The sequence below is a fragment of the Caballeronia sp. dw_19 genome, from assembly GCF_018449515.1.
GTDB lineage: Bacteria > Pseudomonadota > Gammaproteobacteria > Burkholderiales > Burkholderiaceae > Caballeronia.
Genome location: NZ_JAAVUQ010000037.1, coordinates 1 through 57671, shown reverse-complemented (window position 1 = coordinate 57671; position 57671 = coordinate 1). Strand labels below are relative to the sequence as shown.

Sequence of the window (57671 nt, the reverse complement as noted above, 5' to 3'; positions counted from 1 at the left end):
GCCCGGTTTTGCCACCGCAAGGTTTGCTGTAGTCTCAAGGTTTACCCAGACGTTCGGGAATCGTGCAAGTTGAAATGCCGTCTCCTCGATGAACGCGAAGCCACCGTGGACGACCTCAAACTGCAAATCTGGAAATGCGTCAGCGGCCGCATCTATGTCGTCCATCCGATAGTGATCCATCGGCACGGGCCCGAGAGGCAAGGCCTTATGGATGGCGACGGCCTTAAGCCCAAGGTCGAGGGCGCGCTGGAAAACCGGGAACGCGATTTCCGGGTCATCCATGTGCCATCCGATAACACCATCCGCCTTATAGCTGTTCGGATAAAGCTTGAGCCCAACCGGTTTCAGCTCTTCAACTTGTTGCTCCAGCGAGTCGAGCGCCTGCTCTGGAAATACGGGGTCTACGCCAGCGTAGACCTGAAAGCGGCCCGGCCACCTCTCACGGGCTTCACGAGCTTTAGCAATGCTGCAACCACCATCCTTGAATGCGTTGATCGGGGTCACGTGATGGCATGCGAAGTCGTAATCGCTTTCGACAAACAGCATGTTTGCCGTTTCCTCGAGTGTCCAGTCTCGCGTGTAATGCTCATACGGGATCCGATATCCAGATGGAGACAGTCCATGATGGGCGCCATAAAAGGCGTCCACGACGGCCTTCGAATATCGACCGGCGGCATGGTTCTCCGCAGAGAGGTTGTAGCTGTGGGCCGATGCATCGACAACGAATACGTCCCTGATCATGATCTCTTACCTCGTTATCAGCCATCGCTGGAAAAGCCTCGCGTGGATCGCCTCGCTTTAATCTCACGATCGCAAGTAACCGGCTTCGGGTGCTCATTGTGTCGAGGTCGAAGCCGCCTTAAACCGTCGGTTCAACGCCCGGTTCTCACCCCGGGCGCTAAGGGTGAATCCTGACCAAGGTGATGTCCATTTTCCTGGTTGAAGGCTGCGGCCACGTCGCGACTGGGCACCGGCCCGTTGGTCGGGAATTTATCCATTGGCTATACCTTCGAGAAGACTCAAAACCGGATATCCGTCATTCCAAACTGGGATGAATGAACTGCCTGATGCGATACAGGGGCCCAAGTCGCCACTTCGAGGGCAGCGACTTCAATGTACAAGCCGGGAAAGGCGTTGTCCTTTGGCAGATCTGATGCGACCTGATACGTTCTGATGAGGCCTGCCAGTCTTTGCTGCGTAGCATTGCCTGTGTCGAGACGCCAAAAAGGACGCGTTGGGGCTGATTTCAATCCTTAAGATCAGTCAATCTCCATGCAACGGACGCCATGCTTCGAAGGTATGGCTTTAGGCCTATAAAGCATTAGCCAGGAAAGTTGTGCGCTGCTAGTGTCGGTCCCGCGCGGTTCGGGCCTGCTCCGTTCTGCCCCGGCGCGCACCTAACCTTTCAGGAGCGCCGTGATGGAAATGTTCAATCTTTCGGGACGTGTCGCGGTAGTCACGGGCGCGAGCAAGGGCATGGGTTTCGCGATTGCGCGGGCCCTCGGTGCCGCCGGTGCCTCGGTGATAATTTCGGCCCGTACCTCGGCTGCAGCAGCAGAAGCTGCAGCGTTATTGCAGTCGGAGGGGATCGAAGTACGAGGATTAATTCTTGACGTCTGCCACACTCAAAGCGTGGCCGAGTTTTCGGTGCAAGCGCTGGCAGCATTCGGACGCGTTGATGTACTGGTGCTCAATGCAGCCGCCAACACGCCAAACGGTGCGCTGTTGTCCCAGGACCCCGAAGACTTGGGCAAGGTCATGCGGGACAACGTACAGGCGAATCTGGCCATCGTGAATGCCCTCGTGCCGCCAATGGTCAAGCGTAAGCAGGGTTCGTTGATCTTCATGTCGAGCCGCGCAGCAAAGCGGGGTTCGCTGAACCTGGGCCTTTACGCAATGGCGAAAGCCGCCATCGATCAATACGTCCGTAACCTCGCGCTCGAACTCGGCCCGTCCAATATCAACGTCAACTCGATCAACCCCGGCCCGGTCCGAACGGACTTCTCGAGAGTTCTCTGGGAAGATCCGAATCGTGAGGCGGCTATCGTCGCAATGACGCCGATGCGACGCATCGCCGAACCCTCCGATGTAGCGGGACTCGCATTGCTGCTGGCATCGCCCGCCGGACACTTCATTCACGGGCAAAATATCAGCGTGGACGGAGGCATGACCGCTTGACCTGTGCACTGGAGCACCGTCCCTGTACGGCCTCCAACCAACCGTCAAGCCAACCTTCACAGCAGTCAACCAGCACTTAATGCATGCCCGGCGGTACCTCTTCCTGCTCCCATCCCCACAGGTCGAAGCACCCGGCTTCGATCATGCGCCGGAATCAGCCCGCGGCTTCGCTCTCGTCAAAAGGAAAATTTGACGAGAGCATTATCTCTGGTGACGCCAATCCTTGAGCCAGCGGCGAAAATAGGAAGGAACTTTCGGGCCGATGCTTTGGATATTGCGGCCGCCTGTTCGCCAGGTGTGAACAGCTTGGCGGATGGGGAAATCCACGGCACCACAAAGATGCGACGCCATGGTATGCCCCCATAGCCCAGGCCCGTGCCGGCGGCCCACTCGGGAGTCCTGAATTGCTACGTTGAAGAGGCTCTGGCAGGCGTACGTGGAGCAATTTGTGTCGCCGGACCATTTGTCTGTAGCGCAAACCTACAAAAGCCACCGCAGGTCGCCTCAGTTTCTATCAGGTCTGGAACAGGACCGCAACGCCGCGAAGAGGTAGTCTGACATTGGCCGCTCGATCTGACTTCCGGCGAGGCAAGCCTGAGCAACCGGCGCCGTCCTGGCACCCAGCGCGGCGGGATTCCAATGCAATAGCCGAGGAGAGGGAAAATGGACCGACTCCATGCCATGAAGGTTTTCACAAGAGTCGTGGAGACGAACAGCTTCACGCGTGCCGCCGATGCCCTGGAGCTACCGCGCGCGTCCGTCTCCGTGACCATCCAGCGACTCGAAAATCATTTGAACGTTCGGTTACTGCAACGCACCACTCGTCGAGTCGCCCTCACGCCGCATGGTGCCGGATACTATCAGCGTTGCCTCCGAATATTGGCCGACGTCGAAGAAACCGAAGGATCGTTTAAAGACATTAGCCTCGCGGCAAGCGGCCGGCTTCGCGTCGATATACCCGGCGCCCTGGGGCACGTCATGGTCTTGCCTAAAATCCGCGAGTTTTACGCGTGCTATCCCGACATCGAGTTGATGCTCGGTTTCGGCGAGAGGAACGTCGATCTGATCCAGGAGGGGGTCGACTGCGCCATCCGTGTCGGCACCTTAAAAGATTCGGATCTCGTTGCGAAACGCGTCGGTCTATATCAGGTGATAACAGTCGCAAGTCCCGCATATCTTGAGCTCTACGGCACGCCGACGACAATCGAGAAGCTCGACCACCACATTGCGACAAATCGCTTTTCGAGCCGTACCGGCAAGATCGCGAGCCTGACGTTCTCCGTCGGAGGCGAGCCGGTTGAAGTACGGATGAAAGGACATCTGGCAGTCAACGACGCAGAGGCCCATTTGAAGAGTGCTCTCGACGGCGTCGGCATCATTCAGCTTGGGCGCTTTACGGCAACCCCCTATTTGCAATCTGGCCGACTGATCGAGATTCTGCCCAGGTCGAAGCCCTTTCCGGTGCCAATTTCCGCCGTCTATCCACAGAACCGCCACATATCGTTTGCCGTTCGGGCGTTCATTGACTGGATTACGAAAATTTTCAGCGAAAACGCTCTGCGATCCGATACGGAAAAGAGCGAGACGCAACGGCCATCAGTTCAAGCCGACCGTGCAGCTTCCAAGCCGCTCCACCTCAAGACGGCAAATGCGGCAGAGGCAACTGTCTGATATTTTAACGTCACGCAAAACCCAGTACCCCAACCTTTTCTGCGACGCTCCCAAGCGCTCCTCATCGATCGGGCAACATGAGTCATCTAACAATGAAAGACGGCACCCAACTCTTTTACAAGGACTGGGGCAACGGGCCGCCGATCGTGCTCTCTCACTGCTGGCCGCTTGACGCCGACGCCTGGGATGCGCAAATGCTGTTTCTGCTGCATAAAGGCTATCGTGTCATCGCGCATGATCGTCGCGGACACGGCCGCTCAAGCCAGCCGTGGAACGGCCACGAGATGGACACGTATGCAGACGATCTCGCGACGCTCATTGGCGCGCTGGACCTCAGCGAGGCCACACTGATCGGCCACTCGGCGGGTGGCGGCGAAGTCACGCGCTATGTGGGCCGGCACGGCACCGAGCGGGTGTCCAAGGTGATCCTCATCAGCGCAGTGCCGCCTCTCATGCTGAAGACGCCAACCAACCCCGGTGGTCTCCCAATTGAGGTATTCAACGATCTCCGGCAGAAGACCGCGACGCAGAGGACGCAGCTCTTCAGGGATCTCGCCGTGCCGTTCTATGGCTATAACCGCCCGGGTGCGCAGCCGGTTCAGGGCGTTATCGATTCCTTCTGGGCGGCTGGCATGATGGGCTCGATCCAGGCCGAGTATGAGTGCATCAAGGCCTTCTCCGAAACCGACTTCACCGATGACCTGAACAAGTTCAACGTGCCGACCCTTTTCATCCACGGCAGCGACGATCAAGTCGTGCCTATCGGCAACTCCACCCTGCTCGCTGCACAGCTCACACGCAACTCAACCGTCAAGATCTATCCCGGCGCGCCTCACGGGCTGTGCTCGACCCTCCCGCATGAGGTCAACGCCGACATCTTTGCATTCCTCGCGGACTGAATGCCTCCAGAACGCCAGCGACTTGTTTTGAGGGCTTCGAGCTGCAACAGGACACGGCTACCGACAATGACGCCGGGTCGCAGCGGTTCCCCACTTTCGACCGTAGTACGGCACACGCCGGAGTTGCCGGAAAGGCACGACCGCACGCAGATCAGAAACCGCATCCTGCCTGCGTCAAACCTTCTGCGCGCGTCGAATTGACCGTGCAGGGAACGCCCGCATGGCGCGGCTGGATAAGCCGAATGCACGGCTCGTTATGCCATAACAATCTGCGAGATTACGGGCGCGGATTCCGGCATTCACGAGAAAACGCATGTTGCTGCACGCCGTGCCGACCTGAGATACGGCAGGTTTCCCTCACAACGCGGCTGCACCGTTCATATTCATCGTTTATCGTTTCATCGGCTGTGCGATACTTGAACGCCACTCTCCGACAGTTTCCCTTCACTCCCACAAAGGGTCTGAGATGGATTCGCGAACGCTGCAATTCGACGATTTTTCGTTCGGCACCACGGTCGTTGTGCCTCGCCGGCGCGAATTGCTGCACAACGGTGTCAAGGTCGAAATTGGTGACCGCACATTCGACCTTCTACTTGTTCTGCTCGAGGCCCGCGGCTCAGTCTTGAGCAAAGATCAGATTATTACGCTGGTTTGGCGAGACCGCATCGTCGAAGAGAACACGCTTGAAGGGCAGATTTCGGTGCTCCGGCGAGTGCTGGGCGATGACCGTGCCGCGATACACACAGTCACAGGAAGGGGTTACCAGTTCATTGGTGAACTCGCCGCGAAAGGGCCAACTGCAACCGGTGCGCCCGTCGCAGTAACGCCGCCCCCGGCGCTCTCCGGTGTTCGGCTTCCAGCGAATATTTCGCCGATCATCGGTCGAGAAAAGGCTTTGCGCGAAGTTGGCGAAGTGGCGCTGCGACATCGACTGATCACGCTCGTCGGTTCGGGGGGCGTTGGAAAAACCCGCCTTGCGGTTGAGACCGCACGTCAACTTATGCCGCACTTCGCCGACGGTGTGTACCTGGCGGAACTCGCTGCAACGTCATCGGCAGACTATCTGCCAACAACCCTCGCCGTGGCCCTGGGTTTTCCCCCGGGCGACGGCACGCCGTCTCTCGACAGGCTTGCAACGAGTCTCCATACGCGACATCTACTGCTCTTGCTCGACAATTGTGAGCATCTGATCCAGAGCGCCGCGCAAATGGCCGAAACGCTACTCCACATCGCTCCCCGCGCAACGATTCTCGCGACGAGCCGCGAGCCGCTACGCATTCCCGGCGAGTACGTCTATCGAGTGCCGTCGCTCGAAGTCCCCCTTGACGACACCGCTGCGGATGCACGTGAATTCGGCGCCGTCCGGCTGTTTGAGGAGCGCGCCGGCGCGGATATCCACTTATACAGCGACAGAGAATCGGCTTTGCCGCTGGAAGTGCGCATCTGCCGCCAGCTTGACGGAATTCCGCTAGCGATTGAACTCGCCGCGGCCTGTGTGCCAACGGTGGGCCTGCGGGGCGTTGCGGACCGTCTTGACGATCGCTTTCAACTCCTCACGCTTGGTGCCCGCACCGCGCTACCAAGACAGCAGACGTTGAGGGCTACCCTGGACTGGAGTTATAGCCTGCTGCCCGAGATTCAACGCACCGTGCTAGACCGGCTCAGCCTGTTCGCGGGCCCATTCTCGATGGAAGCTGCTCAGGCGGTGGCGAGCAGCGACGAGATATCGGCTAGCTCAATCGTTAGCGTGCTCATCGAACTGGTCAACAAATCACTTGTCTCCACCGTGCCCGACGCTGGAAGTGTTCGTTACAGGCTGCTCGAAACGACACGCGCCTACGCGCATGACAAGTTGCGCGCCGACGGCACCTTGAACGAATGGTCGAGCCGCCACGCACGCCACCTTCTTGGAATTTTCCAGCGCGCCGAAGAGCAGGCAGCAGAACAGATCGATATCGACTGGAGCGCCGCCTACGCACCGCATCTTGCAGACCTTCGAGCCGCAATCAAATGGGGCTTTTCGGCTGGAGGAGATCCGAAAATCGCGGCTGACCTGACAATCGCAAGCATCCCCCTTTCGATGCACCTCGCTCTGCTGGAGGAATGTCTTGCGCGTGTCGACAGGGCTCTCGAATGGCTTGCTCAAAACGGTGCCCCGATCGGTGAGCGGGAGATGAAGCTATATTCGGCGCGCGGTATGTGTCTACTGTGCCACGCCGTAGGCCCGGAAACGAGCACAGCATTCAGCACCGCACTGGATATTGCCACGCGCACCGGCAACGTGCCGTATCAGTTGCTCGGCATGTGGGGATGCTGGATGTGCTTATACCTTAACGGACAATACGCGAAAGCGCACCCGCTCTCAGAACGCTTTAGCGCCGTGGCAATGTCATCCTTCCGGACCTGCGACAGGTTGGCCGCGTACCGGTTGACAGGCATGTCGCATCTGTTCCTGGGCGAGCTCGGCGAGGCGCTCGCCAACCTCGTGCGCGCAGCCAGCTCGCGCACTCAACTTCCGCGAGCACAGCGCATACGCTTCCTCTATGACGAAAGAATGCTGTCGCACGCCTCGCTCGCGCATACGCACTGGTTTATGGGGCGCATCGACCAGGCCAGGCTTGCGGCGCAACAATCGCTCGACGATGCACGTGAGCTTGACCATCCCGTCTCGCTCTGCTACGCGCTGAGCGAAGCGGTCTGCACCCTCGCGGTCCTGACCGGAGACGAGGCGACTCTCGCCCAAGCGGTCGTGGCGATGACGATCGAAACACGGCGTCACGGCATATCTACCTGGAAAGCTCGTGCGCAGATGTGGCAGGGGTTCCTCGAACTGCTTGCAGGATCTACTTCCGCTTATAGTCAGACGATCTACCCGGCGATGGTTGGCATCGGCTCGAAGCGCTTCTATGTTTCCCTGACGCCGTTTCTGTCAGCAACGGCCCAATTGCTCGCCAAGCATGGCAAGCTCGCACAAGCTGTGGATCTGATCAACCCAGCTGTTGAACGCGCAATGGAGACCGGCGACGAATGTTCGCTGCCAGAACTTCTGCGGGTGAACGCCGAACTGCTGCTGGCAACGCGAGGGCCGTCTGCTGAATCGGCCGCTGAAGCGATGCTCAGCGATGCACTTGCACAAGCACGGAGTCACCAGTTTCTCTCGTGGGAACTACGTTGCGCGACAAGCCTCGCTGCGCTCAAGCGGCGCCAAGGCCAAGCGCGGGAGGCGCGCGAGCTCATCGTACCTGTGTACCAGCGCTTCCTGGAGGGCCGGGATAGCAGCGATCTTAAGGCTGCGCGGGCATTGATAGACACTATCAACTGAGCCTCTCTCAATCGGGATCTTCCGTTACCCCAACAGCGGAAGTGAACTAATCGCATTTTCCTCGATTCGAGTTTTCTTCCGCGGTGCCTGGCCTTCGAAAAAGCCGCTAAACTAGTCAGCGGATTGGTATGGACTTAATCCGCGTCCAGCAAATCTCCTGCGATAGTCGCGTTGCACGTGCCGGTCGGCATGCGCACCTTGCCGGAAAGCCCAGCTTAGCGAGAACGATTCTTGAAACAAAAACTGACTGATCTCATGATGTCGGAAAAGACGATCACTACCGGGGACGAGGAGCAGAAGCTCCTGGAGATTCTGGCTTCTGTTCTTGATGGCTTGAGTTCAGTCATCAGCGCCAATACCGAGTTGATCCTTCATGACATGCGAAATCCGGCGCACTCAACGTTCGCGATCGTCAACGGCCACGTGACGGGGCGGCAAGTCGGGGATCCGATTATCGCTGCACCGGTGGACGACAAAGGCTTCGACCTCCTGCTGAACACCCGGCCGCCGTCGAAAGGCATCACCACCTCGGTGGGGCGCTACCGGTCTCGTACCAAAGATGGCAGAGAATTGTTATCGATGACCGTACTGCTACGCAATAAGAAAGGCGCGCCCTTCGCGTCCGTTTGCGCGAATACCGACCTGACCGACTACCAGCTCCTTCACGCCAGCCTGGGAAGACTACTTGCCCGGCAAACCGAACCGGAACCGAAAGAGCCGGGGCATCGTCCAACTATCGACGAACTGATCGAAGACATCGTGAGCGGGGCCATTCAGCGCGCTGGCGTGCCGGTTGCATTGATGGACAAAAGCGAAAAATTGAAGGTAGTGTCAGAACTCACGAAGCGCGGTGTCTTCATGATCAAGGGTGCTGTCGAGCGAGTCGCACAATCGCTGTCGGTCACCCGTTTTACGGTCTATAACTACCTCGAAGAGCTAGGCCAACCACGTGGCGACAGCCTCGATTCGACGACAGCGCCGGTCCGGTCCAAGCGGCCGGCACTGAAACGACCGACGAAAAAACGCGGGGTCACGCTCCCCTAGAAATGTGTTCTCATCCCAAGTCCCACACCCGTCCTCGTACTGCGACCCGCGAACGTCAGGACAGGATTGTTGGGGTCAGTGACGGATGCTCCGCTCAGGATGTTCCGGTCAACCTCCACATAGACATCCGTGCGCTTGCTGAGCAGATAATCGACGTCCAGAAAGCCCGTCCTGATCTTGCCGCCGTTGTCAGCGGTGACGTGGCTGACGTTGTCGAGAAACAGCCCCAACGAAGCAATGATATCGGGCCGCACCTTATAGCCGAAACCCGCCGAGAAGTAAGAATCCGTCCGGCGTGCGGTCTGCGTGTTGGCACCGGCGACCGTGTTCGCATTGCCTAACAGGCTCGTGTTCGCTAATGGCGAACCGGTCGTCGACGACGGCGCAAAGCCTGCGTCGCGCTTTGCATTGACGTACAACAGATACAGCGTTGCCGGTCCAATCGCGTAATTGCCACCTGCGCCAAAAATTACCAGCTTGTGGTCGGCTGCGTCTCGGGACTCTTGCGCAACACCGCCCACTTCCACCCCGTTGCGGTTGTAGCTCAGCGCTGCGGCATTCGTACTGCCGACAGTCGTACTTCCTGGCTGGCCGCCCATACCGCGCTGCAGTTCCAGTGTGAAGGGGCCGCGAGAGATCGAATAATCGATTGTGTTGTCGTAGCGAACACCGACGATCCGCGGAAGGTATGCGTTCTCAAGATAGTTACCAATTCCCAACGGATCGAAATCGCTGAGCAAGCCGAACGGAATGCCGTAGATGCGTCCGGCGAGCAGCCGTCCATATGTCGGATTGCTCAGGCCCACCCAGGCTTGCCGCCCGAACAATTGTCCCTGCTGGTCGAAGGTTCCGTTGTTGAGCAGAAATCCGCTTTCAAGGTCGAACACCGCTTTCGTGCCTCCCCCCAGATCTTCGGCACCTCTGAATCCCCAGCGGCTGCCCTGTATGCCGCCTTCCGTCAGTGCGTACTGGCCGGCCGGCCCATTCGCCCCTTTGTTGTTGGTGGTATACCGCAGGCTGGTGTCGATCACCCCGTACAGGGTGACGCTCGATTGCGCACGCACTGTGGTGGACACCGCGAGTGTCGCCATTGCCATCGTACAGGTGAGACGCTTCAATATTTTCATCTGCATTCCTATATTTATAGCGTGGATCTTCAGAGTTAAACGAACGTGTTTTTAGTTCCAGCCCGAGCTGATCAATCGACGGCGTTAATCAGCGGCGCCTGGTTTCAGTGCTGCGATCAACTCGATCTCGACCGGTATATTGAACGGAAGAACATGCACGCCCAATGCGCATCGGGTATGCAGGCCGTCCTGACCGAACAGATCGATCAGGAGGTCGGAGGCGCCATCGACTACCCGATGCTGGTAGTAGAAATCGGGCGCACTGCTCACCCACCCGGTCAGCTTTACGATGCGCATTACACGCTCAAGACCGATCTCGGCATCGAGCGCCGCCAGCGCATTCAGCGCGGAAAGCCTCGCGGCCTGGTACCCCTGCTCCTCAGTAAGCGCCTCACCGATGCGTCCCGTATAGACAGGCTTCGCACCAATGAGCGGCCCTTGTCCCGAGACAAAAATAAGGTTCGAAGCCTCGACCACAGTCACGTACGATGCGGCGGGTTTGGGTGCCTCGGGTAAATCCAGTTGCAATTCTTTCAGGCGTTGAAAAATAGTCATATTCTTGGTGTTCATCCAGGCTAAGCCGAAAGGACAGACAAAGCGTCTAGCAAGCGGTCGACATCTTCATCCGTGTTGTAGAAATGCGGCGAACACCGGAGCAGGCCGGAACGCTCTTCCACATCGATGCCTCGTTTCGCCAGAGCATCACGCAATGAGCGGGCGTCGTCGGCGACGAGACTGACAATGCCGGCACGCGCGTCCTGAGGCGCTGCGACGGTGTAGCCGAGGCGCACGGCTCCTGCCGCGAGCCGTGCCGCGTTGCGCGCCACGGCCGAATGGATGTCGCGCCAGCCATAGGCCTGAAGATGTTCCAGCGTGGCGTCCAGTGCGTAGATACCGGGATAGTTGACATGCCCATAGTTGAGACTTCGTTCGGGTGGGAGATTCGGATAGCCGACATAGGCGGGTCGCATCTGATCGAATGCCCGCTGACTGACCGCGAGAATCGATAGACCGAATCCGGATAGCAACCACTTGAAAACGGCTCCGCAATAGATGTCGACGAATTCCAGCGATACGGGAATGGCGCCCATCGCCTGAATGCCGTCCACGACAAGCAGCACGCCATGGTCGCGGCACTTCCTGCCGAGTTGCTGAAGATCGATTGCCGTGCCTGTTACCCAGTGCACATGGGACACCGCGATCACGCGTGTTTTGCCGGTGATCGCGTTGCAGAGTGCGGCCGTGCGTGTGCTCTCGCCACGGGCCTCGACCACGACTATCTTCGCCCCTGCGGTTTGTGCACCGTGCCATGCATGCAATACCGATGGGAACTCATCAGCCAGAGCCACTATTTCGTCACCGGCGATCCACTTGATGCTGTGCGCTACGAGGTTCAACGCTTCAGTAGTATTACTTAAGAAATTGATGTGTCCGCTGAAGCCCCCGAGCAATGCGCGCACGTTTCGTTCGGCCGAGTCCAGACGGCTGCGCCATTCGTGGCGCCCGTTGATGCCACGCGATTTTTCGCTGTCGTAGAACTGCGCCGCTGCAGCGCCCTGCCCTGCCCAGGAAAGGCCGGCCGCCGCCGTATTCAGATAGCAGCGCTCGGCAAGATAGGGGAAATCCAGCTTGAGTGCTTCTGTATTGATGGTCATGCCCTGCGCTCCGTCATTGCAATAGACCGCCTGCGTGCGCTCAGCCAATAAGCCGTGCCGACGACCGCCCACACGGCCAGGATTGCATACGGTCGCCAGTCAGTCGTAATGCCGACGGCAATGATCGCAAGCGCGAGGGCCATACCGGTATAACCCCAACCCATGACAGCGCGTTTGCTGAGCCGGAACTTCGCTTCCTCATGCAGTGCGGGATGGTGCTTCGCGAGCCGCACCGCCGACCAGCAGTTGCTGAAGTACTTGAGCATTGTCGGGATGTTGACGGCCAGGAACAGGAACACCAGATTAGTACCGAGCAGCAATCCAGCAACGCTGCATACGAAGACGACAGTCGTGGCTACGTGAGGGGTTTGCCACTTCGGGTGCACCTTGGCGAGCGCCGGAGGCAGTACCCCGTCGCGTCCCATTGCGAAAAGGAAGCGGGTAAATGTCATAAAAATGGCGTTGATGCTGGTCGAGATAGAGGCGACCGCCGCGAAGATGATCAACGGCTTGTTGAATGCGCCGAGGAAATGACTTCCCGCGTCAATCAACGGTGCGTCGCTGCCGGCGAGCGCCGGTGCGCCGAGCACGCCGAGTGTTACCGACGACACGGCAAGGTACACGATCCCGCTCAGCCCGACGGCCCATGCGATACCTTTACCAATCGCAGTCTTGCCGTTCTGAATCTCCTCACCCACCTCTGTCGCGCTTTCGATGCCCATATACAGCGAGATCAGCAGCGGCAGCGCAGCAACGACGCCACCCCATCCAAAACCGAGTATCGGTCGAAAGTGCATGGCCTGCACGGTTTCGAAACCCGCGACGACAAACACGCAGAAGGCAATCAGCTTGAGCACAACCAGGACGCGCTCGACCCGCGCCGCGAGCTGCACCCCGAACAGGTTTGCGAGGTAGAAGACAAACATGATCGCCAGCATCGTGGGCTTTTCGGGTACGACGACTGATTTGGATACGTACTTGACCATCACCAGCGCCAGCACCACGATTGCACCCGTGTTGCCGAGAATACGCAGCCACGCGACCATGAATCCGACGTACGGATGCACGAACTTCGCAGGCCAGTCATACGACGCGCCCGAGCGCGGAATGATCGAACCCATGTACGCATAGATAACCGCAAAGACGACCATTGGAATCGCCGCGATAAGCAGTGCGACCGGCATGCCCGAGCCCGCCACTTTGGCGGCCGGCGCCATGATCGAAAATATCGACACCCCGACCGCGGATCCCACGCCGATTGCAACCACGTCGATGATGTTTATTCCTTTTTTCAGGTGCGAACGACTCTCCGCCATATGACCCTCCATGCCGTGTTTGTTGTTTTTGAAAAGACCGCTGTTCTCACTTGGCTGCCGCCAAGGCGAGTAGGTCGTACTCGTGCCGACATCGAATAATTCAACATAAATTTTATGATGTCAACATTTTGTTGATTGTCTTTTCAAGACCTGGCGACGGCCTCTGGTGCACACCCGATAGCGCAACTCTCCCCGGTAATGAGGATAATTGTCGTGCACTATTTTCGATCTATTATTCTTACGCAGGCGTCGCAACAACCGTTTCCAATTTCGCTGGCGAACAGACTGTCGGGATGAAATGGGATCGAGACTCGGTTCCCGAAGGGGAAGAATCATTCATGTCGTTCGCGCAAAGCCATGGCAGCGGAATAGTGAATGATGGATTTGCACATGCGAGCGACTTTGAATAGGCTTCAGAGGGCCAATGACCCTCGACATTTTTTTGCGCACAAGGCTTGCAATTGATAGCTCGACAATCAACCCTCTGCGACATCCGGAGCATCCCGGTCGCTTACGGGCCGCGGCACCTTCGAACATCTTGCACTCTGGACCCTAGCCAAGCCAAGCAGAATGGAAATGCATCTCGTCAGCCGGATCGATCAGATGGTGCGCGTCGCAGGCCGCGGGTTCGCTTTCAAGGCGAGCTAACGGATGCAGGCTGAGGACTCGAACAAGTACAGCGTCCGATGCTTCACTTTCCTCGCGAACTCATCTGGCCGGATGATCGATCAGCCTGGGTCGGTTCAGCGCCGGTTCGGTGTATTCAGTCTCGTCCGGAATATGAATGGACCGGTCAGCACGCAAGGCGGTCGAACAATTGGCGCACCGGGTTTCGCTAACGACTCGATCTCGATCGTTCTCGTCACCACCTTAAATAGGTACCTTTAGTTATAACGCGGTGTCTTTTCGGCCAGACCGCTGCCCGCATTTTCTCCGGGGTTGTCGGGTACGTGGACCGCGAACTCAAGCACGGTCCACGACAGCCGCTACACAGTAACTACAATCTTCCCAAACTGGTTATTGGCTTCCAGATAATGATGTGCATCGACTATTTCGTCGAAGGTGAACGTCCTGTCGATCACGGGTGTCAGGGCACCCGACGTGAGGCCCGCCTTGATGAACTCGACGGCAGCCTTTTGACGCACAGGGTCACCGGTGGTACTCCAGATCGTATAGCCGATAATCGTCGGAAGCTTGATCAGCAGATCGAGATAGGAAATTTGTGCAGGTTCTTCACTTAGCGCACCATACGCAAGCAGGATCCCACCGGTCTTCATGGCTTTGATAAGCTTGCCGAAACTCGGCCCACCTACCGGATCGAATACAACACGTGCCCCAACACCGTCGGTAATTCGCAGTACTTCCGCGACCAGGTCCTGCTCGTCAGTGACGATGACCTCCGCCGCGCCCGCCTCGAGCAATTGCTGGCGTTTAGCCTTGGTCCGGGTCAAGGCGATCGGTGTTGCACCAACCATGTTAACAAGCTGGATCGAGGCCAATCCGACGCTGCTAGATGCAGCAGGGATCAGCACGAAATCGCCCGGTTGAAGTTTGGCGGCCTCGATAAAGGCGCCGTACACCGTGATAAACATCATCCAGATCGACGCCGCCTGCTCAAACGACAGACTCGGCAGATGTTTCACAACGGCCGACACGGGCGCGACGACCAGCTCGCCGTACATGCCGTACTGATTTTGCGAGAATGCCGGAACGGTATTGACCGCATCGCCCACGGCAAAACCTGTCACACCCGGACCGACAGCATCCACAAAGCCGGCTGCCTCATACCCGATCCGGGCGGGAAGTTTGACCTCCTCAATATATTCGCCGGTGCGCCACATTGATTCAGCTCGGTTCAGGCCAAGCGCCTTAACACGGATACGCAGTTCACCTGGTCCCGGCAAAGGTACGTCAATGTCTTTGAATTCGAGAACGTCGGGACCACCGTAGGTTGAAAACTGGACAATACGTGACATGTTGATTCCTTCAGATGTTAATAAGAAGCCGAATTGTTTTTCCACATCGGAGTTGAAAACTCAAAAGCTCGCTCGGCACCTGTGCGCCGGATGCACTCGGATGCGCTCTTTAGGTAGCCGTAACTCGTAGGTGAAATTCTGACCCACGGCCGTCGCAATGATTTCTCGTGGCCGATTGGAGTCTTGCCCCACCGCGAACCTGTTGAAGAATCCTAGCGATCCGAAGGGAGAAGATAATCAGCGAATTCATGACAGCAGTCTTCGAGGTGGACCAACAATCCCCAGTGCGCGGTATGTTTGCAGAATCCGATTTCGGCGCGAACTGCAAGCACGAACCCCGTCAACCGCACGACTGCAGCTCGGCACTCATCGCACAGCAGTGAAATCACGGGCTAGATCAGCCGGCACAGTGCCAAATGTGGATGAAAAGTGATCTCCATCGGCACGGTGCAATCGCGGATGGTAACGAGGCGGGCGAATCCGGCGTCCTGCCTAGGACGCAACCCTATGACGCAACCCGCTTCGCGGGTACCGGATAAAGCGACTTCAGGCTATCCCCTCGTGCCGTCCCTGTCCTTGTGAATACCTGATGTGAACTGAGGCAACCTGAGATGATCTTTATATAGGTACATTGCCAAAGCGAATGGGCTAGGGTATTGCAACGACACCCGAGTCGCTCGCATTGATCCCGTTTTGGAATGACTCATATCCTGTCAAGCGCCTTCCCAGAGCGAACGGAGTTGGATAGATTCGCCCGAAGGCTTGGCATTCGGTTGAACGTCCCAGCGCTGGTTGATCACTGAAGGAAAGATGATGAGCGAACTTGACGATGTGATCCGCACCGCCGTGGAACGGCAGGATGTTCCCTTTGCTGTCGTGATGGCCCCGGCATTAAAGCAAAAACCGGTTTGATCACAGATCGCACGTTGGATTGATGGCAGTGTCGATAACTCATTCTGCTCTTTAACATTTATTGAAGGACCAAAAATGTCACGCATCATTCAATTTGCCACCACCGGCGGCCCAGAAGTTCTCGAATTCAAAGACATCGAGGTGCCCTTGCCAGGGCCAGGTGAAGTGCGCATTCGCGTAAAGGCGCTTGGACTGAACCGCGCTGAATCAATGTGGCGCGCTGGCGGATATATGGAGGAGGTCAAGCTTCCCGGTCGGCTTGGCTATGAGGCGGCTGGATTGGTCGACGCTATCGGCCCGGACGTCACACGTTTTGCTGTGGGCGATGCAGTGAACACTGTTCCCGCATTTTCTCAAAACCAATACGGCATGTATGGCGAGTTGGTGCTCGCGCCGGTATCGGCGGTTGTGAAGCATCCGCCGAGCCTATCGTTTGAAGAGGCAGCGTCGATCTGGATGATGTTTATCACCGTGTACGGTGCCCTTATCGAGGCAGCGGACCTTCGGGCAGGTGACGTCGTGCTGATCACCGCAGCGTCTAGCAGCGTAGGACTGGCCGCGATCCAGCTTGCGAACATGGTAGGCGCAATACCTGTCGCTTTGACCCGGACCGCGGCTAAGCGTCAGCAGTTGCTCGACGCCGGCGCCGCGGCGGTCGTCGTGACTGACGAGCAGGATCTGATCGCGGAGGTGATGCGAATCACTGACGGTGCCGGCGCACGTGTCGTGTTCGACGCAGTAGGCGGACCGATTTTCGGCAAGCTCCTGAAAGCCATGAAGACCAGCGGAATCCTGCTTGTACACGGTGCGCTAAGCGAAGAACCCGCGCAAATCCCCTATCTCGATCTGTTGATCAAACTACCGACTATCATTGGCTTCGAGATAAAAACCTGGAATACGATGGGTGACCCGGTACGTCAAAAGGCAGCCGTTGAGTTCATTACGGCTGGCCTTGCATCGAGTGCTCTGAAACCGATGATAGCCAAGACGTTCACCCTCGACGAAATAGTCAATGCACACCGTTACCTCGAAGCCAACAATCAGTTCGGGAAGATTGTAGTCACTGTGTAATTGCCCCAGTGGGGATCGCAAGGCAGTTCACGATCCACAGAGATACGTAAGGTGCAGTCAGCGTCAACTTCACCGCCTGCTCGATGCCGGCGCTGCCGGCCAGGACAATCAGGCCGGCGAGGGAAACTTTCTTGCCGCCCGGCTGTGCGCGGTTGAACTCGCCCTGGATACCTTCGAGGGCCTTCAGCACCTTCACCACTTGCTCAGGCTGGTTGACCGCCCAGTCTTTCTGCGGGGCGAGGCGAATGCGCGCGCCGTTGGCCCCGCCACGTTTGTCCGAGCCACGGAACGTAGAGGCCGACGCCCAGGCAGTCGACACCAGCTCAGAGACAGACAGTCCAGAGTAAGCGCGAATATGTCAGGTTTCACTGTCAACGAATGCGTGCTCCCGACCCTGAGCAGCCGCTAGGGTTGGTGAAACATTAATGGCGGCTTCCAGGACCGTTTCAGACATCGGCCCCGCTATTCGCTGCACCTCGTAGCCGGTGGTGCGTGCATATCGTTCGTGCGACGTGACAGGGCGCGCTTGCCGTCTTGCTCATTCCTTGCTCTCAGGAAACATACATCCGCCGTTGCGGACCAGCGCCTTCACCTCTTCGCTTACCTCCATGGGGCTTCGACTTAATCGAGCAACGAACTCCTTGCTGCGCCGCACGTACGACTTCGAATCGTGCTTCGCACTCCAAAGGAATGTTAAGCACGAGGGGAATGAGGTCCAGGTCAAGGGAGCAGAGACCGTCCGACTTCAGATCGGAAGAATTCGACCTGCCGCCCTCCCACGAACGCGGAGGGTCGCCCGACTCGGCGGTTCTTCAGCATCCTGCTAAAGCAAACTGTCGCGCTCGGCGAGAATGCTCACCATTTCTGCCATGTTCTCGGTTCCCCAGGTGCACAGCGGGACAATCTTGTCGGCCAGACTGCGGCCGAGCGGGGTCAGCGCGTAGTCCACGCGCGGCGGCACCTCCTTGTAGTCGGTCCGCGCCAGCACGCGATCGGCCTCCAGTTCCTTCAATTGCTGGATCAGCACCTTGGCGCTGACGCCATGGACGTTGCGCTTGAGCTCGCCGTAGCGCTTCGGGCCGTCGAGCAGGAAGTACAGGATCAGCGGCTTCCACTTGCCCGAGATGATGCTGAGCGTGGCGGCGAGCCCGTAGGAGTAGCGGCCACCGCAGTTTTGATTTTGAGTACAGTCAGTCATTTTTCATGGTTACCAAAAGGTGCATACTTGTCCTTAGGTTATCAGAACTGCATACTGCCCTCAAGCAAGCAGTTCCCTGCTTCCGTACTACTCCAAGGAAGGATGCACGACATGACCAGACTGAATGGAAAGACCGCTGTGATCACCGGTGGCGCTACCGGCATCGGCCGCGCCGCAGCAAAGCGCTTCATCGAGGAGGGTGCCTTTGTCTTCATCTTCGGCCGCCGGCAGGAAGCGATCGACGCCGCTGTGGCCGACCTCGGGCCCAATGCCCGCGCGGTGAAGGGCTCGGTCTCCGATCTGGCCGACCTCGACCGACTCTACGCAGCGGTGAAGGCCGAGCGCGGAACCCTCGACATCGTCTTCGCGAATGCCGGCGCTGGAAGCCAGCTTCCGCTCGGCAAGATCACCGCCAAGCACATTGACGAAACTTTCGACACCAATGTGAAGGGTACGATCTTCACGGTCCAGAAGGCGCTGCCGTTGATGGGCGAAGGCGGTTCGATCATCCTGACCGGATCGAGCGCCGGCACCACGGGCGCCCCGGGAATGAGCGCCTACAGCGCGAGCAAGGCGGCAGTGCGCAACCTCGCGCGGACCTGGGCAGAGGACCTGAAGGGCACCGGCATCCGCGTAAACGTGCTGTCGCCCGGGGCGACGGCGACCGAACTCGCGAAGGAAGCGCTCGGTGAGGAGGGCCAGAAGATCTACGCCGCGATGACTCCGCTCCAGCGCATGGCCGATCCGGCGGAGATCGGGGCCGTGGCCGCCTTTCTCGCGTCGTCGGACAGCAGCTTCATGACCGCCAGCGAGGTCGCCGTTGACGGCGGTCTGGCGCAACTCTGACGCGCTACGCCCGGGCCGGGCGCTCCATTCGATATTCGGAGCCCTTAGGGCGTGGTAAACCTAAGGACAACATATGAGCTGTGCAATTATCGGCTTCGGCAAGATCGGCCAGGCTCTTGCTTAAGGGACAGTCGACATCAACATTCGGAGGTCGTGGTCACTGATCTCCGGTTGTTGGTCGGCGAGCGCCTTGAAGCGGATGAACGCCAGATCCAGTTCCGCTTCCTGTTCGGGCAGAATGGCCAGCGCCTGCAAGCGCTGCCTGAACGCATTACGGCCTGACAACTTTCCGAGCACCAGCCTGCTGGCTTCCCACCCCACCTCTTCGGCGCGCATGATCTCATAGGTTTCGCGCGCCTTCAGCATGCCGTCCTGGTGAATGCCCGACGCATGCGCAAAAGCGTTCTCGCCTACCACCGCCTTGCTGTGCATACAGCCACAGTAGTTCGGCTATTTAAGGGTCGTCTTCAACGATCAGGATTGCAGACATTTACTGCTCGGGTATCGGCGCGAGGGAGATAGGTTGATGGGGCAATGGACCAAGTCTGCCTAAGTTCTCATTCGCGACTGAGGCGTGATCATAACCGGCTGCCTCACCCGTGTCTGAGAACTTCAGCGGTTTATCCAAACATCGATTTGTCACATTCTTCTGGTAACGAATTTCGCCAATCCAAGGGGCGGCTCATCGTGAAACATCTACACGCACTAATCATTTCGAAAGCAAACGTTCAGGTTTCTGACCCCAAGATTTCATTTGGCAATGTTCCAATTCGGCCAGATTTAAAAGTAGTAAGAGAACGAAATAGTAAAAGTAAGGGAACGAGAAACTAGTACACCCATCCAACCGGGGACCCCCACACATGTCGGTCATTTCAACAAGTCGCACTGGATTTCTTCTAACCTCAATCGCGGCAGCCTGCGTGCTGACCGCCTGCGGAGGCAACGACAACAATTCGCCGGCATCGGTCAGCAATAGCGGTGTGGTAGCCGCGGCCGGCTTCATGCCTGGCAGCACGACCGGCAATCCAACCCTCAAGGCAGGCTACTATGCCGGCGCCACCGTGTGCGTCGACGTGAACGGCAACGGCAAGTGCGATACATCGGAAGTCAGCACGACAACCGACAGCACCGGCCACTTCACGCTGCAGTCCACCGCCAGCGGCCCGTTGATCGCCGACGTGAGCACCAAGGCCACCAACACGGCAACCGGTGCAGCCGCCCCAAGCCATCTGATCCTGCGCGCCTCGGCTGCGCAGATCGCCGACCAGGGTGCGACGAACGTCGTGATCAGCCCGATGTCGAGCGAAGTCCAGCGTCTCGTCGAAGCGAACGGCACAGTCTACGCGACCGAGAAGAGCAACCTGGTCAACCGCCTGAGCGCACCGGTCCTGGGTGCGGCGTCGGTGTCGGTACCGGCTGCTGACGTACTCAGCGATGTGAACAAGCTTTCGGGTCCTGAGCAGCAGGCTGTGCTGTTCGAAGACAACCAGCTCGCGAACCGCTACACCTACGCCACGACGAAGCTCGACCGCGGCGACCTGTACCCCGACAACCTCGCCGTGCCCGGCGGCGACCCGTCGCTGGTCGGTGTCGCGGGCGTAAGCGCCGCAACGATCGTGAAGCCGACGCAGACGCAAACGCCCATCACGTTCGCGCAAGCCCAGCAAGCCGCGTTCAACGTCGAAGGCATCCCGCGCTACGACAACGTCTTCATCATCATGCTCGAGAACCACAGCGTGGCCCCGGTTACGGGCACCCCGGGGATTCTCGGTGCGACGCAGGCTCCGAACATCAACGCGTTCCTGAGCGCCAACAATCAGTTCACGACCTATTACTCGACGGGTAACCCGAGCGAGCCGAACTACACGGCACTCGGCGGCGGGGACGACTGGGGCATCGTGGACGACAACTGGTGGGGCTGTGCCGCCTCGGCCGCGCCGACGGACGTGGCGTTCACCGGTGGCAAGGCCTCGGACGGCCAGCCGCTCGTCGCGACTACCGCGTTGCCGCCGCAAGACTCCAGTCACCTGTCGGGCTTTGGGAGTTCGTCCTGCAACGTCACCGCCAGCGCCAACCACAACATCACGGCGCCGTCGATTTTCAACCTGATTTCGCAAGCGGGCCTGACGTGGCGCTCGTATAGCGAATCGATGAACCCGGGCCAGGATCCGCGCGCCGACAGTATTGCCGATAACGCAATATCGGACACCTACACGGGTCCGGGTTCCGCCGGTGGGCCTTTCAAGGTTCCGGGTGCGCTGTACAAGACCAAGCACCATCCTGGCATGGCCTATCAGCAGACGCGCAGCCTGCCTGAGTTCTTCGCCGACAACCGCACCATCTTCGGCACGCAATACTCCGCCGCCGACTGGTCGAAAGCGACGGCGTACCCTGTCCCGGCCGGCTACAACACCGACCAGTTCAGCACCGACCTCGCGAGCGGTGACGTGGGCAATCTGAACTTCATCATGCCCGACCAGTGCGACGACATGCACGGCACTGGCTCCGATCCTTCGTGCCTCAGCGGCAGCGAGAATATCGTCCAGCGTGGCGATGACTACGTACGTCAGGTGGTCGCGAAGATCCAGGCATCGCCGATCTGGTCCAACAAGCAACGCAAGGTGGCCATCGTCGTGATGTTCGACGAAGGCGAAGGCAGCTCCACCTCGTGCTGTGGCTGGAACCCGGTGACGTCGAACGTCGGTCAGCAACCGCTCACGTTCGCGAACGGCAAGTTCACGCAGACGACAACGACGGATTACAGCGCGGGCAACCACGGTCACGGCAACTCGATCTTCGGTGTGGCGACGAACCAGGCCAACCCGAAGGTGATCGACAGCGACGAGTACAGCCACTTCGCGCTGGTGCGTACGCTGCAGGACATGTTCCAGGTCGCTGACCCGGCCCAGCCGCAGACGTACCTCGCTCGCGCGAAGTACACCGAGTCGTTCATCGCGAGCAACATCGTGAACCTCCCGGAACTCGCGGCCAGCGCGGATACGCACTTCGACTCCGTGCGTCCGATGAACCATGCCTACATCACGCCGGCAGGCTACACGCAGAAGCTGAACCCGGTCGATGTGACGGGTACGTCGCTGGCATCGCGCGCTCCGGGCCCGGACCCAACCCAGACCAACGTCTGGGCACTCGCCCAGTAAGCACGCGGCTCGCGGGAGGCGGCTCACTGCCTCCCGCTGCGGCAAGTGTGATCTCCCTGCCGGGCCGCGTTTTTTGTGGCCTGGCAGTTTCCGTTCTATCCGTCCCATCGCCAAGCGGCCTTCGGCCCTGTCAGGACCGCCCGGCGATTGGAGTCAGGGTTCCAAAGACTCGATATGCGAAAACTCTCCCTCGGCGCGATCTGCGCGCTCTCACTAATTTTGGCCGCCTGTGGCGGCGGTGGCAGCGGCGACTCGACCCAGACGTCGTCGGGCAGCCCATCGGGCGTCGTCGCGCCCCCGGCGCCGGTGACGCTTAGCGTCGCTGCACAAGTCGGCCAGCAGTTGTTCTTCGACCAGAATCTGTCAGGCGGCAAGAACATGGCCTGCGCCACCTGCCACAACCCTCAGTTCGCGTACGGGCCGCCCAACAGCCTGTCCGTGCAGCTCGGTTCCGATCCGTCGCAGGCGGGCCAGCGCGCCGTACCTTCACTGCGCTACAAATCCATGACGCCGCCCTACAACGATATCGCCGAGAACCCGGACGGCATCACGCAGAACGCGCCTGGCGGCGGTTTCATGCTGGATGGTCGCGCCGCGACGCTTGCCACCCAACCGGCCCTGCCGCTGCTCAATCCGATCGAAATGAACAACCCGTCGCCAGCCGCCGTGGTGCAGGCCGTACAGAAAGCGTCCTACGCGGCGCTGTTCCAGCAGGCATTCGGCTCAGGCGTGTTCTCTGACGCCAACGCCACGTTCAACGATATCGGTCTCGCCCTCCAGGCCTATCAGCAGGAAGATCCGAGCTTCGCGCCCTACGCGAGCAAGTTCGACCTGTATGTCTCCAACAAGATCGGTGGCACGTTGACAGCGGCGGAAATGCGCGGCCTCCAACTCTTCAATGACACGGGTACTGGCGCCGGATGCGTAGCCTGCCACTATGCCGGAGCGAACTTCAACGGCTCGGTCGCGCTCATGACCGACTTCACCTATCAGGCGATCGGTGCGCCGCGCAACGACACGCAGATCCCGGGCAACCCCGACCCGATCCCGAGCAACGCCGCTGCGTCGTACGTCGACATGGGTCTGTGCGGCCCGCTCAACAACCTCCACCCGCCGGGCACAGCCAGCAGCGGCGCGGGCCCGGATTCGATCACCGGCGTCAATGTCCCCGACCCATATTGCGGCCGCTTCAAAGTGCCGACGCTGCGCAATGTCGCGACGCGCTCCGTGTTCTTTCACAACGGCGTGTTCCACTCGCTCGTGCAGGTGCTGAATTTCTATAACACGCGCGACACGAACCCGGAGTACTGGTACCCAAGCACGGGCGGCAACCCCGGCCAGCCTGTGCAGAACCCGTCCTACGCGCTGTTCCCGACATCCGCCTCGGGTGCGACGGCCCAGTCGTTCAACGATCTGCCAGTGGCGTACCAGGGCAATATCGACGAGGAATTGCCCATGGGCCAAGGTCAGACGGCGGCTGGCGGCACGACAGCGGCCGACGGTGCGCAGGCGCGCGTGGTCCACTCGGCGCCGCAGTTGACGCAGCAAAACATCGCGGACCTGGTCTGCTTCCTGAACACGCTGACCGACGGCTATCAAGTGCCCGCCACGCCGCCGGCCAGCGGCAACTGCGTGAACTGACAAAGCCATGGTCCAGGCGGGCGGCCTGCCCTATCGGGGGCCGTGCGTCGAAAAAATTCAACTCGTACTTTAGCAATCCAACCTGAGCAACAAACACCATGACGCGACGTTCCACCGCCGGCCGCATTGCTTGTGGCGCATTCGCCCTGAGCGCCCTGACCCTGATCGCCGGCTGCCATGACAAAAGCCAAGACGTCAGCCGGGAGAATTTCACGGCCACCATCAACACTTTTCTTGCCCAGCGTGGCCACCTGTGCCTCGCTAAATACGACTGGCCGATCTACGTGACAACGGACGATATGGCCGCCGGTACCCGCGACGCGTTACAGATGCCGGTACTTGAGAAACTCGGCCTGGTCGCAGGCAAGGACGTGGTGGTCGAACGCACCGACGAGAACAGCAAGAAGATCCGCGCGAACGCGCGCCAGTACCAGTTGACGGCCGACGGTCAGAAGTACTATCTGCATATTCCGGAAGTGGTGGCGACCGCCACCTCGCGCGTCACGCATCCGGCCGATTTCTGCGCGGCCACGCTTTCGCTCGACAAGGTAGTGGGCTGGGAGCGGCCGGCGCAGGTGAACGGCCAGACCGCCACCTCGGTCATCTACACCTACAAGATCGATCCTGCGCCGTGGGCCAGGAGTGCCGACGCGCAACGCGTGTTCCCGATGGTCAAGCGCGTGATCGAAGGCGAAGGCACGATGCAGTTGCGCGAGGGCGTGTATTTGACGTCGAAGGGCTGGGTCGCCGACGAGGTCTTCGTGCGCTGAAACCCAGCGGGCCGGAGGGGTGCTCAGCCGCCCCCCGGGTCACTCCACGCCGGACACGCGAGGCGCAAAGCGGCGCGTGCGGATCCATTTGGTGGCCACCCACTTCTCGCCCGTCCGCAAGGGCGTGCTTGCGTGCAGGGAGCTCGGGTCGGCGAGCCCGGAACGGTTGCCGTATTCGAAATAGAGTGCCTGGCCGCGCCGCGGCACCACCGACCATCCGATCTGGGGGAACACGGTTTCACCTCCGCCTTCCACATCGTTCAGATACATCAGCAGTGTGCCCACACGCTGTCCGCTGCGCGCGATCGACTCTCGATTCGCCGGGTTGCCCGGGACCAGATAGTCGACATGCGGCGTCGATTCGGCGCCCGCTTCGTAGTGCAGAAGTTGCAGGCCTTCGCCGTTCTCGGCAGGCAGGCCGGTGAGTGAGGCGATACGCGCTTCAAGGCGCGCGATCAGCGGGGTTTCGCCCAAGCGAAAAAACATGCCATGGCTACTGCGATGCCCTGCCACCACATTCCGCCCGGTCACGGGATCGACCACGGTCGAACGGTCCAGACGCGGCCGCGCGAGCGAGATCAACTGCTCGCATTCGTTCGCGCTGAGAAAATTGTCGAGCAGTACTGCGGCGGGCCGGTGCATACGCGAAATCACGCGCACCTTGCGCTCACCGAGCCGGATCAGCGGATCGTTCGGCACCCGCAAGGGCTCCGCTTCATAGGTGAGCGGCGCACCGCCAATTTCGAGCGTCTCGCCTGGCAACGCCGTGCCGTACAAAAAAGCCGAGGAGACCGCATCGACCATTGCCGACGCGAGTTCGACTGCGTTATTTCGATCGACGAGCTCGCGCACAATCGCCGGTGGCGCAACGCCGCGGGTGAGATTGTGGGTGATCCAATCGCGCACTTCGACGGGGAAGCTAACTGTTATGGACATCGGAATGGCAAGCGATAAGCTGGAAGGGTTGTGTTGTCGTGAGGCCTGAAATCACTGCCATGATAACGGTTCTCTACACCTCTACACCGTCAGTGAATAGAACAAAGTGACGGTGCCTTGTGCGGTTTTGATGTGATGGACGACTCCATCCCTTCGGGGTAGGCATAGGCCAAAGTGGAGACTCGCACGTCTGCGGCGCGATTAACGACTGGCAGAGCGCGAGGTGCCTCGAATCGCCCCAAGGGCGTCATTGAGTTCGTCTATCGCGTAGGGCTTGCGCAGCGTCTTGGACGGAAATTCAAACAACAGATCGTCGGGCAATTCATCTCCCGACGCAAATACAACGTGAAGATCGGGATCCGCAGCGACAGCCTGTCGTGCCAGCTCGAGTCCAGAAGTCCCGGGCAGATTCAAGTCAGTCAACAGCACATCGAACCGCTCAGAACGCAGGTGCTCCATCGCGCGGGCCGCATCCGCCGCCTTCACCGCTTCGTGACCCAGCATCTGCAGGATTTCACAGACCGCATCCAGGGAAGCCGCGTCGTCCTCGACCACAAGGACATGCAACGGCGTGGCTGGCAGCGAGCCCGCATTGGCTGGTGCGGTATCCGGGCTGTCAGCGGTTGCCGGGAGCGTCTCTCCCGGCGTGCCAAGAATGTAACGCAGCTTGTGTGCCAATTCTTCCTGGCTATAGGGCTTGCTGAGAAGTTCGACTCCCGGATCCAGTCTTCCTCCATGCACGATCGCATTCTGCGTGTACCCGGAGGTAAACAAAATCTTCAGGTGAGGTAGCAGCAAGGCTGCCTGCCGGGCCATTTCGGGGCTCCGCAGCGTGCCGGGCATGACGACATCAGTGAAGAGGACGTCAATGTGAACGCCGCTGCGGATCACGGTCAGCGCCTGCTCCGCATTGTCGGCCTTGAGAACGGAATAACCCAGTCCCACCAGCATGTCGATCACCGTCGACTGAACCTTCGCATCGTCCTCCACGACCAGTATGGTCTCTTTGCCGCCCATCAGCACCGTGTGCTCGTTCCTTGATTGTGGATCAACGGCAGCCTCCATCGACCTCGGCAGATAAATCCTGACCGTCGTGCCATGTCTCACTTCGCTGTAGATCCTGATGTGTCCGCCACTCTGCTTCACGAAGCCATAAGCCATGCTCAGGCCGAGACCCGTGCCTTGTCCCTCCGGCTTGGTCGTAAAGAACGGGTCGAAGGCGCGCTCGACGACATCCGGGGGCATGCCTGCGCCGGTGTCCGTCACCCCAAGCATCACGTACTGGCCCGGAGGAACATCCGTGAGGGGGCGCACATAACGATCGTCCAGCATCGCGTTGGCCAGTTCAATGGTGAGACGTCCACCCGCGGGCATTGCGTCGCGCGCATTGATCGCCAGGTTCAGCACCACATTCTCGAGCTGGTGGGTATCGACCAGCGTATTCCACAGGCCGGCAGCAACGACTGTCTCCACGTTGATCGTCTCGCCCAGCGCACGAGCCAGCATGCTGTCGATCCCGCGAACCATCGCTGCCAGGTTCACCACGACAGGGCGTAACGCCTGTCGCCGACCGAACGCCAGCAGTTGTGAGGCGAGCTTCGCGCCACGCTCGACAGCATCGATTGCGTGGGCGAGTCGCACGCCACTCCAGGCATCCCGGCGATGCCGGTTCTCCAGTAATTCGAGATTTCCCCTCAGCACCTGCAGTACGTTGTTGAAGTCGTGGGCAACACCGCCCGTCAGCTTGCCAATTGCTTCCATTTTCTGTGCCTGGAACAGCGCCGCCCGCGTTTGTTCCAGCAGCTCGTTGGCCTCGCGCCGCTCGGTGATGTCCTGCGTGATCTTTGCAAAGCCGACGAGCGCTCCGTCGTGTTCGCGGATTGCGTCAATGATCACGTGGGCCCAGAAGGTCGTCCCGTCGCGACGTACTCGCCAGCCTTCTGCCTCGAAGCGGCCATCGCGCGTGGCTGTCTCCAGACCACGCTGCGGTACCCCGGCAGCGGCGTCTTCTGGCGTATAGAATCTCGAGAAATGCGAACCGACGATCTCCTCCTCGCTATATCCCTTGATGCGCCGTGCGCCGTTATTCCAGTTCGTCACATAACCGTCGGGCGAGAGCATGAAGATGGCGTAGTCCGTCACTCCCTGAACCAGTAGCCGGAAACGCCGTTCACTTTCGACCACGGCCTCGTGTGCCTTGCGTTTCTCGCTGACGTCGCGCACCACCTGCACGGCCCCCCGGAACTCGCCCTGCGCGTCACTCAGCGCGGTCGTCACCACGCTCGCCCAAAAGGTGCTGCCATCCATCCGCCGACGCCACCCCTCCGAATCATGGCGTCCCATTCGGCGGACAGTGTCCATAAGCGCATCGGGAACTCCATTGTGGCGATCGTCATCGGTATAGAGAACGGAAAAATGCCGGCCGATGATTTCTTCGGGTCGATATCCTTCGATCCTGGCGCCGCCTGGATTCCAACTGGTGACTTTGCCTTCGGGCGTGATCAGGAAAATCGAGTAGTCCGCTGTCGAAGCAACCCATTGCCGAGTCCAGTCGTCGTTGGCTTCGAATTGCGTGTTTTGCGGTTCTTGCGTCGTCATCGGTGCCTTAGCCATCCGTGAGTTTCTGTTTTCGGGCCGTAAGCGCAGGCATGGCCACGACACAGGCTTGTGTCGATCCGCTCCCGACGTCGTTGAGCATCGGTTGAGAAAGTGCGCCGACGCCGAAAATGGCAAAGACGGAGTTAAATATTGACTCATTTTTAATAACTCCGCTACGCTGGCCTGACAGCTTGTAGTCCCACCCTGTATAACGACACGACTTCCGGCCGACCGCGACCGTGAGCCACCGGTGCGCGTCCGCTATGGCTTGAGGACCACCTTGATACAGCCGTCCTCCTTGTCGCGGAATGTCTTGTACATGCCGGGTCCGTCTTCCAGCGGGACCGTGTGCGTAATCACAAACGAAGGATCGATCTGGCCTTCCTGAATTCGATGCAGTAAGTTGTCTGTCCATCGGTTCACGTGCGTCTGGCCCATTTTCCATGTGAGCCCTTTGTTCATAGAGGCGCCAAACGGAATCTTGTCGATCAAGCCGCCATACACACCCGGCACGGACAGGATGCCCGCAGGACGGCAGACGTAAATCATTTCCCTCAAGACATGCGGCCGGTCGCTCTCCAGCATGACGGCCTGTTTGACGCGGTCATACATGGCATCAAACGATCGAGTGGCATGAGACTCCATGCCCACCGCATCGATACATTTCTCCGGCCCCTTACCATTGGTCAACTCTTTCAACCTGTCAAGCACGCTTTCCTCATCGAAGTTAATCGTAATTGCACCGCCCTCCTTTGCCATCGCAAGCCGCTCCGGTACCCGGTCGATTACGACAACCTGCTTCGCCCCGAGTAGTACGGCACTGCGGATCGCCATCTGGCCAACAGGCCCCGCGCCCCAGATTGCGACCGTATCGTCGGGCTGGATATCGCAATTGACCGCCGCCTGCCAGCCAGTCGGAAAAATATCGCCCAAGAACAAGACCTGCTCGTCAGTCAGACCATCAGGTATTTTCACGTGGGTCGTGTCGGCCATTGGTACCCGGACGTATTCGGCCTGGCCTCCGGCGTATCCACCGGTCAAATGGGAATATCCGAAAAGCCCGGCAGTTGAGTGGCCGAAGACTTTGTCAGCCTTCTCCTTGTTACGATTGCTTCGCTCGCATACGGAGAAGTTGCCGCGCTTGCACTGGTCGCACTCACCGCAGAATATCGTGAAGGGAATGACGACCCGATCTCCGATCTGCAGTGCTTTGTTATCCATACCTACCTCGACCACTTCGCCCATGAATTCATGGCCCATGATGTCGCCACTTTCCATAGTCGGCATGAAGCCATCGAACAAATGCAGGTCCGACCCGCAAATCGCGCAGGTCGAAACCTTGATGATCGCGTCGCGCCCTTCCTCAATGATTGGATCCGCAACCGTGTCGCAACGGATATCGTGCTTGCCATGCCAACGAAGCGCTCTCATTTTCAGCTCCTGAATAACGATGTGCCGAGGCTCGTGAGGAAAGGCCTGAAGAATCGCTCGACACAGTCTATCCAGCAACCACTATTCCAACTCATGGTTACCGCGTGTTCATTGCCATGATCGGACGCCGCGATGATTGTCGATCACGGTGTACTGTCGTCCGGAAGTGCGGCGAGAAGTGGAGATTTCTTGGGGCGGCATGTTGCATTCCAAGCTTTGCGAAACGTTCCCTACCCTGCAAGGGGCACCCCGATCACTCAATAAATAAAGCCGGCGAAATTGCCTTGTTGAACCGAAGTTTCAATACGTGTACGCGACGAATCGCATCGGCAGGGCTGAGGTCAGCAGAGTACGGACCATTCGGATCGCCTCATGCGAGTTCACGGCTCGTGACGTTGCGGCAAAGTTTTTGGAGACCAGTCGGGGTCACTGGATCGGCGGCACTGAGCCGAGCTTCTGCGAAAGCAGCCGCTCGTAGAGGCCAAAGTTCAGGTCAACTTCCCTCTGCTCGACGGCATTGACCGTCATCGTGACCTGTTCGGGCAGTACCCCCAGCACGGTGGCCAAGGCAACTTCGAGCTGCGCCACGCAGCGCCGGTCATCGGGCATCGTAGTTCCCACGAAAATGTCATAGGCCTTGTCCTGGTCGCGATAGACTACTTCCACCAGTCTTGCGCGTGCACTCATGTTGTTCTCGATGGCAAGACGCGCGACGTCGGCCACCGTATGCAAGGTCTCGGTGGGAAAGCCGCGAGTCGCACGCAGGCGAACCCGGTGTTTGCCCAAGGTCTTCCAGTCAGTTTCAAATTCCACGGCAGGCTCCCGTTAGCTGGTCTGTCGATGTGGCGCCCACGATGGGAGTCAACCATTCGCGGGCGCCTCAAGGTATTTATCCAACGCTGACTTCAATGCGGCGCGGCCGTGCTTCCTCTCGGCGCGGAATGCTGAGTTTAAGCACGCCGTCGCTAAGATTGGCATCGATCTTCGCAATATCGAAGTCCGCGCTCAATGAAAATGCTCGGGCGAAACGTGGCTCGCGAATCTCCGCGTGATGCAAGCGCAGGCCGTCAGGTGTGTCGATCGACGCCTGGCCTTCAATGAAGAGATTGCCGTCCTGTACGTGGACGTTCAACCGGTCCCGCGATACGCCCGGCAGATCGGCCCATAACGTGATGCCATGCGCGTCCTCGTAAATATCGACGGCAGGAACGATCGCGGGACCCTTTTGCGCCTGTGTGTCACCGTTGCGCGCGACAGTGCCGGTATTGCGTTCGGCGAGCTGGGTCTGAGTATTCATGATGCTCTCCTCCAATGAGGTGACGGGTTGGTCATTGAATTGCGATAGTGCGCGGGCGCGACGTCTCACGCTTGCCAATACTGATCGTCAGGCAACCGTTCGCGTAGCGCGCCTTCACGTTGTCCGGGTCGGCATCGCGCGGTAACTCGATTGCGCGGCGGAAGGCGCCGGCAAAGCGTTCTTGCGCATAAGAACGTCCTTCCGACTGGGACTCGACACGCGCACGCTCGCCGCTGATGGTCAGCAACCCCTTGTCCACGGTCAGTTCCAGTTTGGCCGGATCGATCCCGGGCGCAAACGCGACAATCTCTACGGAGTCGTCCGTGCTCCCGAGGTTAATTTGCGGAAAGCCGTTTAGCCGCGACGCGCGGATGCTTGATGGCAGGCCGGTGAACAACGACGACATTTGACGCTGAAAACGGTCGAGCTCATCAAACAGGCTGTTATTGAAAAGAAGGTCACTCATGGCTGCTATCTCCCAAATTGCGGCAGGAGACGAACCGGCATACGCGCTCCAGTTCGTCTGCCCAAGCCTCGGACAAACCAATCGAAACACGCAGCGCGAACACCGCGACTGCTTACGGAATCGAAAATAGAACATTGTTGGAAATTTTCAAGAGATCCGGCTCAAAATTTTTTTATCTTTTTCCAGACCACAATCATCTGCTTGAGGCCGTACTAAACCGGCTACGTTGATTGCATTTTCGATGCGTGCCCGAGGCGCAGACATCATTCAACGCTCACTTACCAAGTGAGTTCCCCATGGCCGCTAAAACAATGCAGGACCTGTTTATCCACGCTCTTTCAAATGTTTATAGTGCGGAGAAGCAACTGACGAAGGCGCTGCCCCAGCTGGCTCGCGCCTCGACCCACGTGACTCCACCGCGCTTTCGTCTGTAGCTCCCGAATACCAATTTTGCCGGGCTCGTGAGAGAACGCCCAAAGGGTCCTTGAGCAACGACCATTCCAACTTTATTGTTATCGGGTGTCAGTCGCCATGATCGAAATGCCGCCATGATTTTCGACAATCGCGTATTTGACGTCGTCCAGATGCGAAATGCCCCGTTGACGCATTTCAGCGAGAACATCGCCCTTATAGATGCGCATCTCGCGCAAGCGCCTTTCGTCCCACTGCCCGTTTGCGTACACGATGGTAGGCGTCCCTTCCGCCACTCTGCCAAGACTCGGCCACCGCCTCTTGGCTACGGAAACGAAGACGTGAAGCATCGAAATCGTGCTGACCGACGCTAACGCCGCCGTAATCGACTGGTCGCCAGCAAGCACCGCCTGGCTAGATAGGCCACCAAAGAGAAACATGATTACCATGTCGAGGGGTGTCATCGTTCGACTGACCCGGTGGGTCGTGATGCGCAACACGATCAGCAGGAAAAGGTAGGCGCCGGCAGCGCGAAGAACAATGTCCATGATCAGGGGAGGACGACCTGGACGAGGTTCATGGGTCGATTTCCAGCGGAAAGCGTCGTTTCAATAACACCGAATCGATAAGGCGACATTTTGAAATTGAGCGATGCGCCCTCCTCCGCGTTCGCCACGTTGAAAACGTAAGTTACGCCCCGGTCAGACACGCTCTCAGACAACGGCGTCGGGACGACATTTTCTATCGCTACCGAATGAATCATTCGCCGATCCAGGTGTACGGTAATCGTGCCCGATGCTCCCGCAGCCAATCCAAGCCGCATCCAGCTCGAGCCGTGGTTCCGAACGATGCGCTCGTACCGGATGTCAGTAATAGTCCCACTCTGGAAGTGCACGAATGCGTGGCTCATCGGACCTGAGCCAAGTAAGCCCGCCAGCCCGGCGAAACACAGGGTACAAAGAAGCAAAATAATCGCGCACTCACTAATACGCCAGCGACGGTCGAAAGCTTCGTTCACGTCGAGGTCGAGGTCAGTGCTTGTTCCGCTGCGCGCGTCCATTTTTGCTCCCGCGGGAAGGACCTAGCAACCTGTGCAATCCGTGTGCCGGATTTGGCCTAATGTGTACAGCATCGGCGGAGCCGGACCGAAGCCGCCATCGCCGTTTTCTCCCCGCTGCGCTTTGGCTGATCACATTGCAGATTCCCCACCCGTCGATCCTTAAGCATATCGAACCGATATGTTGTCGGCGGTCGAGTGTGCCGCACCACCGTCTTCGACGGCAGCCTCATTGTCTTTCGCACGTCAAGGGCACACCCGCGGGACGGAGACCCGGGAACGTGGTTGACGAATCTTTCGCCTTCGATGGAAGAGAACATCCTTTGCCCTGGTTTGCGTTGCGAAACGGACGTTGATGACGCGGTCATTGTCTCCGCAGATGCGCCGACAACCTGAGCTTCCATCGCTCGCTCCGGGATTTCCGCAGCCCAAAACCTCAATCGAATAATTTTTTTGCGTCCATAAACCCGGACCTAATTTTCAATGTCAACTTTTCCGGTCACGAGCCGTTAAAGTCTGAAGAGCAGTACAAAACACCTTATTCGCTGGACGAAAAACGCAATGGCAGTCCTCATACCGTTTGATCATTCCCCAAATAACACCCTCGTCGCACCCTCACGTCTAGAACTGGAGTATCTGCAAAAGCGCTTGCTCACGAGCATGCGCGACGGTCTCTCGGCCACTATTACCCTCGCCCTCGCCGGGGTTCTCGCCATCATGCTGCTTCAGGCGTGGGCCTTGCCGGACACGACCATTCTCGGCTTGCAGGAAATCGTCGGCGTGACTGTGTTCGCCAGTTGTACGTGGTTTATGTACGAGCGGGGAGAAAAGAAGCTGCACCTGTACTCGTTCGAACCGGCTGATCACACGATGACTGGCGAGATCCGCGCCTTGTTGAATCGGCTGCCCGGCGGCGCCGCGTATCAGCAAGCCATTGAGATGGAGCAGCGCGCTTTTACAATCGGCGAACTCGAGCAAATCCGAGCGCGGGCACGGGAATTCTCGCAGACCGCATAAACAGGGCGGACAGGCTTGCGGCTCGCGCATCGACCTGGCTTGACCAAACGCATGTAAACGCGGACCCCAGGTCCGCGTTTTGCGTTTTCGGATGACATTTCTCTTGTCACCTCGCCATGTCCGATACCCTTGCTCGTCCACTGGTGATGTCACCGCATTTCGACGACGCCGTCTTCAGTTGCGGAACGACGCTCGCCGCTCATCCGGGAGCAGTCGTTTACACCGTCTTCTCCGGCTGCCCCGCCGCAGATGTCATGACGAAGTGGGACCGCCAGTGCGGCTTCGATAACGCCGCTCACGCAATGCATGAACGCTCGCTGGAAAACCGCCGCGCCCTGGATGTCCTGAGTGCGGTGCCCGATCGAGGGGATTTTCTCGATGCACAATATGTTCCGTTTGCACTGCCCGCGCATGCCCCGACTCAGGACGCGATCGCCCAGGCGCTCGATCGGTCGCTGCACCGCCACGGGGCTCGTACGCTCATGATCCCCCTCGGCTTGTTCCACTCCGACCACGAACTCGTGCATCGCGCATGCACCGATGTCTGGCTAGCCAACCCGGAGTTGGTCTGCTTCGCTTATGAGGACGCTCTCTACCGGCGTCTGGCCGGCCAGTTGCAAATACGCATGGCGGAGCTCGTTTCGCGCGGCATCACCGCGACACCGGTCATTGAGAACTGGCGAGCCGATCCGTCCCATCAGGCCGCGAAACGCGAAGCCGTCAAAGCGTACGCAAGCCAGCTCAAGGCGTTCGGACCTGATGGCTACGACGATGTCTTTTGTACCGAACGCTGTTGGAAGCTTGAGCTAGCGGCATGAGGAACGTGAAGAACGACGACGCCCCAGGGGACGGCCGGCCGGCCGCGGATGCACCTCCGAAGATATCGGTCGTCGTGCTGACGTACAACCGCTCGGCGCAAGTGCTCGAGACCCTCGCGCGACTGAGCGCGCTACCTGACCGAGCGCGTCTGATCGTTGTCGACAATGGCTCGACCGATGCCACTGCGGAACATATTGCCGAGCGCTTCCCCGGGGTCACCCTCATTACCGCACAGAAAAACCTTGGTGCAGCCGGACGCAACCTCGGCGTCGCAAGCGCGAGTACGGAGTACGTTGCATTCTGCGATGACGACACGTGGTGGCATCCGGGATCGCTATCGCGCGCGGTCCAATTGTTGGACCAGTCACCCCGTGTCGGCGTGCTGAGCGCCCGGGTGCTGGTCGGCGAAGCAGGCGACACCGACGCGACCTGCCGGCTGATGGCACGCAGCCCGCTTGACGCCGCCGGCTTGCCCGGCCCTTCACTGATCGGGTATATGGCCGGGGCCTGTGTGTTCAGAACGCCGCTCTATCGGCAGATAGGCGGATACGAATCGCGCTTTTTTATCGGCGGCGAAGAAACGCTGGCCTCACTCGATGTGCTCGCATGCGGCTTCGCCATTGTGTACGCCGAAGAATTGATCGTCCATCACCATCCCTCCCCGCTGCGGGACAGCGCGCTCCGGCGTCGACTGCTCGCCCGCAATGCCGCGTGGGTTGCATGGATGCGCTTGTCGTGGGGCGAAGGGTGGCGCGCCACACGGGCCGCAGTGCACGTCATGCGCCGCGAAGGTTCTTTTTTTCGCGACGCCTTGGCGTTGTTCGCTGCACTGCCGTGGGCGTTGACCCGGCGTCGCGCGATTCCGCTTGAAGTTGAGCAAATGCGGGAGGCCGTACGTCGCTCGCAAGCGATCGACGACACGGGCGACGCCGGCCCTGACGCGTCTACGCACCCGATGTAATTCTTCACAAGCCCAATAGCCGCTGTCCGGCGTCCTTGAAGCGCACGCAAAAAAAATGCGTAGGTATGGCAACGAACCGACGCTTGTTTCGTTCGCTTCCCAATGGGCACAACGAATGCTGTGTGTGATGCACGCCGATGTTGATCATGGGCGCCACCGCATACCAAGACTCGTCGACAAAGGACACCACTGTGAAGATCGCACTCATCAGCGAGCACGCGTCGCCGCTCGCCGCTACCGGCAGCGTCGACAGCGGCGGTCAAAATATCTATGTCGCGAACGTCGCACGTCAGCTTGCCCGAAAAGGTCACCACGTCGACGTCTTCACGCGTTGCGACAAGTCGTTGTTGCCGCTTGTCTCGCGCCTGAACGGGGTACGTGTCATCAATGTACCGGCTGGCCCGAAACGCCAGTTGCCGAAGGAGCAACTCCTTCCGTACATGGAGGACTTCGCGCGTTTCGTCGTCCAATTTTTCCGTCATGAACCATCACGCTACGACGTCGTGCACGCCAACTTCTTTATGTCCGGACTGGTCGGTCTGCGTGTGAAGGAATCGCTTGGCATTCCTCTTGTGACGACCTTTCATGCGCTTGGTCGCGTACGGCGCCTGCATCAGGGCGCAGATGATGGTTTCCCTGACGAGCGCTTCGACATCGAGGACAGGCTCGTGCGCGAGTCCGACTCGGTGATCGCCGAGTGCCAGCAGGATGAATCGGATCTGGTCTCGCTCTATCAAGCGGATAACGGTCGTATCGACGTTGTGCCCTGCGGTTTCGACCACGAGGAATTTCACCCTGTCGACAAGTACGCTGCCCGCGCGGAACTGGGCTGGCCGCTGGACCGTTTCATCGCGCTGCAACTGGGACGGATGGTGCCGCGCAAGGGTATCGACACGGTGGTACGTGCCATTGGCTTGTGTAACTGCGCGCTTGGCGAGGAAGCCCATCTCTATGTGGTAGGTGGCAACTCCGACGAAGCCAACGAGATCGCGACGCCCGAGATCGGCCGCTTGCGCGTCATTGCACGTGAATGCGGCGTAACGGATCGCGTCAATTTCCTCGGCCGTCGAGCACGTGCGAACCTGCGTCTTTACTACAACGCGGCGGACGTATTCGTCACGACGCCCTGGTACGAACCATTCGGCATTACCCCGTTGGAAGCGATGGCCTGCAGCACGCCGGTGATCGGCGCGAACGTTGGCGGCATTCGTTATTCGGTAGCGCATGGCGAGAGCGGATTGCTCGTGCCGCCGAAAGACCCTCTCGCCGTCGCCCACGGCTTGGTCACGCTCAAGCGCGACCCGCAGCGTGCACAAAGCATGGGCGCAGCAGGGCTCGCGCGCGCCAAGGAGATGTTCACGTGGGAAAGCGTGGCGGACACACTCAGTGAAGTCTATGCACGCGTGGCCGGGATCGACGTGGCCGCCGATGCAGCACGGCATGCGTATAACAACGTGCACGACGCTTGGCTCGCAACCGGTGGGGCTTCCGTATGACGTTCCGGATACGCGCGCGCAGTAACACCATGCGGCGCCCCGCTATCTTCCTCGACAAGGACGGAACGCTGCTCGCCGATGTTCCACATAACGTCGATCCGCTCTTGATGCGGCTCGCGCCCGGTGCGTGTGACGCGCTGCGGATCTTCGCGGAGCTCGACCTGCCGCTCTATGTGATCAGCAATCAAAGCGGGGTGGCGATGGGAAAATTTTCAATCGATGCGCTGGATATTGTCAATAAGCGCCTGCACGAACTCGTCCGCGACTGTGGCGCGATGCTGTCCGGCATCTACTGGTGCACGCATCATCCCGACGGCAGCGTTGCCCCTCATAACCGGCTCTGTAATTGCCGCAAGCCGGCGCCGGGCATGCTGCTGCGCGCCGCTCGTGAACACGGGATCGCACTCGAAGAAAGCTGGTTCGCCGGCGACATTCTCGATGATGTCGAGGCAGGCAATCGCGCCGGTTGCCGCACGCTCCTCATCGATAACGGCAACGAGACCGTGTGGCGTCGGGGACTCTTTCGGCAACCGTACTGCGTGGTAGCCAACCTTCATGACGCAGCGCTGACGATTCGACACAGCATTCGACCGGAGCTCACGACATGACGCACACGCCGGTGGTCCGGATCGACGTCGATTCGCATGCCCGTGCGCCTGCAGCCACGTCGGTACGGCCGTGGGGCGCCGAGCTCAAACGCATCCTCTGCGTGCGCCTGGACAACCTTGGCGACGTGCTCATGACCACCCCCGCCCTGCACGCCTTGCGTAGCTCGGCACCTGATCGCCACATCACGTTGCTGGCATCGCATTCCGGAGCACGCGCGGCAGCGCTTATCGATAGTGTCGATGCGGTGATCGAATACGACGCCCCGTGGGTGAAAAACAACCGTCCCGCCGATGCGGCTGTGGACCTGGCGATCGCCAAACGCCTGAGCGAAGAAGCTTTCGACGCTGCCGTGATTTTTACCGTCTATAGCCAGAACCCGATGCCCGCCGCGATGCTGTGTCATCTAGCCGGCATTCCAAGACGCCTCGCGCACTGCCGCGAGAATCCCTATGCACTATTAACCGACTGGATTGCCGAGCCCGAACCGCAAACCGGTACACGGCATGAAGTCGAACGGCAACTGGCGCTGGTCAGGCACGTGGGCGCAGTGTCATCGAATCAGCGAATGCGTTTAAACGTGCTACCCCGCGATGCCGCGTCGTTGCACCTCAAGCTTGCGCAGCGCGGTATCTCGCTCGATGCCCCGTTCATTGTGATGCATCCCGGCGCCACGGCCGCGTCGCGGCGCTATCCTGCCGAGCGCTTCGCACAGGTCGCCGCGCAGCTCTCGGAGCTGACCGGCTGGCCGGTACTGATCACCGGCAGTGCAGACGAAGCGGGCGTGTGTGCGCAGGCATGCGGGGCACACCGGTCGGCCATCAATCTCGCAGGCGCGCTCGAACTCGGCGAGCTGGCAGCGCTGATCGATCGCGCCAAGGTGCTGGTATCGAACAACAGCGGGCCTGTGCATATAGCGTCGGCGCTCGGTACCGCGGTGGTCGACCTGTACGCGTTGACGAATCCGCAACATACGCCGTGGCAAACGCCGCATGTCGTCCTGCATCACGACGTGCCTTGCCGATGGTGTTATCGCAGCGTATGCCCCGAAGGACATCATGCCTGTCTTACCGGCGTCACGGTAGGACAGGTAATCGATGCAACCATGCGACTGCTGCGTGCCGATTCTGCATCGAGCGCCGTCGACGCAATGCTGACCACCTCATGAAACGCTTCGTCACCAGGGCCATCAACCCATGTACACATTAGGCATCAACGCGGTTTACCACGACAGCGCGGCTGCGCTGATCGAGGATGGCGTCGTCATTGCGGCGGCCGAGGACGAGCGTTTCACGCATATCAAGCACGCGAAGCGGCCGGTGCCTTTCTCAACCTGGCAACTACCCTTCGATGCGATTGACTACTGTCTCAAAGAGGCCGGCATCGAGCTCGCTGATATTGATCACGTCGCGTATTCGTACGACCCAAAGCTGCTTTCCTCGATGCCCGCGAATGCGGGGGCATCGATCGAGCTGCCGCTCGAACCCGGGCTTAAGCCGCTTGCCAATCCCTCCGACTCGCCCTGGGACCCCTTGTTTTTAAGCTATATCGTAAATGCGAGAGCACAACTGACAGACGGTGCGCCGCATCATCTGATGAAACGCTTTCGCAGCGGCGGCCGTACGATGCGCTTCGAGTGGCACTACGTGGACCATCATCTTTCGCATGAGGCCAGTGCGTTTCTCGCCGCGCCGTTCACGGACACGGCGGTGCTGACCATGGACGGCCGCGGCGAAGGCGTAACGACAAGTCTTGGGCAATTCGTGGATGGGGAATACAAGCGGCTCAAGCAGGTCGAGTTGCCGCATTCGCTCGGGCTGCTGTACGAGAGCGTGACCGGCTACCTGGGTTTTCTTCACTCCTCCGACGAATACAAGGTGATGGCGCTGGCGTCGTACGGCAAGCCTGCCTATGTCGACGCGTTCCGGGAGATCGTGAGATACCGGCATGACGGCACTTATACGGTCGATGCTCCGCGCCTCGTTGAACGCTTCGGGCCAGCACGCGAACGCGGTGGGCCGCTCGAGCAGAAGCACTTCGATATTGCGCATTCATTGCAGGTCACACTGGAAGAAACGGTGCTGCAGCTTGCCGGCTGGCTGCATGCGCAAACCGGCCTGGAAAATCTGGCGATGGCAGGCGGCGTGGCATTGAACTGCGTGATGAACGCACGCGTGCGGGACCGTGGTCCGTTCGCCCAGGTATGGGTGCAACCGGCGTCCGGTGATGCCGGCACGGCACTCGGCGCAGCGCTATGGATCGATTATCGCAAGCGCGCCGAATCCGGCGACCGCTCGCGCCGGTGGCAGATGGACCACGCGTACCTCGGCCCCGGGTATGCGGATGACGAGATCGAGCAACTCTTGAAATGGACCAAAGCGCCTTACCGTCGCCTCCGGGATGTGGCCGGCGAAACAGCGGAGATCCTTGCGTCCAACCGGGTGATCGGCTGGTATCAAGGCCGCACGGAGTTCGGGCCGCGCGCGCTCGGCGCACGCTCGATCCTTGCCTCGCCTATCGATCCGCGCATGCAGGCAAGGCTCAACGAGATCAAGGATCGTGAGGATTTCAGGCCCGTCGCGCCGGTGGTAATGGAAGATTACGCGAACGAGTGGTTTGTGGATGGCGGCGTGGCGCCGTTCATGCTGTTCATCTTCGATGTGCGCCCGGCCAAGGAAAAGCATATCCCGGCAGTTCGTCATGTGGATGGGACCGCACGAGTGCAAACGGTGAATCGCCGTCAGCATGCGCTGTACTACGACCTTATCGATGCGTTCAGGCGACGCACCGGCGTGCCCATCCTGGTCAATACATCCTTCAACACCAGAGGCGAGCCCATGGTGAATTCGCCGCGCGACGCGCTCGAATCGTTCTGGACCTCGCCGCTCGATGCACTGGTGATCGGCTCGTTCCTGATCGAAAAAAATGGAGTGGGGGTATGAGCGTATTTATGAGCGCGCTTGCGGCAGATGCCTTCGACGAGTTCCATAGTAAAGCTGACGCGAACGCAATCGATTCGCCCATAGCCCGGACGCCCGACATCTCCGTGGTTGTTCCCACTTACCGCCGACCGGCGATGCTCGAACGCTGCCTCGCGTCGCTGCTGACGCAGGATTACGATCCGGCTCGCTTCGAAATTATTGTCTGCGACGACGGCCCCGACGATGCGACTCGCGCCAGCGTTGAGCGTATCTCGCGGGAACACGCGGCGAACGGGCCGTGCGTGCACTATGTACCGGTGACGGCAACGCAAGGCCCGGCGGGCGCGCGCAACGCCGGATGGCGGCTCTCGCGTGCGGCAAGCATTGCCTTCACCGACGACGATACCCAGCCGGACGCGCGTTGGTTATCGTCGGGGGTGAAAGCGCTAGCAAGAGGCGCTGGCGCGGTATCGGGCCGTATCATCGTGCCGCTCGGGAGCCGTCCCACGGACTATGAAACCGACGCTGCAGGCCTCGCGCACGCGGAGTTCGCGACCGCCAACGCGTTTATGGATCGTGCGGCACTTGAACGAATCGGCGGGTTTGACGCGCGCTTTACATCGGCGTGGCGCGAGGATTCCGATTTGCAATTTGGCCTCATGGAAGCCGGCTTTCCGATCGCTCGCGCAGACGACGCCATCGTCCTGCATCCGGTACGGCCAGCACGCTGGGGCGTGAGTTTGTCGCAGCAAAAGAAGAGTCAGTTTGACGCGCTGCTTTATAAAAAATACCCACTGTTGTACAAGCGCCGTATTCGACGCGGGCCCCCATTGTTGTATTACGCCATCGTCATTGCCGTGGTCATTTTGTTTTGCGCCGCGGTATTGGGCCATGCGCGTATAGCGGGCTATGCAGCCGCGGCGTGGCTTGCGATGACCGCGTGGTTCTGCGTCAAACGGCTATCCGATACGTCCCGCGCACCCGCCCACGTGATCGAAATGGCATGTACATCGGTACTTATTCCGTTTCTTTCCATCTATTGGCGCCTCTATGGTGCGTTCAAGTTCAGGGTGTTTTTCTTATGAGCGAGAAGATCGCGATCTTCCGCGCGCTTCAACTCGGCGACATGTTATGTGCCGTGCCTGCGCTGCGCGCCTTACGACGAGCAAAGCCCGATGCGCACATAGCCTTGATCGGTCTTCCGTGGGCGCGAAGTTTCGTGGAGCGCTACCCGCATCTCGTCGATGAACTGATCATCTTTCCCGGCGCAGTCGGATTTCCCGAGCAAGCGGAGACAAACGAACATCTCGAAGGCTTCTGGAACGCCATGCGCGAACGTCGTTTCGATCTCGCGATACAGATGCATGGAAGCGGCGGCATTGCGAACGATATTGCCGGGAAAATGGGAGCGCGCGCCAATGCCGGATTTATACAATCCGGTGAAGCGCTTAGGGACGGCATTTTCATTGGCTGGCCGGACACGCTGCCGGAGATCCTGCGCTATACCGCGTTGATGAACGCTATGGGCATCGAGACGCAAGACAGCAGCCTTGAGGTTCCGCTAAGCAACAATGACCGTGCCGAATGCGAAGCGCTGATGAACACCTTCGCGCTGTGTTCCGATCGACTCATCCTCGTTCACCCCGGCGCGCAGTTGCCGTCACGCCGGTGGCCGGCTGATCGGTTCGCTCGAGTCACTTCCTTGCTTGCCGACGATGGCTGGCAGATCGCGATTACCGGTACCGTAGCCGAACGCATCTTCACGTCGAGCATCGCGCTCGCGACAAACGCACGAGCGGTCGATCTCGCCGGCAAGACATCGCTTGGAGGCCTGGCTGCGCTGGTATCGAAGGCACGGCTTGTTGTATGTAACGACACCGGCATGTCGCACGTCGCTGCTGCGATGAAAACACGGAGCGTGGTGATCGCGTTGGGCAGCGACACCAAAAGATGGGCGCCACTGGACAGCGAGCGGCACCGGATACTTGCTCACTATCCACCATGCCGACCATGCGCGTTCCGTGACTGCCCGTACGGGCATCCGTGCGCCCTAAACATAGGCGTCAAACAGGTCATGGACGCCGCGTTCGAGCAACTCATGCACGTGTCAGACGGATGCGACGCAGCGGACAACGCTTACCGGGCGATGAGTCATGTCGAATAACCCCTCCCGACGCCTGCGCGTGCTGACCTGGCACGTCCATGGCAATTATTTGTATTACCTCACGCAAGCGCATCACGACTTCTATCTCGTGACGAAGTCCGGTCATCCACCGGGTTACGCAGGCACGGTTGGCGTCCTGCCCTGGGGTAATAACGTTCACGAACTACCGGTAGATAAGGTTGCGTCTCAGGAATTCGACGTCATTCTGTTCCAACATAAAGCGCAATGGGACGACGACCGTCTCAATCTGCTTAGCGAAACACAACGCCGCCTGCCACGTGTGTATATAGAACATGACCCGCCGCAGGAAAACGCATACGAACAACGCCACTGGGTTGACGACGCCAACACGCTGCTGGTTCATGTCACGCATTTCAACCAGCTGATGTGGGACTGCGGCACCACGCCGACGCGGGTGATCGAGCATGGCGTGATCGTTCCCGAAGGCGTGCGTCACACCGGCGAGAAGGCACGCGGGATTGTTGTCATCAACCATCTCAGGCAACGCGGACGGCGTCTGGGCGACGACGTCTATGCAAACGTGAAAGCACACGTTCCGCTGGATCTTGTCGGCATGGATGCAACGTCCGCTGGGGGTATCGGCGAGATCGGCAATCTGGATCTTGCGGCGTTCAGCGCGAGTTATCGTTTCTTTTTCAACCCGATTCGCTGGACCAGCCTGGGGCTCGCCGTCGTAGAAGCCATGATGATCGGCATGCCGATTGTGGGACTCGCGACCACCGAACTCGCGACCGTCATCCGCAACGGCGAGAGCGGGTATATCGGCACGGACGTGAGCGCGCTGATCCACGCGATGCAGCGTCTGCTGCGCGATCCGGATGAAGCTCGAGGGCTCGGTAACGGTGCACGCAAGGTCGCCATGGACCGCTTTCACATCGACCGCTTCGTGCGCGACTGGAACGAAACGCTGCGTCAGGTGAGCAGTTGACTGCAATTAAACCTGGAGAGCCATCATGAAAGAGCATCATCGCAAGCGCATTCTTGTTACCGGCGGTGCCGGCTTTCTCGGGTCGCACCTGTGCGAGCGCCTGGTGGCGCAAGGGCACGACGTCTTATGCGTGGATAACTTCTACACGGGCACGAAAGACAACATCGCGCATTTGCTGGACTGCGCGAACTTCGAGCTCATGCGTCACGACGTGACTTTCCCTCTCTACGTTGAAGTGGATGAAATCTATAATCTGGCCTGCCCCGCTTCGCCGATTCACTATCAACATGATCCGGTTCAGACCACAAAAACGAGTGTGCATGGTGCGATCAACATGCTCGGTCTGGCCAAGCGCGTCAAGGCGCGAATATTTCAGGCCTCGACCAGCGAGGTCTATGGCGACGCCCTTGTTCACCCGCAAAAGGAGGACTACTGGGGTCATGTAAATCCGCTGGGGCCGCGGGCGTGCTACGACGAAGGCAAGCGCTGCGCGGAGACGTTGTTCGTGGATTACCGGCGACAACATGGCTTGTCAATCAAGATCGCGCGGATCTTCAATACCTACGGCCCACGGATGCACCCATGCGATGGCCGGGTGATCTCCAACTTCATGATGCAGGCGCTTGAGGGCAAGCCGATCACGATCTATGGCGACGGTTTGCAAACACGGTCATTCTGTTACGTGGACGACATGATCGACGCGTTCATTAGCTTGATGAACAGTCCTGAAGGCATAACGGGTCCGATGAACCTCGGTAATCCGCATGAGTTGTCGATGCTGGATATCGCACGGCGAATTATCGAGCTGACGAGGTCGCGGTCGGAGATCGTCTTCGTGCCATTGCCGATGGACGACCCTTGTCATCGGCAACCGGACATCACGTTTGCAATCGACACACTAGGATGGAAACCGGAAACCGGACTCGACGAAGGCCTGAATCGCACAGCGCGTTATTTCCATCGTTTTACGCAAGAAGCGGCGGGGCGGCTGGGTCTAGCTGTGCCCGTGTGAGCGCCGCCGGCCACCGGGCAACGGGCGCACGACATAGCCTGGAGCGGCTTGCCGCGGTCCCGAGAAAGGGCCGCGGCAGGCGTTTGCCATAACACAGAGTTCGCTGACCAGGAACGAAGTCTGTCCAGGCACAGCGAAAGGGGGCGCCGTCCCGTCGCTTGTCGAGCATCGTGATGCATGCATTCCGTCGGCGATATTTAATCCGCCGCTACGCCCTTTGGTCATCTCCGCTTCGTACTTTCCAGAGGAAATGCTGCTGAGAGCCACTCCTTCCCGCGCGTCGTAATTTCAAGGTAGCGGTCATCATCAGTACATCTTCGAGCAAGAGGATACTTCCCGCTTAGTAAAAACGTCTCGACTGTGATCTCCACGACTCGATAACGACTTTGCGACATTTTTCGCAAGATGGGGACCGCTGAGAGCATCACTGTGGCGGAAAACGGTGTTCGCACGCGTGAATTTTCGAGGATCTGCATTTCAGTCTCCTTTCCCGTATGCGACGCTTAACCGTCCACCGCGAGCTTTACCTTGAGCCAGCCCGGCTGTCTGGCATCGAACGCTTTATACGCATCGAGCACGTTCATCATCGGCTCGCGGTTCGTCAGTACGGATAGCGGATCGAACGAGCCGTTGCGCACCTTTTCCACCAGCTGCGGAATGATCGAGCGATGGTTGCAATTACCCATTTTGATCACGAGATTCTTATTCATCGCCGCGCCGATCGGAAAAAAGCGATCGTTGGGTGGATATACGCCGATTACGCCCAGCGTGCCGGCCTTTGCAAGGGCCGCCACGGCCCAGTTGAGCACCTGGACAGGCGCGTTGCCGGGAACCCAGTTGGGGCCGTCCTGGCGCCGCTCCGATGTAATCTCGCGGCTCTCGGACTCCGCCTGTTCTTTCTCATCCGCCGAAGCGGCTGGGCCGCTGTCCGGATGTTGCGCATCGACACCGACTGCATCGATTACCCGATCTACGCCAATGCCGCCTGTCAGCGCCATGATCGCTTCGACGGGATCCTCGGCGTCGAAGTTGATGACCTCGGCGCCGAGCGACCGCGCGCTGTCGAGTCTGTCCTGAAGGCGGTCCACTGCGATCACACGCCCGGCACCCATCTGAAACGCGCTCGCAATGGCGAACTGTCCCACCGGACCGGCTCCGAATACGGCTACCGTATCCCCGAGCGAAACCTCCGCGAGTTGCGCGCCGAAGAAGCCGGTCGGGTAGATATCGGACATCAGGATCGCGCGGTCGTCGTCAATACTGTCGGGCAACTTGATCAGGCTCGCATTGGCGAATGGTGTGCGCGCGTATTCCGCCTGCAAGCCGTTGATGGGGCCAGTCGATTTCGGACCCCCGAAAAACGCAGTGCCGGCGCTCGGGCCGTTCGGGTTCGCTACATCACATTGGGCGGTATAGCCGAAGCGGCAATACGAACAAAAGCCGCACGAAATGGTGGATGGAATGAGCACGCGATCACCTCGCCTGATATTGCGCACGCCCTTGCCCACCTCTTCCACTACGCCCACACCTTCATGACCCAGGATCGTACCCGGCACCATGCCGCCAAGCGTGCCACGAATCATATGCAAATCCGTGCCGCAGATTGCGCTCGACGTGAGTCGTACGATGGCATCGTTATCCTGCTGCAACGTGGGGTCGGAAACGGTATCGAGTGAGATATCGCCAATTCCTTTAAAGACGACTGCTTTCATCGCTGGCTCCCTGGTGGCATTCGTGTCAACGTGGTTATCGATAGCAACGCCGTAGCAACGGCTGCGCCTGAGCGTCGCTCTCCCAATACCCAAATGAAAACGGTATCGGGCGGGTCCAGCACTTGCTGCAGTTGCAGTGAGCCCCCAGTGAGCCCCAATGTCCCGTAGGCACAAGCAGCCGGTAGGCAAGAGCTGGCGGATTGACGAAACGTATATTGAAGTCAAAGGCCAGTGGAAGTACCTCTATCGGGCGGTGGACAAGGCGGGCAAAACCATTGATTTCCTGTTCAGAGCCACGCGCGACAAGGTGGCAGCGCGGCGCTTCTTTAAAAAGCCGATCGCTCGGAACGGTGTACCCGAGACGATAATCCTCGACAAAAGCGGCTCTAATCTGGCTACGCTGCACGCGGTGAACGCCGAGCGGGAGACACCCATCACGATCCGTCAAGTCAAGTACCTGAATAACGTGGTCGAGCAAGACCATCGAGCCATCAAACGCATCACCCGACCGACGTTGGGCTTCAAGGATCTTCGTTGCGCCCGCATCATCCTGTCCGGTATCGAAGTAATGCATATGATCAGGAAGGGGCAGATAAAAACCGAGATTGGCACCCATCCTTCCTCCGCCGAGCAGTTTTATTCTATGGTTAGATGAGCAGTCCTTTGTCATTTCGGGTCTGCTCATCAAGATGGCTTTATCGCGACAAAACCTCCGCCTTCGACGGGATACAGTTGGGAGCACAGCTATGGTGACGGTTAAGTACGAAGATCTAATTCTGGCGTTCGAGTTCATTGGCGCTGCCGCGCCGACAGAGCACAGCGCGTATATATCCCTGGATACGGGCGCAATCTATTGGACATCCGAGGTTACCGACGGGCTTGACGACGATGTTCCCGATGATCTTGAAGTCTCGGACCGTTACGTCGCCATACCGCACAAGACCGATCTTGAGCTTGGACGTGATCTCGCGCTGAGCTTTGTCGCAGAGCAATTGCCTGACCGGTACACGCAGGTCTACGGATTTTTCCAGCGGCAAGGCGCGTACTCGCGGTTCAAGGATTTGCTCGAATCGTGCGGTGTACTTGAGGAGTGGTATGGATTTGAAGCTGACGCTGCCGAACGAGCGCTGCGCCAGTGGTGTGCCGAAACCGGTATCGAGCTTCAGAACACGTGAATAGCTTGGCCTTCAGGCGATAAATACCTTGAGCTGTTTTCGTTTGCACGAAAGCACCAGCGTCGTAGCCCTTATCCGCAATAACCGTTTAAATTCTGTTTCCTGAAACCGCCCCAAGTGCAACAAGTGAGCTTCGGATTGCCTCGTAATTCGGTGGCAGCACAATGAAAGATGACGGGTTGGGACACGGTCCCAACCCGTCCCGCAATAGCTACGTAACTACGACCGCGTTATCAAGCGCGAGCAGTCAGCCACTTCGCCGGCGGGAGCGGCTTCGGCGTAATGCGGATTTCGCCCATGGCGCCGAGGAAACCGCCGCTCAGGTTACCGTCGTTCCCCAAGCCCGCGCCCACGGCCCACGGCAAGTCGAATGTCGCAAGGCCGACCGCGTCCACCGCGTTGCGCAGTACCGGCGCGCCCTCAATATACATAGTCGTTTGTTTTGCGGCCGGATCATTAACGATCGCCACGTGCATCCACGCGTCCAGCAGGATTTCGCCGGACCAGTTCGTGCTCGCGAACATGGGCCCCGCGCCGTCGCCCTTCTCCGTCGTCGTGATTTCCCATTGCACTTCCTTCAGGTTCGAAATGGCGCACTGAACCGGCGGCGATACTTCCCAGCCACCTTCCCATGCCGGAAAATCTCCACGGCGCCCACCGCGCGTCATGATGTTCATCCACTGGTTCCTGGCTGCCGTCCACGACTTGTCGAGCTTGATGAACATCTCGACCGTATAGCCGTCCCTGAACGTCTCCTTGTTGATGGCTGCGGCAACGTCCGTCATGAAGTAGCTGAAACGAGCACCATCCGTGTTCAGAAACTGCACGCTGCCCGGAGCCGACGACAAGCGATGGCGATCGTCCGACCACTTCATGTCGGCAAGCTGACCCGCGCTGCCGTTCCCAATCAGCGCCCCGCGCTTGAGGGCATTGTTGCGGCCGGAGGCGTCGTTGATCACTGTGCCGTCGGCGACAGCGGAGCCCACCGTGCCACCGAAGAAGCGCCAGTGCGCCAGCGTTTCCGCGACCTTCGGATAATCTTCCGCGTTCTTTGCGGGAACTTCCGGCGCGACCGGAATGCCCTTGAAGCCGTCCATGATCAGCGAGGTCGCGATAGCCGTCAGCGACGTATTCGTGGCCTCTGCGGTCTTGAACTTCGGCGCGAAACCGGAGAAGCGCTTGGCGAAATCAACCTTGATCGTGAACTGATGGTTCGCTTCGGTCAGCATGGCCTGATCGAAGCTGTTTAGCGTTTCGGCGGGCTTCTGACGAACCCACGGCGAGAACGACAGCGCCTTGATTTCGTTGTTCGTGAAGTCGAATTCGTAATAGCGCATCAAGCCGTTGCCGCCTTGATAAGCCATCTGATAATCGACCACCATTTCTTCAACCGGGTTGCCGAATTCGTTGATCTTCGTGAGGTGCGCAGAGCCGTGATGGTGACCGTTCACCGTCATGAAAATCTGGTCGTTGCTCTTGATCAGCTTCTCCCACAGCATCAGCCCGTAGTCGACTTCCTGCGGGCTCACGGCGTCGTTTGCTATCGCGATCAACTGGTGATTGACGAGAATCGCAGGCAGCGTCGGGTGGGACTGAAGTACGTCGCGCGCCCATGCAATGCCGTTGTCCGATACGCGCCATGACAAGCCCAGCACCAGGAAGCGCTGACCTTCAGCTTCGAAAATATGGTACTAGTGGAAGCCGCTTGGATCGCGTCCGCCGAACGTTGCCTGCTGCTTGGCGCGCTTCGTGTCGAACCACTTCAGGTACGGCTCGTCCGCGAGGTCACGGGTGGCATCGGTGCCCGCTCCGTTGCCCGCGCTCTCTTCATAGCCGATGTCGTCACGCACGTCGTGATTGCCCGCTATCACCGAATACGGCAAGCGGTTTTTTTCGAGCACCTTCATTGCGGTATCCGCGATTGCCCATTGCTGCGGCTTGTCAACCTGATCGACGATATCGCCAACGTGGATCACAAACGGGATCTTCAGTGCCTTCGCGTTGTCCGCGAGCCATTGAGTCTGTGCCATGAACGGCTCGCTGCCGTAGAGCTTCTTGAACTGATTGCCGGTTTCGGCTGTGGCATAGCGCGAGTAGAACTGCGTGTCCGGAAGCACTGCGAGACCGAAGCTCGACACCGGGCTGGGCGCGACCGGCGGCGTCGGAACGGGTGTATTCGCAACCGGCGTGACCGAAGCAGAATCGCTGCTGCCGCCGCATGCTGCGAGGATCGACGTTGCGCCAAGTGTAGGAAGGAGAACGCTCATCCTGACGAACGACCGGCGGCTTTGATTGGCTATGTCGCGAACGTCGGGAATGATGTTTTCAGCGGAAACAACTGACGTTGATGCGGGTTTCTTGCTCATCGACTCTACGGCTCCGAATGCTTTATATCAATGAATGGAGCCGCGACTTTAGGGTTTAATTATTACTAATATATTACATATACATAACTATTATTTCATTTTGTTAGGTAAACTGCGGACTGCGGTCGAGAGATCCAGGGACGGATGGGGACTATTTCAATTAATTCATTTATCCCTATGTGATACGTAATCCGAACTATTTTTTCTGCTGGCGCGAGATGTGCGAAAAACATGGCTTTGTCGCATTGGCGATGTCGCGGTAACATTCGGGTCGCCAAAATTCGTCGATTAACGATGAAGAAGACCGCGACACCCCCGAACGGCTCTTGCTTTGGGCATTGCGAATGCATCGCTTGATCTCCAATGCGGCTGAGCCTCATCCTAGAAATCGGAATGGAGGGTGACAAAGGCACTCAGCGGTTGACCGACATACGCGCCTGCAGCGTTAGCGGCAATGAAATATCTCCGGTCAGTGATGTTGTGCACATTGAGGTCCACGCCCCGATGCCGTGCCTCAAAGCCGAAAGCGGCATTCGCAATCACGTAGGACGGAATCGAATTGACGTTGGTGATATCGCTGTAACTCTTGCCCAGATAGTTCAACCCTGCGCCCACATGGAACCCCGGGATACCGGCGATTGAAAAGTCATACGTAGTCCATATATTCGCCATATACGCCGGAACGCCCTGTGGATGATTGCCCACTGAAGTGATACCCTGGGGATTGTCGGTAATGACCGCGTGTTGGGCCGTCACGTTTGCCGACAGGTGCCAGCGGTCGGTGATTGCGGCGTCCAGCGACGCCTCGGCGCCCTTCGTCTTCTGGCTGTCGAATACCACGGATTCCACGTCGTTGATGGTGGTGAGCGTTGCGACGTTGTCCCGTGAAACGTCGAAGAGCGCAGTGTTCAAAACCAGGCGATCGTCGAGGAACGCGAACTTGATGCCCGCCTCATACTGCAGCGCGGACTCGGGCGCGCCAATGCCGTTCTGTGTATTTTCGGAATTGAAGTTGGCGAGATGGCTTTTCGATACGCCGACGTAGGGAGACATCCACGGCAGCAGCTTATACAGGGCCCCGATATTCCAGCTCACCGGGGCGTCATCGCGGGTATCCGTGACGCCGGCGAGGAGCGGCTGCCCTCCAGTCCCGAAACGCCCAGGCACGGAGATGAGCGGCGTCAGCGACGTGTCCCACCAATCCTTGCGTACCCCCGCGCGGACCTTGAACTTGTCCGTGACGTCGATCTGGTCGGTAGCATAAATGCTGTAGTAGTTAGCGGCGAGGTGATCGTCGTCGCAGGAATGCTTCGCGTCGCACAGGAACGTCAGATTGCCGACGGAGGTTTCCGGCGGGACCGGCGCAAATGCGTCGGCGATGTTGGGAAGGTCGGCGGTCGAGCGCTTCGTATCGATCGTCTGGTGCTGGTACTCGAAGCCGGTCAGCAAGGTGTGAGCGACACTGCCGGTTCCAAAGCGCCAGACCGGCTCCAACTGATAGTCGAAGGTGTTGTCCGAGTCATCCTGCTGGCGCAGTTGACGCCCTACCACTTCGCCATCGCTCACTTTCGTGCTCGTACTGTCGCCGTTTCCCAGCACGTCGAGCGAGCGATGCAGGTACGAAAAGCGGTTGTTGATGGTGAGGATGTCGTTGATCCGCCATTTATCCGAGAGCGTGGGACGCACATAGCTTCCGTGAGCGAAGGCAAAGGGCGTGGAGTATTTCGAGTCGATCGACACATTGCTGATAGGCGTGCCGTTCAGATAGATCAATCCATAGGAGTCCGGTGTTTCGTGGATCTCGCGCAGGTCCAGCGCGAAATCGATTGTGTGATTGTCCAGTTGCCACTGCAGCGCAGGTCTCACCTCGTAGTCGTGACTACTCAGGTCGCGAAACCCGTCCGAATGGGAGAAGGTGGCATCAACCCGGTAGTTGAGACCCGCGATGCCGGTCGGGCCTGTGATGTAGTCATTGTTCGTGACGGTGCCGAACGACCCGGCTTGTACGCTTGCGCCGTAGTGCAGTTCCGGCGACGGCGTGTAGTGCACGATGTTGATCGTGCCTCCAGGCGGCCCGCTGCCGAAGAGTGCCGACCCTGGCCCCTCAAGGACTTCGATGCGCTGCACGCCGTTGAGCGAGTGCGAGATGCCACCCAGAAGATCGCCATCGGAAAAGCCATCGCTGTAGATCTGGGCGTTCAGGCCGCGGATCAGGAAGTGATCGTAATAGCCCTTCGTATCCTGGCCGCCTACATTGACGCCGCTCGCGTTGCTCACGCCTTCCCGCAGCATGGTCGCGCCCTGTTCGGAGAGCACTGCGCGCGGAATGACCTGGGCGTTGGACGGCAGGTCCTCCAGTTTCGTGCCGGTCTTGCTGGCGGCGCTGACCTGCTTAGGGTCATTGACGCTGGCGTCGCTGCTGAAAGGACTGTAGCTGGACAGCGCAGTGCCGTGAACTTGAATGGGCGGCAGGCTTGCCGGTTGAGGTCCGTCTTGAACCTGCTGGGCAACGGCACGGTCGATTTGTGCAGCGCCAGCCAGAAGAAGAAATCCGGTTCTCAAGTACCTCTGATGTATTTTCATAACGTTTACACTTCTCCTCTATTTTAATTACGGCCATCGATTGATCGTGGATCGTTCACTGCCCTGTTTATGGATATAACAATGGCAATCATTCGCATTAGCATTACGGAATGCATGGCTTAACGAATGTCGCTTCGTGTTTATTCCGGGCTATTGCGTAAACAAGGCAAAAATTTTCGGGAACGAGCGTATGAACGAAAGCCCGACGCTTGACCGCGATCGATGGATGCTTCTATTGGAGGAAGAGGAGGAAGAACGTCGCCCGGTGTTTTTCAGCCGCCGGCATGCGGCGTCAGCCGAGCGCTTTGCCCGAGGATCTGAATTTGGGGGGCTTCGAATCCATCGGTTGGCTTATCGAGGTTCCTGCGATGTCGTCACGTGCGAGGACCGCCTGCCTTGGCGCGACGTTTCGCCCTTGCGCCGTTATGGTCGCTATCGCCGACGCATTCCTGCCGAGGGTTTAAAATATCGGTGCTACGAATAGCGCCGGATACCTTTGTTATTTCCCTTGGTACCTCGGTAAACCGGCACCCTCTCACGCAGCTACGCGGGTAACCGATCGTAACCGTTGGGGGTTTCGCGGCAACTCGGACCCCGACGGGCGGAACTACACTACCTGCGGCCCAATCGGCTGTTTCCCGATATCCTCGCTCGCATGTCGTCTATAACAACGGCCTTTAACAGCGGCCCGAATGGCAGCTTGCAGATTGCGTACACACGCGAACTGAGGCAATGGGCGACACCGACGCTGCAGACATAAACCAACCTTCCCTCTGGACTTTAGAGAAAGCCGATGACGCAGCAATCTGGAAGTGCCCCACGCACCGCCGATGACAACCGACACATTTCCGTAGATCCCGCGGGTCAGGATGCCGTCCTGCAGGAGAAAGGACGGTCGCGCGGCATTTTCCTGCACACCGGCTGGAGAAGCGCGGGAACCTGGGTGTGGTCCCGCTTTCGGGCGTTACAGACCGTGACGGCGTTCTATGAGCCGCTTCATCCCATACTCGGCGATCTGAGAGCGGCCGATATCCCCGCCCTGGAGCCGACCTGGACCTCGGGTCACCCGACGCTCACGGCGCCCTACTTCACCGAATATCGACCGTTCATCCAGGACAACTCGCATGGTGTGGCCGGGTATCGGAAGAGCTTTAGTACGGATCGCTTCGGGCCCGTGCCGGATGCTGGCTTTCCAGCATTGCAGGCGTACTTGCAAAACCTCTGTGACCAGACGACGAATCAGGGTAAAACACCGGTCTTCAAATTTTGCCGTTCGCTCGGCCGCTTGCCATGGTTCAAGAGCGCGTTCCCCGAGGTAATGCATGCGGTCGTCTTGCGAAATCCCGCATCGCAGTTCGCCTCCGGATGGCTGCTCCACCAACAATGGAGCAATCCATTCTTCGTTGCTGCTCCGTTCCGCGTGTTGGGCCTCAATCAGGCCGAGCCCATCGTCAAGCAGGTCATTGACGTGTGCGGCGTTCGCTTGCCGCCTGCTCCTGTTACCTCGATCGATGAATATGCTGCGGCCTGCGAGCAATATGTGCGTAATGTCGAGGGCGACAATGCCTATCGGGCATTTTTGGCGCTGTGGATTCTCTGCGCGTTACGTTCGGTCGGCAACGCGGATCTGCTGGTCGATCTCGACAGGCTCGGGCAGTCTCCCGAATACGCCTCGGCATTGCGGACGCAAGTTCGAACGCAGGTCGATATAACGCCAGGCTTTAACGGTGCGCGAGATCTCGTCGCGGAGACGAGGCGCAATGCCGTGCGAATGAAGGGAATTGACGGACGCATGATCCGACCCATTCACGCCTCCGCATTGAACTTCGTGGCGTCGCAGAAGGGTTCCATGGGATCGGCGACCGACGTCACGGAGGTCATTAAAGAGAAGCTCGCGCTTGCCCTTGAGCTATCAGAACAGTGGCGCTACTGAATGCATGTCATGCATAACGGCATAAACCTGCGTGGAGGTTAAATGGACCTGTCAGCCGATAAGCCGCCTCACGTTCACCCCCATGCTTTTGCAGTCGGCGCGAAGGATCGCGCCGAGTTGCTTCAACAGACGCCCGGCATCGTTTGGTTTACAGGTTTGCCCGCGGCCGGAAAGTCCACCCTCGCTGGCGCTCTGGAAGTAGCGCTTCATAACGACGGCAAACACAGTTTTCTATTGGACGGCGACACCGTGCGCACCGGCCTATGTCGAGATCTCGGATTCTCCGACGAGCATCGGCATGAAAACATCAGGCGGCTGAGCGAAGTCAGTCGACTGATGGCTGACGCCGGCCTGCTGGTGCTGGTCTGTGCCGTCTCACCCTTTGCCGCCGACCGGCAACTGGCACGCGTCGTTGCCGGACCTCACCGGTTCGTGGAAGTGCACGTGCATGCGCCCATCGCGGTCGCGGAAAGCCGCGATCCTAAAGGGCTTTATAAGCTTGCAAGACAGGGGGCGATCAAGAATTTTACGGGTATCGATTCCCCCTACGAGGAACCGATGACCCCGGACGTTCGCATCGATACCACCCAATGTTCGGTAGCCGATGCGCTGGCCTTGATTATTCATCGATTGAGCGGTAGTTGAGTACTGAGATGTCCCGGGAACGCCGGACCGCGCGTTGACATGTTGGATCGCGCCGGTAATGGCACGAGCCGCCCTGTTCCGAACTGGGTTGGGCGGCTCGCTCGCTTTACTACATCTTCGCTACGTGGCCATAGCAGGCTTTAAGCGCGGAATACTCGTAGAAATGGGCCGTTCCCTTCGCCTTCGCGCTATCACACTCGCCCTTGAAGTCGGTTTCCTTTTCGTTGTAGAGCATCTTCACCAGCAGCTTGCCGCCTGCATCGGCATACACGTCCCACTGCATGTTGGCGGCCATCGGCGACACATACTCGCCGCGCCATGTGCTGTTCGTGTAGTTAAACGTCTCCGACTTCGGCAACGGTTGCGACACGCCTTTCAACCCCATGTGAACTGCCAGAGGCATCACGATTTCCGCATGCGCGAAGCGCAGCTTGGCCGCGTGCGAACGATCGCCGGCAGCAATGGCGTCGACTTCGTTGAACAGGTCGTCAACGAGAATCTGCGCCATCCGGTGCGTGACATCGCCCTTCTCGGCCATGCCCGGTCCCTTGTCGTAGAAGTCCGATGCATCGTTAGTCGATGCAAAGTACTTCGCTTGCGCCACCGGCATGTAGGCCGTGAAGTCCACGCCTGCTTCGCTCTTCATGGCAGGTGAAATCACGTACAACTCATAGAGCAGCGAGCCGACATCGCCGAGGGACTTTATCGTCGTGCCGCCGTCGCCATTGAGCACCGGCGAGAACTTCCCGTCGTCGCTCGTGAACGTGACCGTGCCGGTATTGGCAAAGCTATAGGTGCCGTTCGCGATCTTGTCGACGAAAGCGGGTGTGAACAGGCGCTCAAGCAACACGCGTCCGGCACTGGTTGCTTCAGGTGTCAGCGTCAAGCCGCTTTGCTTGGCGATCAGATCGGTGTCCTTCTTGAAGTCCTGATATGCCAGGCTGTCGATATACGTCGCGTACAGCGGATCGGCGGGCTTCGCGACCAGATCCACTTTCTTGTCGAGCTTATGGAAATACAGCAGGAAGCGGTTGGTGCCCGCAGGTTGACTCACCGCCGTGCCGTTGTCTGGATAAGGCGCGGGCGCGGCCGGATAGGTCACGAGGCTCGTCAGGGAGGGCTGCGAACGCTTGAGCGATTGAATGAAGAAATTGCCGCTGTCCACTGCGCGATCCACGCCCGACGTTACCGTTACAATCTGGCGCGGCGTGACGTTCGCGGTGTCGCCCACTTGTTTCCAGTAAGCCGGCAAGCGTTGCAACATGCGCGTCGCGAGCTGCGTATGTTCAGTAATGCCAACTTGTGTCTCATTGCCGTAACCCGGCGTCGAAATGCCGCTTACCCCGTAGCCCAGCAGCACGTTGGCCTTCATGATCTTCAGGACATCGGGGCCAAGCTTTGCACCAAGCGCCGTCAGAGCGCCTTCGTCCTGCGCTTTCTTCCACATGTTGTAGACGGCCAGATCGTACTTGAGGCTCGACAGGCCGCGCGAGCCGTGGCGAGCCACCATCTGCGTATACACGGGTGAATAGCCGCCAGGAGCCGCCTCGTAGGTGCTCACGTCCTGTTGCGCGCGATACGGCGCCTTCGTCTGATAGAAGCGATCCGTCAGCGCCGCGCCCGCAAGCACGGTGCGGATATCGGCGTTCTCGCCCGAGGCAGCAATCGCGGTACGAATGCGCTGCAAACCTTCTTCCGAAGCGTCCTTCAGCACAGCCTTCACAGCCACGTTCGTTTCTTCGTGGAAGTCGCCGAGCAGCTTTGACCTTTCGACGCCTACGGAAATAGCGACCTTCTGCACGGCATCGTCAAACGGTAGATTGCCGGCTTCCATCTCTTGCACAACGGAGGTCGAATGGAAGCTGACAACCGACGGCGCTTCTTTCGGCGCGCGCAACACGACCTTGCCGGCAACCGGCTTCGATACGCGTGTATCGGGATCGAACTCAGCGGCATCCAGGCCAATTTCCGCGATAACCGCCGCCCCGGTTCCAGTCAGGCTGAACTTGCCTTGATTGTTGGAGCGTGCAACGGGTTCGTTAGGATCGCAACGGCCGTTGGCATTGGTGTCGAGACACACCACGGCGTTGGTGAAATAGCTTCCGATAACAACGCCGGTCGTGGTCGCGGCACCCGGGTTATTGGGAGCTGGCGTATTCGGCGTGGCGGGTTGTGCGGGGTCGGACGAATCGTTCGAGCCGCCGCAACCGGCGAGCAGCAACGCCGCGCCGATGCAGGTGAGCGCCAGTGCAGGCGTTTGAAAAGACTGGCGGCGTTTCTGTGACATCTGAATTCCAAGCTTGGCAAATGGGATTCACATTGTTTTGTAATT

General features: G+C 59.0%; 44 protein-coding genes and 4 pseudogenes (1 of these 48 running past the window's edge). 26 read left to right on the top strand and 22 right to left on the bottom strand.

What is annotated here, in order from left to right:
* Positions 1 to 741: the 5' portion of an amidohydrolase family protein gene (locus HB376_RS32745; RefSeq protein ID WP_213767801.1), read on the bottom strand. 342 nt of this gene lie to the left of the window's left edge; the window shows 741 of its 1083 coding nt (coding positions 1–741); the start codon lies at positions 739 to 741; its stop codon lies beyond the left edge, outside the window.
* A gap of 678 nt (positions 742 to 1419) precedes the next feature.
* Here HB376_RS32745 and HB376_RS32740 point away from each other — a divergent pair.
* From HB376_RS32740 to HB376_RS32720, 5 genes are all read left to right on the top strand, one after another.
* A complete protein-coding gene (locus tag HB376_RS32740) occupies positions 1420 to 2178 on the top strand; it encodes a glucose 1-dehydrogenase (protein ID WP_218627450.1) in 759 nt (252 codons plus the stop codon).
* Positions 2179 to 2841: 663 nt separating this feature from the next.
* On the top strand, positions 2842 to 3849 hold the full coding sequence (locus HB376_RS32735) for a LysR family transcriptional regulator (protein ID WP_213767799.1): 1008 nt from the start codon (positions 2842 to 2844) through the stop codon (positions 3847 to 3849).
* 77 nt (positions 3850 to 3926) lie between these two features.
* Positions 3927 to 4748 (top strand): alpha/beta hydrolase, encoded by an 822-nt coding sequence (locus HB376_RS32730; protein WP_213767798.1) that lies wholly within the window; start codon positions 3927 to 3929, stop codon positions 4746 to 4748.
* A 466-nt stretch (positions 4749 to 5214) separates the two neighbouring features.
* Positions 5215 to 8070 carry a winged helix-turn-helix domain-containing protein gene (locus HB376_RS32725; RefSeq protein ID WP_213767797.1) on the top strand — a complete coding sequence of 952 codons (2856 nt, stop codon included), beginning with the start codon at positions 5215 to 5217 and terminating at the stop codon, positions 8068 to 8070.
* A gap of 231 nt (positions 8071 to 8301) precedes the next feature.
* On the top strand, positions 8302 to 9114 hold the full coding sequence (locus HB376_RS32720) for a PAS domain-containing protein (RefSeq protein WP_213767796.1): 813 nt from the start codon (positions 8302 to 8304) through the stop codon (positions 9112 to 9114).
* Here the strand turns inward: HB376_RS32720 and HB376_RS32715 are convergent.
* From HB376_RS32715 to HB376_RS32695, 5 genes are all read right to left on the bottom strand, one after another.
* On the bottom strand, positions 9111 to 10241 hold the full coding sequence (locus HB376_RS32715; RefSeq protein WP_213767795.1) for a porin: 1131 nt from the start codon (positions 10239 to 10241) through the stop codon (positions 9111 to 9113). The two genes, HB376_RS32720 and HB376_RS32715, sit on opposite strands and share 4 nt — an antisense overlap.
* Before the next feature lie 84 nt (positions 10242 to 10325).
* Positions 10326 to 10796 (bottom strand): RidA family protein, encoded by a 471-nt coding sequence (locus HB376_RS32710; protein WP_213767794.1) that lies wholly within the window; start codon positions 10794 to 10796, stop codon positions 10326 to 10328.
* A 20-nt stretch (positions 10797 to 10816) separates the two neighbouring features.
* A complete protein-coding gene (locus HB376_RS32705) occupies positions 10817 to 11896 on the bottom strand; it encodes an aminotransferase class V-fold PLP-dependent enzyme (RefSeq protein ID WP_213767793.1) in 1080 nt (359 codons plus the stop codon).
* On the bottom strand, positions 11893 to 13212 hold the full coding sequence (locus tag HB376_RS32700) for an amino acid permease (RefSeq protein WP_213767792.1): 1320 nt from the start codon (positions 13210 to 13212) through the stop codon (positions 11893 to 11895). The genes HB376_RS32705 and HB376_RS32700 overlap by 4 nt, the downstream gene beginning before the upstream one ends.
* A 986-nt stretch (positions 13213 to 14198) precedes the next feature.
* Positions 14199 to 15188, bottom strand: a complete 990-nt coding sequence (locus tag HB376_RS32695; RefSeq protein WP_213767791.1) for a zinc-dependent alcohol dehydrogenase family protein — start codon at positions 15186 to 15188, stop codon at positions 14199 to 14201.
* 987 nt (positions 15189 to 16175) lie between these two features.
* Here HB376_RS32695 and HB376_RS32690 point away from each other — a divergent pair.
* Entirely contained in the window at positions 16176 to 17171 is a 996-nt protein-coding gene (locus HB376_RS32690) for a zinc-dependent alcohol dehydrogenase family protein (RefSeq protein ID WP_213767790.1), read from the top strand.
* A gap of 67 nt (positions 17172 to 17238) precedes the next feature.
* Here HB376_RS32690 and HB376_RS32685 read toward each other — a convergent pair.
* A pseudogene (locus HB376_RS32685) lies at positions 17239 to 17514 on the bottom strand (peroxidase family protein); the annotation flags it as partial.
* A gap of 480 nt (positions 17515 to 17994) precedes the next feature.
* Positions 17995 to 18369 (bottom strand): helix-turn-helix domain-containing protein, encoded by a 375-nt coding sequence (locus HB376_RS32680; protein ID WP_213767789.1) that lies wholly within the window; start codon positions 18367 to 18369, stop codon positions 17995 to 17997.
* 111 nt (positions 18370 to 18480) lie between these two features.
* Between HB376_RS32680 and HB376_RS32675 the strand changes: the two genes are divergently transcribed.
* Positions 18481 to 19215, top strand: a complete 735-nt coding sequence (locus HB376_RS32675; RefSeq protein WP_213767788.1) for an SDR family oxidoreductase — start codon at positions 18481 to 18483, stop codon at positions 19213 to 19215.
* Positions 19216 to 19335: 120 nt separating this feature from the next.
* Here the strand turns inward: HB376_RS32675 and HB376_RS32670 are convergent.
* Positions 19336 to 19638: pseudogene (locus HB376_RS32670) on the bottom strand (2-isopropylmalate synthase); the annotation flags it as partial.
* Between the two features lie 437 nt (positions 19639 to 20075).
* Here HB376_RS32670 and HB376_RS32665 point away from each other — a divergent pair.
* The 3 genes from HB376_RS32665 to HB376_RS32655 all read left to right on the top strand — a co-directional run bounded on the left by HB376_RS32665 (position 20076) and on the right by HB376_RS32655 (position 24784).
* Positions 20076 to 22373, top strand: coding sequence for an alkaline phosphatase family protein (locus HB376_RS32665; protein ID WP_213767787.1), 2298 nt, complete (start codon positions 20076 to 20078; stop codon positions 22371 to 22373).
* Positions 22374 to 22547: 174 nt separating this feature from the next.
* On the top strand, positions 22548 to 24014 hold the full coding sequence (locus HB376_RS32660; protein WP_213767786.1) for a cytochrome c peroxidase: 1467 nt from the start codon (positions 22548 to 22550) through the stop codon (positions 24012 to 24014).
* Between the two features lie 98 nt (positions 24015 to 24112).
* The gene (locus tag HB376_RS32655; RefSeq protein ID WP_213767785.1) at positions 24113 to 24784 is read left to right on the top strand and encodes a hypothetical protein; all 672 of its coding nucleotides are present in this window, start codon (positions 24113 to 24115) and stop codon (positions 24782 to 24784) included.
* Between the two features lie 39 nt (positions 24785 to 24823).
* Here the strand turns inward: HB376_RS32655 and HB376_RS32650 are convergent, their stop codons facing one another.
* From HB376_RS32650 to HB376_RS32625, 6 genes are all read right to left on the bottom strand, one after another.
* Positions 24824 to 25720, bottom strand: a complete 897-nt coding sequence (locus HB376_RS32650; protein ID WP_213767784.1) for a 2OG-Fe(II) oxygenase — start codon at positions 25718 to 25720, stop codon at positions 24824 to 24826.
* Positions 25721 to 25921: 201 nt separating this feature from the next.
* Positions 25922 to 28318: a PAS domain S-box protein gene (locus HB376_RS32645; RefSeq protein ID WP_213767783.1), complete on the bottom strand. Its 2397-nt coding sequence runs from the start codon at positions 28316 to 28318 to the stop codon at positions 25922 to 25924.
* A 261-nt stretch (positions 28319 to 28579) separates the two neighbouring features.
* Complete coding sequence (locus HB376_RS32640; RefSeq protein WP_213767782.1) at positions 28580 to 29749, bottom strand: zinc-dependent alcohol dehydrogenase; 1170 nt, start codon at positions 29747 to 29749, stop codon at positions 28580 to 28582.
* Between the two features lie 426 nt (positions 29750 to 30175).
* On the bottom strand, positions 30176 to 30562 hold the full coding sequence (locus HB376_RS32635; RefSeq protein WP_213767781.1) for a hypothetical protein: 387 nt from the start codon (positions 30560 to 30562) through the stop codon (positions 30176 to 30178).
* A gap of 76 nt (positions 30563 to 30638) precedes the next feature.
* The gene (locus tag HB376_RS32630; RefSeq protein ID WP_213767780.1) at positions 30639 to 31046 is read right to left on the bottom strand and encodes an Hsp20/alpha crystallin family protein; all 408 of its coding nucleotides are present in this window, start codon (positions 31044 to 31046) and stop codon (positions 30639 to 30641) included.
* A 31-nt stretch (positions 31047 to 31077) separates the two neighbouring features.
* Positions 31078 to 31512 carry an Hsp20/alpha crystallin family protein gene (locus tag HB376_RS32625; protein WP_213767779.1) on the bottom strand — a complete coding sequence of 145 codons (435 nt, stop codon included), beginning with the start codon at positions 31510 to 31512 and terminating at the stop codon, positions 31078 to 31080.
* A 296-nt stretch (positions 31513 to 31808) separates the two neighbouring features.
* On the opposite strand from HB376_RS32625, the pseudogene HB376_RS32620 reads away from it, so the two are divergent.
* Positions 31809 to 31919 (top strand): annotated as a pseudogene (locus tag HB376_RS32620) (DUF892 family protein); the annotation flags it as partial.
* Positions 31920 to 32024: 105 nt separating this feature from the next.
* Here the strand turns inward: HB376_RS32620 and HB376_RS32615 are convergent.
* A complete protein-coding gene (locus HB376_RS32615) occupies positions 32025 to 32471 on the bottom strand; it encodes a YetF domain-containing protein (RefSeq protein ID WP_213767778.1) in 447 nt (148 codons plus the stop codon).
* Positions 32472 to 32473: 2 nt separating this feature from the next.
* On the bottom strand, positions 32474 to 32983 hold the full coding sequence (locus HB376_RS32610) for a hypothetical protein (RefSeq protein WP_213767777.1): 510 nt from the start codon (positions 32981 to 32983) through the stop codon (positions 32474 to 32476).
* A gap of 558 nt (positions 32984 to 33541) precedes the next feature.
* Here HB376_RS32610 and HB376_RS32605 point away from each other — a divergent pair.
* The 11 genes from HB376_RS32605 to HB376_RS32555 all read left to right on the top strand — a co-directional run bounded on the left by HB376_RS32605 (position 33542) and on the right by HB376_RS32555 (position 44925).
* Positions 33542 to 33997 carry a hypothetical protein gene (locus tag HB376_RS32605; RefSeq protein WP_213767776.1) on the top strand — a complete coding sequence of 152 codons (456 nt, stop codon included), beginning with the start codon at positions 33542 to 33544 and terminating at the stop codon, positions 33995 to 33997.
* A 116-nt stretch (positions 33998 to 34113) separates the two neighbouring features.
* The gene (locus tag HB376_RS32600) at positions 34114 to 34815 is read left to right on the top strand and encodes a PIG-L family deacetylase (RefSeq protein ID WP_213767775.1); all 702 of its coding nucleotides are present in this window, start codon (positions 34114 to 34116) and stop codon (positions 34813 to 34815) included.
* Positions 34812 to 35777 carry a glycosyltransferase family 2 protein gene (locus HB376_RS32595; protein WP_213767774.1) on the top strand — a complete coding sequence of 322 codons (966 nt, stop codon included), beginning with the start codon at positions 34812 to 34814 and terminating at the stop codon, positions 35775 to 35777. The genes HB376_RS32600 and HB376_RS32595 overlap by 4 nt, the downstream gene beginning before the upstream one ends.
* A gap of 191 nt (positions 35778 to 35968) precedes the next feature.
* Positions 35969 to 37273 carry a glycosyltransferase gene (locus HB376_RS32590; RefSeq protein WP_213767773.1) on the top strand — a complete coding sequence of 435 codons (1305 nt, stop codon included), beginning with the start codon at positions 35969 to 35971 and terminating at the stop codon, positions 37271 to 37273.
* Positions 37274 to 37302: 29 nt separating this feature from the next.
* Positions 37303 to 37881, top strand: a complete 579-nt coding sequence (locus HB376_RS32585; RefSeq protein ID WP_213767818.1) for an HAD-IIIA family hydrolase — start codon at positions 37303 to 37305, stop codon at positions 37879 to 37881.
* Positions 37878 to 39047, top strand: a complete 1170-nt coding sequence (waaF, locus tag HB376_RS32580; RefSeq protein WP_213767772.1) for a lipopolysaccharide heptosyltransferase II — start codon at positions 37878 to 37880, stop codon at positions 39045 to 39047. The genes HB376_RS32585 and waaF overlap by 4 nt, the downstream gene beginning before the upstream one ends.
* A 28-nt stretch (positions 39048 to 39075) precedes the next feature.
* Positions 39076 to 40821, top strand: coding sequence for a carbamoyltransferase C-terminal domain-containing protein (locus tag HB376_RS32575; RefSeq protein ID WP_213767771.1), 1746 nt, complete (start codon positions 39076 to 39078; stop codon positions 40819 to 40821).
* Positions 40818 to 41885, top strand: a complete 1068-nt coding sequence (locus tag HB376_RS32570; protein WP_255631691.1) for a glycosyltransferase — start codon at positions 40818 to 40820, stop codon at positions 41883 to 41885. The genes HB376_RS32575 and HB376_RS32570 overlap by 4 nt, the downstream gene beginning before the upstream one ends.
* Complete coding sequence (locus tag HB376_RS32565) at positions 41882 to 42964, top strand: glycosyltransferase family 9 protein (protein WP_213767770.1); 1083 nt, start codon at positions 41882 to 41884, stop codon at positions 42962 to 42964. The genes HB376_RS32570 and HB376_RS32565 overlap by 4 nt, the downstream gene beginning before the upstream one ends.
* On the top strand, positions 42954 to 43913 hold the full coding sequence (locus HB376_RS32560) for a glycosyltransferase (protein WP_213767769.1): 960 nt from the start codon (positions 42954 to 42956) through the stop codon (positions 43911 to 43913). The genes HB376_RS32565 and HB376_RS32560 overlap by 11 nt, the downstream gene beginning before the upstream one ends.
* Positions 43914 to 43938: 25 nt before the next feature.
* Positions 43939 to 44925: a UDP-glucuronic acid decarboxylase family protein gene (locus HB376_RS32555; protein ID WP_213767768.1), complete on the top strand. Its 987-nt coding sequence runs from the start codon at positions 43939 to 43941 to the stop codon at positions 44923 to 44925.
* 503 nt (positions 44926 to 45428) lie between these two features.
* On the opposite strand, the gene HB376_RS32550 is transcribed toward HB376_RS32555, so the two are convergent.
* Positions 45429 to 46637 (bottom strand): alcohol dehydrogenase catalytic domain-containing protein, encoded by a 1209-nt coding sequence (locus HB376_RS32550; RefSeq protein WP_213767767.1) that lies wholly within the window; start codon positions 46635 to 46637, stop codon positions 45429 to 45431.
* Positions 46638 to 46800: 163 nt separating this feature from the next.
* Here HB376_RS32550 and HB376_RS32545 point away from each other — a divergent pair.
* Positions 46801 to 47292 (top strand): annotated as a pseudogene (locus tag HB376_RS32545) (IS6 family transposase); the annotation flags it as partial.
* A 91-nt stretch (positions 47293 to 47383) separates the two neighbouring features.
* Positions 47384 to 47812 (top strand): hypothetical protein, encoded by a 429-nt coding sequence (locus tag HB376_RS32540; protein WP_213767766.1) that lies wholly within the window; start codon positions 47384 to 47386, stop codon positions 47810 to 47812.
* Positions 47813 to 48045: 233 nt separating this feature from the next.
* Here HB376_RS32540 and HB376_RS32535 read toward each other — a convergent pair whose 3' ends face one another.
* From HB376_RS32535 to HB376_RS32530, 3 genes are all read right to left on the bottom strand, one after another.
* Positions 48046 to 49458 carry a LamG-like jellyroll fold domain-containing protein gene (locus HB376_RS32535; RefSeq protein WP_255631689.1) on the bottom strand — a complete coding sequence of 471 codons (1413 nt, stop codon included), beginning with the start codon at positions 49456 to 49458 and terminating at the stop codon, positions 48046 to 48048.
* 45 nt (positions 49459 to 49503) lie between these two features.
* Positions 49504 to 50178 (bottom strand): metallophosphoesterase, encoded by a 675-nt coding sequence (locus tag HB376_RS41395; protein WP_255631687.1) that lies wholly within the window; start codon positions 50176 to 50178, stop codon positions 49504 to 49506.
* Between the two features lie 381 nt (positions 50179 to 50559).
* Positions 50560 to 52740: a TonB-dependent siderophore receptor gene (locus HB376_RS32530; protein ID WP_255631685.1), complete on the bottom strand. Its 2181-nt coding sequence runs from the start codon at positions 52738 to 52740 to the stop codon at positions 50560 to 50562.
* A gap of 814 nt (positions 52741 to 53554) precedes the next feature.
* On the opposite strand from HB376_RS32530, the gene HB376_RS32525 reads away from it, so the two are divergent.
* Complete coding sequence (locus tag HB376_RS32525) at positions 53555 to 54694, top strand: hypothetical protein (RefSeq protein ID WP_255631683.1); 1140 nt, start codon at positions 53555 to 53557, stop codon at positions 54692 to 54694.
* 42 nt (positions 54695 to 54736) lie between these two features.
* The gene (gene cysC / locus HB376_RS32520; protein ID WP_213767764.1) at positions 54737 to 55339 is read left to right on the top strand and encodes an adenylyl-sulfate kinase; all 603 of its coding nucleotides are present in this window, start codon (positions 54737 to 54739) and stop codon (positions 55337 to 55339) included.
* 109 nt (positions 55340 to 55448) lie between these two features.
* Here the strand turns inward: cysC and HB376_RS32515 are convergent, their stop codons facing one another.
* A complete protein-coding gene (locus tag HB376_RS32515; protein ID WP_255631682.1) occupies positions 55449 to 57626 on the bottom strand; it encodes a hypothetical protein in 2178 nt (725 codons plus the stop codon).
* Positions 57627 to 57671: the final 45 nt, after the last annotated feature.

Excerpts from the sequence above, each read along its gene's own strand:
- HB376_RS32630 (WP_213767780.1), bottom strand. The coding sequence starts at position 31,046 with ATGAATACTCAGACCCAGCTCGCCGAACGCAATACCGGCACTGTCGCG.
- HB376_RS32570 (WP_255631691.1), top strand. The coding sequence starts at position 40,818 with ATGAGCGTATTTATGAGCGCGCTTGCGGCAGATGCCTTCGACGAGTTC.
- HB376_RS32680 (WP_213767789.1), bottom strand. The coding sequence starts at position 18,369 with ATGACTGACTGTACTCAAAATCAAAACTGCGGTGGCCGCTACTCCTAC.
- HB376_RS32550 (WP_213767767.1), bottom strand. The coding sequence starts at position 46,637 with ATGAAAGCAGTCGTCTTTAAAGGAATTGGCGATATCTCACTCGATACC.
- HB376_RS32565 (WP_213767770.1), top strand. The coding sequence starts at position 41,882 with ATGAGCGAGAAGATCGCGATCTTCCGCGCGCTTCAACTCGGCGACATG.
- HB376_RS32560 (WP_213767769.1), top strand. The coding sequence starts at position 42,954 with ATGTCGAATAACCCCTCCCGACGCCTGCGCGTGCTGACCTGGCACGTC.
- waaF (WP_213767772.1), top strand. The coding sequence starts at position 37,878 with ATGACGCACACGCCGGTGGTCCGGATCGACGTCGATTCGCATGCCCGT.
- HB376_RS32625 (WP_213767779.1), bottom strand. The coding sequence starts at position 31,512 with ATGAGTGACCTTCTTTTCAATAACAGCCTGTTTGATGAGCTCGACCGT.
- HB376_RS32650 (WP_213767784.1), bottom strand. The coding sequence starts at position 25,720 with ATGTCCATAACAGTTAGCTTCCCCGTCGAAGTGCGCGATTGGATCACC.
- HB376_RS32695 (WP_213767791.1), bottom strand. The coding sequence starts at position 15,188 with ATGTCACGTATTGTCCAGTTTTCAACCTACGGTGGTCCCGACGTTCTC.
- HB376_RS32645 (WP_213767783.1), bottom strand. The coding sequence starts at position 28,318 with ATGACGACGCAAGAACCGCAAAACACGCAATTCGAAGCCAACGACGAC.
- HB376_RS32665 (WP_213767787.1), top strand. The coding sequence starts at position 20,076 with ATGTCGGTCATTTCAACAAGTCGCACTGGATTTCTTCTAACCTCAATC.
- HB376_RS32605 (WP_213767776.1), top strand. The coding sequence starts at position 33,542 with ATGGCAGTCCTCATACCGTTTGATCATTCCCCAAATAACACCCTCGTC.
- HB376_RS32735 (WP_213767799.1), top strand. The coding sequence starts at position 2,842 with ATGGACCGACTCCATGCCATGAAGGTTTTCACAAGAGTCGTGGAGACG.
- HB376_RS32595 (WP_213767774.1), top strand. The coding sequence starts at position 34,812 with ATGAGGAACGTGAAGAACGACGACGCCCCAGGGGACGGCCGGCCGGCC.
- HB376_RS32675 (WP_213767788.1), top strand. The coding sequence starts at position 18,481 with ATGACCAGACTGAATGGAAAGACCGCTGTGATCACCGGTGGCGCTACC.
- HB376_RS32725 (WP_213767797.1), top strand. The coding sequence starts at position 5,215 with ATGGATTCGCGAACGCTGCAATTCGACGATTTTTCGTTCGGCACCACG.
- HB376_RS32585 (WP_213767818.1), top strand. The coding sequence starts at position 37,303 with ATGCGGCGCCCCGCTATCTTCCTCGACAAGGACGGAACGCTGCTCGCC.
- HB376_RS32710 (WP_213767794.1), bottom strand. The coding sequence starts at position 10,796 with ATGACTATTTTTCAACGCCTGAAAGAATTGCAACTGGATTTACCCGAG.
- HB376_RS32555 (WP_213767768.1), top strand. The coding sequence starts at position 43,939 with ATGAAAGAGCATCATCGCAAGCGCATTCTTGTTACCGGCGGTGCCGGC.
- HB376_RS32640 (WP_213767782.1), bottom strand. The coding sequence starts at position 29,749 with ATGAGAGCGCTTCGTTGGCATGGCAAGCACGATATCCGTTGCGACACG.
- HB376_RS32610 (WP_213767777.1), bottom strand. The coding sequence starts at position 32,983 with ATGGACGCGCGCAGCGGAACAAGCACTGACCTCGACCTCGACGTGAAC.
- HB376_RS32730 (WP_213767798.1), top strand. The coding sequence starts at position 3,927 with ATGAGTCATCTAACAATGAAAGACGGCACCCAACTCTTTTACAAGGAC.
- HB376_RS32575 (WP_213767771.1), top strand. The coding sequence starts at position 39,076 with ATGTACACATTAGGCATCAACGCGGTTTACCACGACAGCGCGGCTGCG.
- cysC (WP_213767764.1), top strand. The coding sequence starts at position 54,737 with ATGGACCTGTCAGCCGATAAGCCGCCTCACGTTCACCCCCATGCTTTT.
- HB376_RS32515 (WP_255631682.1), bottom strand. The coding sequence starts at position 57,626 with ATGTCACAGAAACGCCGCCAGTCTTTTCAAACGCCTGCACTGGCGCTC.
- HB376_RS41395 (WP_255631687.1), bottom strand. The coding sequence starts at position 50,178 with ATGAGCAAGAAACCCGCATCAACGTCAGTTGTTTCCGCTGAAAACATC.
- HB376_RS32655 (WP_213767785.1), top strand. The coding sequence starts at position 24,113 with ATGACGCGACGTTCCACCGCCGGCCGCATTGCTTGTGGCGCATTCGCC.
- HB376_RS32540 (WP_213767766.1), top strand. The coding sequence starts at position 47,384 with ATGGTGACGGTTAAGTACGAAGATCTAATTCTGGCGTTCGAGTTCATT.
- HB376_RS32740 (WP_218627450.1), top strand. The coding sequence starts at position 1,420 with ATGGAAATGTTCAATCTTTCGGGACGTGTCGCGGTAGTCACGGGCGCG.
- HB376_RS32615 (WP_213767778.1), bottom strand. The coding sequence starts at position 32,471 with ATGGACATTGTTCTTCGCGCTGCCGGCGCCTACCTTTTCCTGCTGATC.
- HB376_RS32715 (WP_213767795.1), bottom strand. The coding sequence starts at position 10,241 with ATGAAAATATTGAAGCGTCTCACCTGTACGATGGCAATGGCGACACTC.
- HB376_RS32660 (WP_213767786.1), top strand. The coding sequence starts at position 22,548 with ATGCGAAAACTCTCCCTCGGCGCGATCTGCGCGCTCTCACTAATTTTG.
- HB376_RS32700 (WP_213767792.1), bottom strand. The coding sequence starts at position 13,212 with ATGGCGGAGAGTCGTTCGCACCTGAAAAAAGGAATAAACATCATCGAC.
- HB376_RS32705 (WP_213767793.1), bottom strand. The coding sequence starts at position 11,896 with ATGACCATCAATACAGAAGCACTCAAGCTGGATTTCCCCTATCTTGCC.
- HB376_RS32525 (WP_255631683.1), top strand. The coding sequence starts at position 53,555 with ATGACGCAGCAATCTGGAAGTGCCCCACGCACCGCCGATGACAACCGA.
- HB376_RS32600 (WP_213767775.1), top strand. The coding sequence starts at position 34,114 with ATGTCCGATACCCTTGCTCGTCCACTGGTGATGTCACCGCATTTCGAC.
- HB376_RS32690 (WP_213767790.1), top strand. The coding sequence starts at position 16,176 with ATGTCACGCATCATTCAATTTGCCACCACCGGCGGCCCAGAAGTTCTC.